The 49,329-nt window shown below is 72.3% G+C and carries 40 protein-coding genes and 1 pseudogene (1 of these 41 running past the window's edge); 27 read left to right on the plus strand and 14 right to left on the minus strand.

Features of this window, described 5'->3' with window-relative positions; genetic code table 11:
• Positions 1 to 1,189 carry the 5' portion of a cytochrome P450 gene (locus ACWEJ6_RS36520; RefSeq protein WP_452429739.1) on the minus strand. 95 nt of this gene lie to the left of the window's left edge, so 1,189 of the gene's 1,284 nt are visible here — the first part of the coding sequence; the start codon lies at positions 1,187 to 1,189; its stop codon lies off the left edge, out of view.
• Positions 1,190 to 1,283: 94 nt separating this feature from the next.
• Between ACWEJ6_RS36520 and ACWEJ6_RS36525 the strand changes: the two genes are divergently transcribed.
• Genes ACWEJ6_RS36525 through ACWEJ6_RS36535 form a run of 3 tightly spaced genes read left to right on the plus strand, consistent with a single transcriptional unit; the run spans position 1,284 to position 5,249 of the window.
• Positions 1,284 to 1,691, plus strand: coding sequence for a PaaI family thioesterase (locus tag ACWEJ6_RS36525; protein ID WP_352321529.1), 408 nt, complete (start codon positions 1,284 to 1,286; stop codon positions 1,689 to 1,691).
• 46 nt (positions 1,692 to 1,737) lie between these two features.
• Positions 1,738 to 4,404 carry a CocE/NonD family hydrolase gene (locus ACWEJ6_RS36530; protein ID WP_452429742.1) on the plus strand — a complete coding sequence of 889 codons (2,667 nt, stop codon included), beginning with the start codon at positions 1,738 to 1,740 and terminating at the stop codon, positions 4,402 to 4,404.
• The gene (locus ACWEJ6_RS36535; RefSeq protein ID WP_387663860.1) at positions 4,401 to 5,249 is read left to right on the plus strand and encodes an ABC transporter permease; all 849 of its coding nucleotides are present in this window, start codon (positions 4,401 to 4,403) and stop codon (positions 5,247 to 5,249) included. The genes ACWEJ6_RS36530 and ACWEJ6_RS36535 overlap by 4 nt, the downstream gene beginning before the upstream one ends.
• Here the strand turns inward: ACWEJ6_RS36535 and ACWEJ6_RS36540 are convergent.
• Both ACWEJ6_RS36540 and ACWEJ6_RS36545 read right to left on the minus strand, forming a co-directional pair.
• On the minus strand, positions 5,242 to 5,718 hold the full coding sequence (locus ACWEJ6_RS36540) for a VOC family protein (RefSeq protein WP_452429744.1): 477 nt from the start codon (positions 5,716 to 5,718) through the stop codon (positions 5,242 to 5,244). The genes ACWEJ6_RS36535 and ACWEJ6_RS36540 overlap by 8 nt on opposite strands.
• Positions 5,719 to 5,884: 166 nt before the next feature.
• Positions 5,885 to 6,676 (minus strand): helix-turn-helix domain-containing protein, encoded by a 792-nt coding sequence (locus ACWEJ6_RS36545; RefSeq protein WP_452429746.1) that lies wholly within the window; start codon positions 6,674 to 6,676, stop codon positions 5,885 to 5,887.
• Between the two features lie 87 nt (positions 6,677 to 6,763).
• On the opposite strand from ACWEJ6_RS36545, the gene ACWEJ6_RS36550 reads away from it, so the two are divergent.
• From ACWEJ6_RS36550 to ACWEJ6_RS36560, 3 genes are all read left to right on the plus strand, one after another.
• Positions 6,764 to 7,144: a nuclear transport factor 2 family protein gene (locus ACWEJ6_RS36550; RefSeq protein ID WP_452429748.1), complete on the plus strand. Its 381-nt coding sequence runs from the start codon at positions 6,764 to 6,766 to the stop codon at positions 7,142 to 7,144.
• Positions 7,145 to 7,207: 63 nt separating this feature from the next.
• On the plus strand, positions 7,208 to 7,927 hold the full coding sequence (locus tag ACWEJ6_RS36555; RefSeq protein ID WP_452429750.1) for an MBL fold metallo-hydrolase: 720 nt from the start codon (positions 7,208 to 7,210) through the stop codon (positions 7,925 to 7,927).
• 936 nt (positions 7,928 to 8,863) lie between these two features.
• A complete protein-coding gene (locus tag ACWEJ6_RS36560) occupies positions 8,864 to 10,984 on the plus strand; it encodes an ATP-binding protein (RefSeq protein ID WP_452429752.1) in 2,121 nt (706 codons plus the stop codon).
• A gap of 10 nt (positions 10,985 to 10,994) precedes the next feature.
• Here ACWEJ6_RS36560 and ACWEJ6_RS36565 read toward each other — a convergent pair whose 3' ends face one another.
• The gene (locus ACWEJ6_RS36565; RefSeq protein WP_387663846.1) at positions 10,995 to 11,915 is read right to left on the minus strand and encodes a terpene synthase family protein; all 921 of its coding nucleotides are present in this window, start codon (positions 11,913 to 11,915) and stop codon (positions 10,995 to 10,997) included.
• A gap of 616 nt (positions 11,916 to 12,531) precedes the next feature.
• Here ACWEJ6_RS36565 and ACWEJ6_RS36570 point away from each other — a divergent pair.
• A complete protein-coding gene (locus ACWEJ6_RS36570; RefSeq protein WP_352359047.1) occupies positions 12,532 to 13,431 on the plus strand; it encodes a proteasome assembly chaperone family protein in 900 nt (299 codons plus the stop codon).
• Positions 13,432 to 13,466: 35 nt separating this feature from the next.
• Positions 13,467 to 14,507 (plus strand): Gfo/Idh/MocA family oxidoreductase, encoded by a 1,041-nt coding sequence (locus ACWEJ6_RS36575; protein WP_452429755.1) that lies wholly within the window; start codon positions 13,467 to 13,469, stop codon positions 14,505 to 14,507.
• A 16-nt stretch (positions 14,508 to 14,523) separates the two neighbouring features.
• Here the strand turns inward: ACWEJ6_RS36575 and ACWEJ6_RS36580 are convergent, their stop codons facing one another.
• Positions 14,524 to 15,306 carry a tyrosine-protein phosphatase gene (locus ACWEJ6_RS36580; RefSeq protein ID WP_387663842.1) on the minus strand — a complete coding sequence of 261 codons (783 nt, stop codon included), beginning with the start codon at positions 15,304 to 15,306 and terminating at the stop codon, positions 14,524 to 14,526.
• 73 nt (positions 15,307 to 15,379) lie between these two features.
• Here ACWEJ6_RS36580 and ACWEJ6_RS36585 point away from each other — a divergent pair, with 73 nt between their 5' ends.
• Entirely contained in the window at positions 15,380 to 16,387 is a 1,008-nt protein-coding gene (locus ACWEJ6_RS36585) for a hypothetical protein (protein ID WP_452429757.1), read from the plus strand.
• Positions 16,388 to 16,400: 13 nt separating this feature from the next.
• Here the strand turns inward: ACWEJ6_RS36585 and ACWEJ6_RS36590 are convergent, their stop codons facing one another.
• Both ACWEJ6_RS36590 and ACWEJ6_RS36595 read right to left on the minus strand, forming a co-directional pair.
• The gene (locus tag ACWEJ6_RS36590; RefSeq protein ID WP_452429759.1) at positions 16,401 to 18,923 is read right to left on the minus strand and encodes an ATP-binding protein; all 2,523 of its coding nucleotides are present in this window, start codon (positions 18,921 to 18,923) and stop codon (positions 16,401 to 16,403) included.
• A gap of 71 nt (positions 18,924 to 18,994) precedes the next feature.
• Complete coding sequence (locus ACWEJ6_RS36595; RefSeq protein ID WP_397163429.1) at positions 18,995 to 21,106, minus strand: M6 family metalloprotease domain-containing protein; 2,112 nt, start codon at positions 21,104 to 21,106, stop codon at positions 18,995 to 18,997.
• A gap of 110 nt (positions 21,107 to 21,216) precedes the next feature.
• On the opposite strand from ACWEJ6_RS36595, the gene ACWEJ6_RS36600 reads away from it, so the two are divergent.
• Both ACWEJ6_RS36600 and ACWEJ6_RS36605 read left to right on the plus strand, forming a co-directional pair.
• Complete coding sequence (locus ACWEJ6_RS36600; protein ID WP_397163427.1) at positions 21,217 to 22,371, plus strand: PucR family transcriptional regulator; 1,155 nt, start codon at positions 21,217 to 21,219, stop codon at positions 22,369 to 22,371.
• Between the two features lie 189 nt (positions 22,372 to 22,560).
• Positions 22,561 to 23,607, plus strand: coding sequence for an amidohydrolase family protein (locus ACWEJ6_RS36605; RefSeq protein WP_452429761.1), 1,047 nt, complete (start codon positions 22,561 to 22,563; stop codon positions 23,605 to 23,607).
• A gap of 75 nt (positions 23,608 to 23,682) precedes the next feature.
• On the opposite strand, the gene ACWEJ6_RS36610 is transcribed toward ACWEJ6_RS36605, so the two are convergent.
• Positions 23,683 to 24,102, minus strand: a complete 420-nt coding sequence (locus ACWEJ6_RS36610; RefSeq protein ID WP_352321555.1) for a MarR family winged helix-turn-helix transcriptional regulator — start codon at positions 24,100 to 24,102, stop codon at positions 23,683 to 23,685.
• 71 nt (positions 24,103 to 24,173) lie between these two features.
• On the opposite strand from ACWEJ6_RS36610, the gene ACWEJ6_RS36615 reads away from it, so the two are divergent.
• The 5 genes from ACWEJ6_RS36615 to ACWEJ6_RS36635 all read left to right on the plus strand — a co-directional run bounded on the left by ACWEJ6_RS36615 (position 24,174) and on the right by ACWEJ6_RS36635 (position 29,824).
• Positions 24,174 to 25,907, plus strand: coding sequence for an ABC transporter ATP-binding protein (locus ACWEJ6_RS36615; protein WP_452429764.1), 1,734 nt, complete (start codon positions 24,174 to 24,176; stop codon positions 25,905 to 25,907).
• Positions 25,908 to 26,026: 119 nt separating this feature from the next.
• Positions 26,027 to 27,307, plus strand: coding sequence for an MFS transporter (locus ACWEJ6_RS36620; protein WP_452429766.1), 1,281 nt, complete (start codon positions 26,027 to 26,029; stop codon positions 27,305 to 27,307).
• Between the two features lie 9 nt (positions 27,308 to 27,316).
• Positions 27,317 to 28,897: a gamma-glutamyltransferase family protein gene (locus ACWEJ6_RS36625; RefSeq protein WP_452429768.1), complete on the plus strand. Its 1,581-nt coding sequence runs from the start codon at positions 27,317 to 27,319 to the stop codon at positions 28,895 to 28,897.
• A 23-nt stretch (positions 28,898 to 28,920) separates the two neighbouring features.
• Positions 28,921 to 29,463 carry a hemerythrin domain-containing protein gene (locus ACWEJ6_RS36630; RefSeq protein ID WP_452429771.1) on the plus strand — a complete coding sequence of 181 codons (543 nt, stop codon included), beginning with the start codon at positions 28,921 to 28,923 and terminating at the stop codon, positions 29,461 to 29,463.
• A gap of 34 nt (positions 29,464 to 29,497) precedes the next feature.
• On the plus strand, positions 29,498 to 29,824 hold the full coding sequence (locus ACWEJ6_RS36635; protein ID WP_352359025.1) for a DUF5709 domain-containing protein: 327 nt from the start codon (positions 29,498 to 29,500) through the stop codon (positions 29,822 to 29,824).
• Positions 29,825 to 29,931: 107 nt separating this feature from the next.
• On the opposite strand, the gene ACWEJ6_RS36640 is transcribed toward ACWEJ6_RS36635, so the two are convergent.
• From ACWEJ6_RS36640 to ppgK, 3 genes are all read right to left on the minus strand, one after another.
• A complete protein-coding gene (locus ACWEJ6_RS36640) occupies positions 29,932 to 30,603 on the minus strand; it encodes an HAD family hydrolase (RefSeq protein WP_452429773.1) in 672 nt (223 codons plus the stop codon).
• A 34-nt stretch (positions 30,604 to 30,637) separates the two neighbouring features.
• Positions 30,638 to 34,510: an ATP-dependent RNA helicase HrpA gene (gene hrpA, locus ACWEJ6_RS36645; RefSeq protein WP_452429774.1), complete on the minus strand. Its 3,873-nt coding sequence runs from the start codon at positions 34,508 to 34,510 to the stop codon at positions 30,638 to 30,640.
• 141 nt (positions 34,511 to 34,651) lie between these two features.
• The gene (gene ppgK, locus ACWEJ6_RS36650) at positions 34,652 to 35,383 is read right to left on the minus strand and encodes a polyphosphate--glucose phosphotransferase (protein ID WP_364328860.1); all 732 of its coding nucleotides are present in this window, start codon (positions 35,381 to 35,383) and stop codon (positions 34,652 to 34,654) included.
• 119 nt (positions 35,384 to 35,502) lie between these two features.
• On the opposite strand from ppgK, the gene ACWEJ6_RS36655 reads away from it, so the two are divergent.
• Together ACWEJ6_RS36655 and ACWEJ6_RS36660 are read left to right on the plus strand one after the other, a co-directional pair.
• Positions 35,503 to 36,630, plus strand: coding sequence for a TIGR03118 family protein (locus tag ACWEJ6_RS36655; protein ID WP_387663819.1), 1,128 nt, complete (start codon positions 35,503 to 35,505; stop codon positions 36,628 to 36,630).
• A gap of 264 nt (positions 36,631 to 36,894) precedes the next feature.
• Positions 36,895 to 37,254, plus strand: a complete 360-nt coding sequence (locus ACWEJ6_RS36660; protein WP_358284483.1) for a hypothetical protein — start codon at positions 36,895 to 36,897, stop codon at positions 37,252 to 37,254.
• 55 nt (positions 37,255 to 37,309) lie between these two features.
• On the opposite strand, the gene ACWEJ6_RS36665 is transcribed toward ACWEJ6_RS36660, so the two are convergent.
• On the minus strand, positions 37,310 to 37,903 hold the full coding sequence (locus ACWEJ6_RS36665; RefSeq protein WP_452429777.1) for an HAD family hydrolase: 594 nt from the start codon (positions 37,901 to 37,903) through the stop codon (positions 37,310 to 37,312).
• A gap of 117 nt (positions 37,904 to 38,020) precedes the next feature.
• Here ACWEJ6_RS36665 and ACWEJ6_RS36670 point away from each other — a divergent pair, with 117 nt between their 5' ends.
• From ACWEJ6_RS36670 to ACWEJ6_RS36685, 4 genes are read left to right on the plus strand one after another with little or no spacing between them, the layout of a single operon-like run.
• Positions 38,021 to 38,839, plus strand: a complete 819-nt coding sequence (locus ACWEJ6_RS36670; RefSeq protein ID WP_358284479.1) for a DUF4253 domain-containing protein — start codon at positions 38,021 to 38,023, stop codon at positions 38,837 to 38,839.
• A 53-nt stretch (positions 38,840 to 38,892) separates the two neighbouring features.
• A complete protein-coding gene (locus tag ACWEJ6_RS36675) occupies positions 38,893 to 40,410 on the plus strand; it encodes a hypothetical protein (protein ID WP_452429779.1) in 1,518 nt (505 codons plus the stop codon).
• Positions 40,407 to 40,826 (plus strand): hypothetical protein, encoded by a 420-nt coding sequence (locus ACWEJ6_RS36680; protein WP_352359010.1) that lies wholly within the window; start codon positions 40,407 to 40,409, stop codon positions 40,824 to 40,826. Before ACWEJ6_RS36675 ends, ACWEJ6_RS36680 begins: the two co-directional genes overlap by 4 nt.
• 37 nt (positions 40,827 to 40,863) lie before the next feature.
• Positions 40,864 to 42,471: an MFS transporter gene (locus ACWEJ6_RS36685; RefSeq protein ID WP_452429781.1), complete on the plus strand. Its 1,608-nt coding sequence runs from the start codon at positions 40,864 to 40,866 to the stop codon at positions 42,469 to 42,471.
• A gap of 48 nt (positions 42,472 to 42,519) precedes the next feature.
• Here the strand turns inward: ACWEJ6_RS36685 and ACWEJ6_RS36690 are convergent, their stop codons facing one another.
• Positions 42,520 to 43,338 (minus strand): SAM-dependent methyltransferase, encoded by an 819-nt coding sequence (locus ACWEJ6_RS36690; protein ID WP_452429783.1) that lies wholly within the window; start codon positions 43,336 to 43,338, stop codon positions 42,520 to 42,522.
• A gap of 188 nt (positions 43,339 to 43,526) precedes the next feature.
• On the minus strand, positions 43,527 to 44,783 hold the full coding sequence (locus ACWEJ6_RS36695) for a Scr1 family TA system antitoxin-like transcriptional regulator (RefSeq protein WP_387663807.1): 1,257 nt from the start codon (positions 44,781 to 44,783) through the stop codon (positions 43,527 to 43,529).
• 222 nt (positions 44,784 to 45,005) lie between these two features.
• On the opposite strand from ACWEJ6_RS36695, the gene ACWEJ6_RS36700 reads away from it, so the two are divergent.
• The 5 genes and pseudogenes from ACWEJ6_RS36700 to ACWEJ6_RS36720 all read left to right on the plus strand — a co-directional run.
• Positions 45,006 to 45,737 (plus strand): hypothetical protein, encoded by a 732-nt coding sequence (locus ACWEJ6_RS36700; RefSeq protein ID WP_452429785.1) that lies wholly within the window; start codon positions 45,006 to 45,008, stop codon positions 45,735 to 45,737.
• A gap of 477 nt (positions 45,738 to 46,214) precedes the next feature.
• A complete protein-coding gene (locus ACWEJ6_RS36705) occupies positions 46,215 to 46,415 on the plus strand; it encodes a hypothetical protein (RefSeq protein WP_358284467.1) in 201 nt (66 codons plus the stop codon).
• A gap of 37 nt (positions 46,416 to 46,452) precedes the next feature.
• Positions 46,453 to 47,193 carry a maleate cis-trans isomerase family protein gene (locus ACWEJ6_RS36710; RefSeq protein WP_352358998.1) on the plus strand — a complete coding sequence of 247 codons (741 nt, stop codon included), beginning with the start codon at positions 46,453 to 46,455 and terminating at the stop codon, positions 47,191 to 47,193.
• Entirely contained in the window at positions 47,190 to 48,374 is a 1,185-nt protein-coding gene (locus tag ACWEJ6_RS36715; protein ID WP_387663801.1) for an FAD-dependent oxidoreductase, read from the plus strand. The genes ACWEJ6_RS36710 and ACWEJ6_RS36715 overlap by 4 nt, the downstream gene beginning before the upstream one ends.
• A 25-nt stretch (positions 48,375 to 48,399) precedes the next feature.
• Positions 48,400 to 49,329 (plus strand): annotated as a pseudogene (locus ACWEJ6_RS36720) (hypothetical protein); the annotation flags it as partial.

Genomic DNA, 49,329 nt, shown 5'->3' on the forward strand with positions numbered 1-49,329 from the left:
CCCAGGCGAGCAGCTCGGCGAAGACCGCCCGGAGCTGGACGCGGGCGAGGTGGGCGCCGAGGCAGAAGTGCGGGCCGAACCCGAAGCTGACGTGGTCGTTGGGGGTGCGGGCGACGTCGAAGCGGTCGGGGTCGGCGAAGACGGCCGGGTCGCGGTTGGCCGAGGCGTGGTAGACGACCACCTTCTCCCCCGCCTGGATGCGCCGGCCGCCGAGCGTCAGGTCGCGGGTGGCCGTGCGGCGGAAGTCCATCACCGGGGGCCAGTGGCGCAGCATCTCCTCGACCGCGGACTCCAGCAGCGACGGGTCGGCGCGCAGCCGGGCCAGCTCGGCGGGGTGGCGCAGCAGGCTGAGCAGGCCGCCGGGGATGCCGTTGCGCAGGGTCTCGTTCCCGGCGACGGCGAACAGGAAGAACATGTTCTCGAACTCGGCCTCCGTCAGGCCGCCCTTCCTCATGGCGGACATGACGGACTCGTGCGGGGTGTCGGCCAGGGCGTGGGCATAGGCGAACATGTCCGTCAGCGCGGCCCTGGACCTGGGGTTCATGCCCGGTTCGAGCTCGGGACGGGCGGCGACCGCCAGCCGGCCCACGGGGGTCAGGGACTCGACCTCGGCCGTGGACAGGCCGGCGTAGTCGTCGTCCTGGTAGCCGATGACGCGGGAGGCCCAGTCGTACAGCAGCCGCCTGTCCTGCTCGGGCACGCCCATCACGTGGGCCAGCGTCCAGACCGGCAGGTCGGCGGCCACCTCGACGAAGTCGCATTCACCGGGCGCGAGCAGCGCGGCCACCCGGTCCTTGATCGTGCGTTCCAGGGCGCGGACCGCGCGCGGCGTGAAGGCGGCCGCCACGATCCGGCGCAGCCTGGAGTGCTCGGGCGGGTCCATGTTGAGCATCATCGACCGGACGAACTCCAGGTCGGCAGGGGTGTCGGGGTCGCGGATCTGGGTGGCGCCGAGGTGGGAGGAGAAGTCGTCGGGGCTGCGCAGCACCCGTTTGACGTCGGCGTGCCGGAACACGCCCCAGTAACCGGGCCCCTCGCGCCAGGGGCCGACGGCCGGCTCGGGGATCCAGCAGACCGGGCTCTCCCGGCGGAGCCGGGCGTACAGGTCGTAGGGGACGTCCGCCGCGTAGGTGGACGGCAGGAACACCTCGGCCAGGTCACGCTCCTCCCCCTGCCTCGCGTCATCCACAGGACGCTCGCTCCGCTCCTCCTCCCGCTCGGAGTTATCCACAGGACGCTCGCTCCGCTCCTCCGCCATGCCCTACAGCGTGCATGATGAGCGCGTGACTCCAGAAGACGCACAGGCGATTCTCCGGCAATACTTCGCTCCCTGGATCCAGGAGCTCGGGCTGCGGGTGGAGGAGGTGGGCGAGCGCCACGCCGTCGTCCGGCTCCCCTGGTCCGACTCCCTGGCCAGGGAAGGCGGCGGGTTGTGCGGCCAGGCGATGATGGCCGCCGCCGACACCGCCACCGTCGTCGCGATCTCCTCCGCCAGGGGCGGGTTCGTGCCGATGACCACCGTGCAGCAGTCGACCACGTTCCAGCGGCCGGTGGTGGGCCGCGACGTGCTGCTCGACGTGCGCGTCACCAAGCTGGGGCGCTCGCTGGCCTTCTCGGAGGTCACGCTGACGCCCGACGGCGACGGCGATCCGGCCGCGCACGCCTCGACCGTCTACGCGATCCTCGGCTGAGCGCCGTCTCAGGGATCTCTCAGGTGCGGAAAGTAGGCTCACCGCCATGAAACGTGTGGCCGCGCTGGTCGCGGTGCTCGCCGTCATCGGGGTGACGACGTGGCTGGTGTGGCCGTCCACCGCGGAGGCGCGCGGTCAGGACCAGCGGATCACGGTCGTCGACGGGCCCGCCGACGACCAGCGGGTGGAGCTCGACGCCACGTTCTTCCCGCCCGCCGGCGGTGGGAAGGCGCCCGCCGTGCTGGTCGCCCACGGGTTCGGCGGCAGCAAGCAGAGCGTCCGCCAGCAGGCCGCCCGCCTGGCCCAGGACGGCTACGCCGTGCTGACCTGGTCCGCGCGCGGCTTCGGCCGCTCCACGGGCGAGATCGCGCTCAACTCGCCCGACTACGAGGTCAAAGACGTCAAGCAGCTCGTCGACTGGCTGGCCAGGCGGCCCGAGGTGCGGCTCGACGCCGCCGGCGACCCGCGCGTGGGCATCACGGGCGGCTCGTACGGCGGGGCCATCGCCCTGATGGCCGCCGCCTACGATCAGCGCGTCGACGCCATCGTCCCGCAGATCACCTGGGCCGACCTGGCCGACGCCCTCTTCCCCAACGCCGCCGCCGGGTCCGCCACGGGCCCGCAGGCCGCGATCGGGCAGGGCGTGGCCGACGGCGTCTTCAAGCGCATGTGGGCGGGCATCTTCTTCGGCCAGGGCGTCTCCCTCGACACCTTCGCCGCCCAGTCCCGCCGCGAGGCCGCCGCCCCGCTGACCGTCGAGCAGGCCAGGTGCGGCCGCTTCCTGCCGGCGATCTGCGACATCTACCAGCAGGTCGCCGAAGACGGCCGGGCCACTCCCGAGGCCGTCGCGCTGCTGCGCAGATCCAGCCCGGTCACCGTGGCCGGCCGGATCAAGGCGCCCACCCTGCTGCTCCAGGGCCAGCGCGACTCCCTGTTCCCGCTCGCCCACGCCGACGCCAACGCCCGGGCCATCGCCGCCGCCGGCACGCCGGTGAGCATGGCCTGGTTCGACGGCGGGCACGACGGCGGCAACGGCGAGGCCGACTGGCTCTACGACCAGTCCTCGGCCTGGTTCGCCCGCCACCTCAAGCGTGAGGCCGCGCCTGCGGTGAGCGCGTTCACCGTCACCCGCGACGGCGGCCGCGACCCCGGCACCCGCCAGCGCGTCAGGCTCCACCCCGAGGCCGCCGCCTATCCCGGCCTGGCCGGCACCGACACCGCCACGGTGCAGCTCGCCGGCCCCGAGCAGAACGTCGTCAACCCGCCCGGCGGCGCCCCCGCCTCGATCTCGACCGTTCCCGGCGTCGGGGGGCTGCTGAGCGGCCAGGGCGGCGGCGCGGGCGTGTCCATCGACATGCCCGGCCAGAGCGCGGCGTTCGAGTCGCCGCCGCTCACCGCCCCGCTCCAGCTCACCGGCAGCCCCACGGTCAAGGTCAAGGTGTCGGGCAAGGGCCAGGCGACCCTGTTCGCCAAGCTCTACGACGTCGCCGACGCCGTCCAGCCGCCCGCGCTGCCTGCCGGGCTGGTGGCGCCGTTCCGGGTCACGATCCCCGAGGGGGCCGGCTCGGCCGAGGCCACGGTCACCCTGCCGGCCGTCGACCACCGGTTCGCCGTGGGCCACCGGCTGCGGCTGGTCGTGACCACGACGGACATGGGGTTCGCGACCCCGGCCGAGCCCGCCGCGTTCGGCGTCTCCCTGGCCTCGCCCACGCTGGCCGTCCCCACGGTCCGCACGCTCGCCGCGCCGCCGACCGGGGTGGCCTGGTGGGTGTGGGCGATGCCGCTGGCCGCCGTGCTCGCCGCCGCCGTCCTCCTGGCCACCGGCCGTCCCTCGGGCCGCGGCTCGACGGCGAAGGCCGGCGTGAGCCCGAACGGCGACGGGGCGTCGAAGGCGCCGGGCGGTGACGTCGGGCGTGAGGCGCCGGGCGGTGACGTCGGGCGTGAGATGCCGGGCGGTGACGGCGGGCGTGAGGTGCCGTTGGAGATCGTCGGGCTGACCAAGGCGTACCGCAACGGCGAGCGGGCCGTCGACGGGCTGTCGTTCCGGGTCGAGCAGGGCCAGGTTCTCGGCCTCCTCGGCCCCAACGGCGCCGGCAAGACGACCACGATGCGGATGATGATGGGCCTGATCCGCCCCGACTCCGGCGAGATCCGGATCTTCGGCGACCCCGTCACTCCCGGTGCGCCCGTGTTGTCCAGGCTGGGCTCGTTCGTGGAGGGCCCCGGCTTCCTGCCCCACCTGTCCGGCCGCGACAACATCGAGCTCTACTGGGCGGCCACCGGCCGTCCCGCCGCCGACGCCCACTTCGAGGAGGCGCTGGAGATCGCAGGTCTGGGCAAGGCGCTCGACCGCGCGGTGCGCACCTACTCCCAGGGCATGCGGCAGCGGCTGGCCATCGCCCAGGCCATGCTCGGCCTGCCCGACCTGCTGGTGCTCGACGAGCCCACCAACGGTCTCGACCCGCCCCAGATCCGGGAGATGCGCGAGGTGCTCAAGCGCTACGCGCGCGACGGCCGTACCGTCATCGTCTCCAGCCACATGCTGGCGGAGGTGGAGCAGACCTGCAGCCACGTGGTCGTCATGCACCGCGGCCGGCTGGTCTCCACCGGGCCCGTGTCGCGGCTGCTGAGCTCGGCGGCGGGCAACGGCAACGGGCACGGCGGTCCGCGCCTGGAAGACGTGTTCCTCGACCTCATCGGAGACAGATCATGACCGCCGCGCCCGGCTACGCGCCGCGCCGCACGCTGCCGCTGCGCGTGGAGATCGTCAGGCAGTTCAAGCGGCGCCGGACGCTGGTCATGTTCGGGCTGCTGCTGGCGTTGCCGTGGGTGCTGGTGATCGCGTTCCAGTTCGGGCCGCAGTCCGGCAACCAGGGGCCGTCGTCGGTGCGGATCAGCGACCTGGCCACCGCGAGCGGCCTGAACTTCGCCGCGTTCGCCCTGTCGGTGTCGGCGAGCTTCCTGCTGGTGGTGGCGGTCGCCCTGTTCTGCGGCGACACGGTGGCCGCCGAGGCCAACTGGTCGTCGTTGCGTTACCTGCTGGCCGCGCCGGTCCCCCGCGACCGCCTGCTGCGCCAGAAGCTGATCGTGGCGCTCGGCTTCTCGGCTGCGGCGGTGATCTGCCTGCCGCTGATGGCGCTGCTGGCCGGCACGGTCGCGTTCGGCTGGCACGACATCCAGGTGCCCGGCACCGGCGAGACGATCCCGGCGCTCGACGTGCTGCCCCGGTTCGGCATCGTGATCGGTTACGCCCTGGTCAGCCAGCTCGTGGTGGCGGCCCTGGCGTTCCTGGTCTCCACGGTGACCGACTCGCCGCTCGGCGCGGTGGGCGGGGCGGTGGGCCTGTGGATCGTGAGCACCATCCTGCAGGCGGTCGAGGCGCTGGGCACGCTGCGCGAGTTCCTGCCGACGTTCTGGAACAACGCGTGGCTGGACGCCCTGGCCCCCGAGCTCGACTGGAGCGGGATGGCCAAGGGCGCCTCGGTGTCGATCACCTACGCCGCGATCCTGATCGCCGTGGCCTTCCGCAGGTTCCGGCGCAAGGACGTGGTCAGCTGACGCCCTTGGCGGCGTCCTCCAGGCCCTTGATCTCGATCTTCCGCATGCCCAGCATGGCCTGCGCGACCCGCTGGGCGGCGGCCGGGTCCGGCACGCTCATCAGCTCCTGCAGCGCCCTCGGGACGATCTGCCACGACAGGCCGTACCGGTCCTTCAGCCAGCCGCACTGCGACTCCTCGCCGCCGTCGGTCAGCCTGGCCCACAGGTCGTCGACCTCCTCCTGGGAGGCGCAGTCGACGTAGAGGGAGATCGCCTCGGTGAAGGTGAACTGCGGGCCGCCGTTCAGGGCGAGGAAGCGCTGCCCGGCCAGCTCGAAGGAGACCACCATGGCCTGCCCGGCAGGCCCGGGGCCGCCCTCGGGGTAGCGCTGGACCTCCAGGATGCGGGAGTCGGCGAAGATCGAGGTGTAGAACTCGGCCGCCTCTTCGGCCTGGTTGTCGAACCACAGGTAGGTCGTGATCTTCTGCATGTCGCCGGTCGTCCTTTCGAGACGTGTCGCGGGGGCCGGATCCGTGCCCGTCCCCTTCCTTTCATCGACGCGTCGAACGGGACGGGGGCGGATCGACACGCGTCCCGAAGATTTTCGAAAAAAGTCTGAGACGTCGCGGAAGGTCTTGGCGCCGGCACGGACGGCGTCAGGCGGAGGGTTCTGTGGCCGCCGTCCTGAAGAAGCGGGCGGTGTCGTCGTCGGCGGGGAAGTACGCCTCGACGGCGATCTCCTCAAGCGTGACGTCGAAGGCCGCGCCGAACGTCGTGATGGTGTTGATGAAACACAACTCCGCGCCGCGGTGGCGGATGCGGACGGGCAGCGCGATCTCGGCCGGATCCGGTGGCCGCGGATCGCCCGCGGGACCGTAGGACAGCACCTCCTCGTACAGCGCGCTCAGTTCGGCGTCCCCGCTCTGCGCCACCTGACGGGCGAGCCGGGGCAGCAGGAATCCGCGGACCTGCCCGAGGTTGAGCAGCCGCGAGGCGAACCCGCCCGGGTGCAGACCGAGCCGCATCATGTTGACCGGCGGCCGGAGCAGCGCCGCGTCGACGCCTTCCAGGAAGACGTCGATCGCCGAGTTGGCGAACAGCAGGTTCCAGCGCCGGTCCACGGCCAGCGCCGGATACGGCTCGTGCCCGCGCAGGATCTGCTCCAGGACGTTCCGCGCCGAGGCCAGGTGCGGGTCCTTCAGCGGCCGTTCGCGGACGACGGGCGCGTGACCGGCCGCGACCAGCAGGCGGTTGCGCTCCCGCAGCGGGACCCCCAGATGCTCGGCCAGACGCAGCACCATCGCGCTGCTGGGAATGGTCCGTCCCGTCTCGACGAAGCTGACGTGCCTGGCGGACACGTCCGCCTGCAGCGCCAGATCGAGCTGGCTGAGCCCCCTGCGGCGCCGCCACTCGCGCAGCAACTCGCCGATCGGCCGGTCCTGGTTCATCCGGCGATTATCGTCGCACCCCGCTGACCTGCGCGATTACATGCCATGTAATCGACACCCCCGGGCGCGCGCTGCGACGGTGTCCCCATGAACGACAGCAGCACGACCACCCGCAACAAGCACCTGGTCCTCGACGGCTTCACCCGGTTCGCGGCCGGGGACATCGACGTGCTCCGCACGCTCCTGCACGAGGACTTCGTCGAGCACAGCCCGGGCAACCCGTCCGGGCGGGACGCGTTCATCGCCCACATCGCCGAGGCTCCCGTGGCGCGTGCCCGGCTCGACCTCAAGCGGGTCATCGCCGACGACGATCACGTGGTGATGCACTACCTCATGACCACGGACGACGACCCGCGCGGCGTCGCCGTCGTCGACATCTGGCGGCTGGCCGGCGGGCAGATCGTCGAGCACTGGGACGTGGTGCAGCCGGTGCCGGAAGCGGCGCACGTCCCGCACGGAATGCTCTGAGGCGAGGCGCGTGCGGCAGACATCCACCCGTTCCACGATCGGCGCCCCGGCGCCGGAGGTCCCATGAAACTCGCTCCCCATCTGCATCGCCTCGGCAACGACGTCGTGGCCTGCTATCTCGTCGACACCGCCGAGGGCATCACGCTCATCGACGCCAGGCTGCCCGGCCACTGGCGGGATCTGCAGCGTGAACTCCGTTCCCTCGGCAAGTCCGTGGACGACATCCGGGGACTCGTCCTGACCCACGGCGACTCCGACCACCTCGGTTTCGCCGAACGCCTGCGAAGTGAGCACGGGGTGCCGGTGTTCGTGCACGCCGCCGACGCCGTCCGCGCCCGTACCGGGCAGAAGCCCAAGGTCGCGGTCGGGCCTGTGCGTCTAGGTCCGGCGTTCGGCTTCCTCGGGTACTCCGTCCGCAAGAACGGGCTGCGCACCCGCCATGTCCGCGAGGTCACCGAGATCGGCGACGGCGACGTCCTGGACCTGCCCGGGAGCCCGGTGATCGTGGGCATGCCGGGGCACTCGCCCGGGAGCGTGGCGGTGCACGTCCCGCTCGCCGACGCCGTCTTCGTCGGGGACGCCCTGACCACCCGGCACGTCCTCACCGGCCGCGAAGGCCCCCAACCGGCCCCCTTCACCGACGACCCCGCCGAAGCGCTCGTCTCCCTCGACCGGATCGCCCGGCTGCCGGCGTCCTGGGTGCTCCCCGGCCACGGCGCCCCCTGGCGCACCTCACCGGCCCGGGTGAGCGAGACGGTCCGCGCGGGTGGCGTCGGCAGGTAGCCGAGCGCTGCTCGGGTCCGGTGCAAAGAGCTGGCCCGTGCCGGCTCACCTGCACGAGCAGAGGCGGCCGGTGACATCGACTGACGGCCCCGCGCGCCTTCCTGGTCACCGGCGGGGAGCAGCACCGACTGGACCCGCCCACCCCACGTGCTGCACGCCATCCGTCCGCCTTCCTGGTCATCAGCGGGGAGCAGTACCGGCTGGACCCGCCTGCCTCACGTGCTGCACGCCATCCGCCCGCCCCGCCCCGGACCAGGCCCAGCCAGGAGCCGCGGTGGCCTGCAAGGGCGACCGCATCGCCGCCTGGCAGTGGCGTGGCGGCCGCGGAGGCGGCGGAGGCGGAGGCGGAGGCGGCGAAGATCACGGAGGTCACGGAGGCCGCTCGCCGTCCTTCGACGTGGCCGGCCGCCGCGTCCGCTCTGCCGACGAGCGCACGTGGCATCGATCGGCTCGAACGTCATCGCGGTATCGCCGCCCGGTACGGCAAACCCGCTGTCCGCCTCACGAAAGCCGCCGTCATTGACCGGCTGACGATCCTTAAGGCACGCCCTAATGGGGCGAGTGGGATTCGGCGGGATACAGAGCTACGTACCGGGATAGGGCGGGCTTGAGTGTGATGGGCCGGAAAGGGGGATCAGGCAGGCCGTTTCGAAGGCGGCCGGGAGCCAGGAAGGCGGGCGCCCGGCCACAGGGCGGCGCGGGCGGCCAGGTCAGCCCCAGTGCGGAGGCTTGTTGTCGAGGTAGAAGGCGTCGGCGTCGGCTTCACGCCAGTCGCCCCAGCCGAGGTCGGTGTCGTCCGAAGTCTGCTCCGGGAGAAATTCGTCCACGGAAAACATGCTACCGAGACGTACAAACCAACACCGGTCGTCTTCCCGGCTCCACGGACAGCCCTTGTGCCCGGCGGTACGATGCCAGGGCAGGTGTCGCCTATCCCCCGTGAGGCTGCGCATGGCCACCCCTACAGGCTGGCGGAGAGAAGGCAATCTACCGGCGGAGCTCACCAGCTTCGTGGGGCGGACCCGGTTACTCGCCAACCTCAAGCGGCATCTCGCCGAGTCCCGGCTGGTGACCGTCACTGGCATCGGCGGGGTGGGCAAGTCGCGCACGGTGCTGCGGCTGGCGCACCAGGTCCGCACGCAGTACCCCGACGGCGTGTGGTTCGCCGACCTGGCCCGGCTGCAGGACGCGGGCATGGTCAAGCACACGATCGCCTCGGCGCTCGGCATCGCCGACCAGTCCTCGCGGGCGGAGTCGGAGTCGTTGTCGGAGTGGGTCGGCGAACGCGACATGCTGCTCATCATCGACACCTGCGAACACCTCGTGCAGGGCTGCGCCGAGCTGGTCCACGAGCTGCTGGAGGCCGCGCCCAACCTGAAGGTGCTGGCCACGAGCAGGCAGTCGCTGCACCTGCCGTACGAGCAGGTGGTGCCGGTGCCGCCGCTGGTGGTGCCCGGCGACGACCCGACGGAGAACCTGTTCACCAACGAGTCGGTGCAGTTGTTCGCGCTGCGGGCCGGGGCGGTCGTGCCCGACTTCCAGCTCGACGAGCACAACATCGGCGCGGTGGCCGAGCTGTGCCGCAGGCTCGACGGCATCCCGCTGGCGATCGAGCTGGCGGCGGTGCGGCTGCGCGCCCTGTCGGTGGAGCAGATCCTCGGGCTGCTGGCCGACCGGTTCAGCCTGCTGGCCGGCGCGAGCCGTACGGCCCTGCCGCGCCATGCGACGCTGCGGGCGGCGATCGGCTGGAGTCACGAGCTGTGCGAGCCCGCCGAGCGGCTGCTGTGGGCGCGGCTGTCGGTGTTCGCCGGCGACTTCGAGCTCGACGCGGCCAGGTTCGTCTGCTCCGACGGGCGCCTGCCCTCGGAGGACATCACCGATCTGGTCACCGGACTGGTGGAGAAGTCGATCCTGATGATCAGGAGCCACCACTCCGGCGTCCGCTACAAGCTGATCGACACGCTGGCCGAGTACGGCGAGGAGTGGCTGGACAAGCTCGGCCAGGCCCAGCAGATGCGGCAGCGCCACCTGGAGTACTACCTGAGCCTGGCCCAGCGCAGCGAAGACGCGTGGTCGGGTCCGCGGCAGATCTACTGGTTCGTGCGCATGCGTCAGGAGCACGACAACGTGCGGGTCGCGCTGGAGCACGCGTTGTCCTCCTCCATGCGCAGCGGCTCGGCGCTCACGCTGCTGGCGTCGTTGTGGTTCATGTGGGTGTGCTGCGGTTTCGTCCGGGAGGGGCGGCTCTACCTCGAACGCGCGCTGGAGGCCAACCCCTCGCCGAGCAAGGAGCGCTGCAAGGCCCTGTGGGTGCTGTCCTACGTGCGCAGCGCGCAGGGTGACAGCGAGGGCGCGCTGGCGGCGGCCGAGCAGTGCAGCACGGAGGCCGTCCGGGTGGGCGACTCCAGGGCGGTGATCCTGGCCTCGAAGATGCAGGGCACGGCCGCGCTGCTCCAGGGCGACCTGCAGAAGGCCAGCGCGCTGCTGGGCGTGGCGATCGAGTTCAACACCGACAACAAGGAGCTCAACCCGGGCCTGCTGCCCGCGATCGTCGAGCTGTCGCTGGTGTTGTCGGCGCAGGGCGAGCTGTTCGAGGCCGAGTCGCTGCTCCAGGACTGCCTTCAGGTGTGCCGGGAGCGCGGCGAGCTGTGGGTCAGCTCGTACGCCCAGTGGGCGATGTCGCGCACGAGGCTCGCGACCGGCAGGCCGGGCGAGGCGCTGCACAACGCCCGCGAGGGCCTGCGGATCAAGCGGCACTTCCACGACACGCTGGGCACGCTGCTGGTGCTGGAGACGACCGCGCGCATCCTCATCGCGCTCAAGCAGGCGCCGACGGCGGCCAAGCTGCTGGGCGCGTTGCAGCAGAACTGGCGGACGGCCGGCCTGCCGCAGATGGGCGCCCCGTTCCTGACCGACGACCACGACGCGTGCGTCGAGGACTGCAAGTCGATGATGGGCGAGCTGGCCTACAAGAACGCCTTCGAGAACGGCGCCCGGCTCGACCTCGACGAGGCGTCCACGCTCGCGCTCGGCGACCTGGACGCCCCGGCCGAGGACTGATCCCGGGGCCTCACACGGCCTGGGGCCAGCGGGTCCCCTCCGGCCACGCGTGCACGTAGCGCGCGCTGCCGAGCGAGAACTCGATGTGCCCGCGTACCCAGTGCTCAAGGCCGCGGACGTACGTGCGGACGGGCGGCGGGGCCCACTTCTCCAGCGCCGCGCGCCGGTCGAGGAAGGCGGCGAGCGCCTGGTTGTGCATGTCGGACACCTCCAGGAGGGCGTCCTGGAGGGTGAGGTTCCGGTGGGTGGCCAGCACGGTGACGAGGTTGTGCCGGGCCTTGTCGTTGTCGCACTCCTTGGCGTAGGAGAGCAGGTCGTTGTCCCAGCCGATGAGGTCGCAGGCCAGGTCCGACAACATCCGCACGTCGGGATGGTGCCACTCCTCGGCTTCGAGGCGGTAGCCGCCGCCGGCGTCGATGAGGGCGAAGCAGGTGTAGGTGGCTCCGGTGATGCGGCGCATCAGGATGTAGTCCTGCGGGGTGGGGATCAGGTCGGCCTCGCGGTTGGCCGCCTCCCAGATCTGGGCGAACAGGTACTCCTTGACCGTGATGCGCCACCGGTCCACCTGCGCCGGGGTGGAGGTGGAGACGATGCGGTGGAGGAGTTCGTTGAGGGCGAGCCCGAAGGGGTCGTCGTCGTCCGGCTTCCTGCGGTCGTCCAGGATCTCCAGGAGCGGCGGCAGGGCGCGGGCGAGCGCGGAGGCCCGGTGCCCCATCAGCTCTCCCTCGCAGAAGGCGTCGTCGAACGCGAAGAGCCAGTTGTACCAGTCGTTGATCAGCCGGAGGCTGTCGCGCGGGACCTCGGGGTTGGTACGCGCGGCGAGCAGGCCGATCTTGGAACGCCGGAAGTGCTCGATGGTGTCGGCGTCCTTGAGCATGCTGGAGGCGGCCAGCCACGTATGGCTCTCCGCGTCGACCTCCGCGGCATGCACGTTGATCTCGTTGGGGAACGGGCATGGGAGCGGAGGGATGTGGAGCGGTCGCCTACTGAAGGAATGCGCAGAAGTTGCCACGCCCTTCAGCATGACGATCGGCTGTTCAAAAGGCCACACTCGACAACTTGGAGCCCTTTAATGCCTTTTTCACACTATGGATCCCTCCAAGGGAACTGGTGGATAAACTGGGCATTTGCCAACATTGAGGCCGGGTCCAATGCCGACAGGACGCCGTCCCGCTGATCGGCTCCCGCCCCGGCAGCGCTCTGACCACGGCCGACTCCTGCGTGAACCCGCCCACGGAGAGCGGCCCGCACGCCCGGCCGCAGGCGCGGCCGGAGCCGTATCCAGACGCGACGATCATTCACCGGGCTCCGCGCGACCATGATCGGCCGCCACCATCAGCAAAATGTCACCTTTGATGATGGCCAGATTGACCGGAACGCCAGCCTCCGGCATCGGCGGACGACATCCTGGAGCCGCCGCGCCGGCCAGGGCGGACCCCCGCCTCCGACCGGATGCCGGATTGTGCCTCGATAGGGTGCCTTGCGCGGAATCGATCCGACTCGCCATAGGTTCTGGGGAAGAGTACCTAGGGAAAGGCTGTCCAACCGTGTTCGACCCGAAGGATCTCTACAGGCTCGCAGACGACGCGCCCGAGTTGACTGATCCGGTGTTGCTGTACCACTTCGACGGTTTCGTCGACGCGGGCGGTGCCGGACGCCTCGCGCTGGGCCACCTGCTGGCCGAGCTGGAGCACCGGGTCGTGGCGACGTTCGACGTGGACCGGTTGCTCGACTACCGGTCGCGGCGGCCCATCATGACCTTCGACACCGACCGCTGGGTCGAGTGTGAGAGCCCCGAGCTCGCCGTCCATGTCGCCCATGACGCCACGGGCACGCCGTTCCTGTTGATGAGCGGCCCCGAGCCGGACCGGGAATGGGAGCTGTTCACCCGCGCGGTGGGAGAGCTGCTGGACCGGCTGAAGGTGAGCAAGATCGTCACGCTGCACGGCATCCCGATGGCGGTGCCGCACACGCGTCCGCTGGGCATCACCATGCACGCCAGCCGGCCCGAGCTGATCAACTCCCAGACCAGCGCCTTCGGCCGGGTCCAGGTGCCGGGGAGCGCGGCCGCGCTGCTGGAGCTGCGGCTGGGCGCGCAGGGGCACGACGCGGTCGGGTACGCGGTGCACGTGCCGCACTACCTGTCGCAGGCGGAGTACCCGACGGCGGCGGTGACCGGGCTGGAGGCGGTGACGCGGGGCACCGGCCTGGTGTTCCCGATGGAGGCGCTGCGCGACGCGGCCCACCGCACGACGGCGGAGATCGAGGAGCAGATCCAGGCGTCCTCGGAGCTGTCGACCGCCATCAGCGGGCTGGAGCAGCAGTACGACGCGTTCGCGGGCGGCACGGAGCGGCAGAACCTGATGGCCGAGACGACCCCGATGCCCACGGGCGACGAGCTGGCCGCCCAGTTCGAACGTTTCCTGGCCGAACGCGACGACGAGTGACGGGCGGCCCGGGCCGTACCGGCTAACCTGGGCGGATGAGCGAGATCCGGGTCGGCCTGATCGGATACGGCACCGCGGGCGCGTACTTCCACGCCCCGCTCGTCCATGCCACTCCGGGCCTGCGGCTGTCGGCGGTCGTCACGCGCAATCCGGAGCGGCAGGCCGAGGTGGCCCACCGGTACGGCGCGGCCGGCGTGCCGGACGTGCGTGAGCTGTGGGAGCACAGCGACCTCGTGGTGGTCGCCTCCCCCAACCGCACGCACGTGAGCATGGCCGCCGCCGCGCTCGCCGAGGGCCTGCCCGTCGTCGTGGACAAACCGGTCGCCCGCACCGCCGAGGAGGCCCGCGAGCTGGTCCGGCTGGCCGAGCAGGCCGGCGTCATGCTGACGGTGTTCCAGAACCGGCGCTGGGACGGCGATTTCCGCACCGTGCGGCGGCTGATCGCCGAGGGGCGGCTCGGCGACGTGCTCCGCTACGAGTCGAGGTTCGAGCGCTGGCGGCCGGTGCCCAAGGGCGGCTGGCGGGAGACCGGCGGCGCGGAGGAGATCGGCGGCCTGCTCTACGACCTGGGCAGCCACCTGGTCGACCAGGCGTTGCAGCTGTTCGGCCCGGCGCAGGAGGTCTACTGCGAGAGCGACGTGCGGCGGCCCGGCGTGGCCTCCGACGACGACACGTTCATCGCGCTGCGGCACGCGGGCGGCGTGCGTTCCCACCTGTGGGCCAGCTCGGTGGCGGCCCGGCTCGGGCCGCGGCTGCGGGTGCTGGGCTCGGCGGGCGCGTACGTCAAGCACGGCATGGACGTGCAGGAGGAGCGCCTGCGGGCGGGCCTGACCCCCGACTCCCCCGGCTTCGGCGCCGACGAGGAGAGCCGCTGGGGCCTGCTCGGCACCGACGACGACGCCCGGCCCGTTCCCACCGAGCCGGGCGCGTACCTGGACTTCTACCGCGAGGTGGAGCGCGCCCTGCGCGAGGGCGCGCCGCCGCCGGTCGACCCGCGCGGCTCGATCGACACGCTGTCCGTCATCGAGGCCGCCCATCTGTCGGCCGCCCAGCGCATGGTCGTCCACCTGGGGTGACAGCTGGGCTGGCTGATCAGTCGCGCAGGCGGGCGCGCAGGGCCGCGTCGTCGGCGTCGGTCCAGCCGTGGCCGCGCAGCCAGCCCATCGGGCCGTCGAAGCGGTCGTCCAGCACCTTGAGGAACTGCTCGATGTAGCGGGCCCGGGGCCGGTGGTCGTCCGCCGGGCGGGAGTCGAGGTCGTCCCGGTAGGTGTCGCTGGCGCGCAGGCGCTTGAGTATCAGCTCCAGGCGCTCGCCCGTGGCCACGTAGTCCCGCACGATGGCCTCGCGGGTGGCCCCGGCGACCTCCAGCGCCAGCGCCGACAGCACGCCGGTGCGGTCCTTGCCCGCCGCGCAGTGCACCAGCGCGGCGCCGTCGTCGAGGGCCATGGCGCGCAGGGCCGCCACGACGGCGTCCGGACGGTCGCGCAGGTAGCCGAAGTAGAAGCCGGTCACGCGCAGCTCCTCGTCGACGTCCCGTTCCTGCCAGGGCAGCACGCGGTCGCCGTCGATGGAGTCGGCCTCGACGTCGGTGTGCCTGCCGCCCTCGGCGAACAGCGTCAGATGGTGGTGGGTCACCTCCGGCACCCGGGTGAGCGGGCCGGGGCCCTCCAGGTTGACCTCGGCGGTCGAGCGCAGGTCCACGACGTGGCGCAGGTTCAGCTCGCCCACCAGGAGCGACACGTCCGCCGGGGTGAGGCCCTGCAGGTTGTCGGCTCGGAAGATCCGGCCGCGGCGGGTGAGCCCGCCGTCACGGGTGGGAAGTTCGCCCAGGTCACGTACGTTGACGGCGCCTTCCAGATCGATCCATCTTGTCATCTCATCCATTACTTCGACCTTATATGTCGGCCAATCATGAGCGGATTCCTTGTTCATAACGCAGCATGAACGTATGGATCCACGCGCGCTGCCTCCCCGGCTGGTGATCGATCCATCGCTGCCCCCGGACGTCTCGGTCGAGTTGCGGTCGAGCCCGCACATCCTTCATATGGCCCGTTCCGGCAGGCGGATGGATCCCAGTTTCAGCCCCGCCCTGCTCTTCGCGCTTCCGGCCCTGCTGGTGATGGTCCTGATCGTGACCAGCAGCCTCGAGGTCGTCTTCGTGGCCGGGCTCGGCATGGGGCTGATCGCCCTGATCCGGTGGATGGCGTTGGACAGCTCCCACCGGATCGTCAAACGACGACTACGACTCGCCACCGCCCACGCCGACCACTACGTCCTGCCCGAGGACCTCGACCGTCCCTGCCAGGTGCTGCTGCGCCGCGCCCAGGACGCGGCCACGGCCGTGCTGAACTCCAAGGTGCACAAGGCCGGGCTGATCGACTCGGCGGAGAACCAGGTGTCGCTGCCCGAGGAGGTCTGGCAGATCGCCCACCGGCTGCGGCGGCTGTCGTCGATGCACGCCGAGCAGGGCAGGCTCATCCCCCGCGAGCTGCCGCCGGGCATGGAGGACGCCTTCAAGCCGTACACCAGCGCCCTCGACGCCGCCTGGACCTCGCTCTCGCACCGCGTACGCCACCTGGAGAAGTACGCCAAGCAGGTGCTCAAGGCCGACAAGGTGTACCACGCGCACAGACGCCTGGAGGCGCTGGCCGCCAAGACCCCCGAGTACCAGCAGCTCCTCGCCGACACCGTACGGGACGAGCTGGCGCACGAGCGCATCAGGGAGCTGTCCGACCAGGCGGCCCACGTGCGCAAGCTGTTCGAGGAGAGCGTGCTGCAGGCCAGGCAGGCGGCGGGCGAGCTGCTGAGAAGCCCCTTCAGCGACGCCTACGGCACCGGCGCGCTGGGCCCCCGCACCGGCGGGCACGACCGCGCCGCGCACCGCACGACCGGCCCGCGTGACCGGCACGATCGCGACGCGACCGGCCCGCAGCGGCACCCCTCGCGCGACTCCTGACCCCCGCGGGCGGTCAGGGCCGGGCCTGCCGCAGGAGCTCCAGGGTGCGGCGCATGCCTGCCTCGTTCCCCAGGCTGCGGTAGATCTCCCTGGCCTGCTCCAGCGGCCCGACCGCCGCGCCCGGCCCGCCCGCGTCGAGGTGCGCCTCGCCGAGGTAGCGCAGGCTCCTGGCCATCCACCAGCGGTCCTCCAGCTCCTGGAACCCGCGTACGGCGCGGCGCAGCTCGTGCTCGGACTCCTCGATCCGGCCCAGCCGGGCCAGGGCGCGCCCGGCCGACACCGCGGTGCGCGCCACCCCCCACGAGTCGCCGAGCGCCACCAGGATCTCCTCGGCCCGCCGGACGTACTCCAGCTCCCGCAGCCCGCCCGCCGGATCGCCCACCTCGCCCGCGGCGCGCAGGCAGCGGGCCTCCTCCCACAGCTCGCCGCGCTGCCGGAACATCTCGGCCGCCCGGTCGAGACTGAACCCGGCCCTGACGAACAGGGCGTCGGAGGCCCGGTGGTCGCCGGCCCGGCGCTCGCCGCGCGCCTGGGCGGCCAGCACCTCGCCGTAGACGCGCAGGGTCTGGGCCTCGGAGTAGCGGTTGCCCGCCCGCTGGAAGATCTCCAGGGCGTCTTCGAGCAGGTCGCGGGCCTCCTCGGGACGGCGTTCCGCCATGCGCATCTCGGCCAGGTTGCGCTGGGTGCGGGCCATCCACCACAGGTCGTCCTCGTGCTTGAACGCGGTGATCGCCCCGATCAGGTAGTCCTGGGCGCGGTCGAGGTGCCCGCCGCTGATCAGGGTCATGCCGACCGTGCGCATGGCCCTGGCCGCCCACCAGGTCTCGCCGAGGTCGCCGAAGATCTCCAGCGCCTGCTCGGCCTCGCGCAGAGCGCGCTCGCGCAGGCCCATGCCGCCGCGCACGATCGCGCTGTTCAGCAGCGCGATGGCCAGCGCGCGCCGGTCACCGGTACGCCGGCCCGCCTCGCAGCCGATGTCGGCGACGTCCGCCCAGTCGGCCCAGTAGGCCCGCAGCGAGTGGCACAACGAGCAGAACGCCCTGCTCAGCCCCCAGGTCAGCTCCCAGAGCCGGAGCTGCGCGGCCAGGTTGATCATGGCGAGCAGGGAAAGCCGCTCGGCGTTGAGCCAGTCGCCCGCCCCGAGCTGGCCCTCGGCGTCGGCGCGCCGGCCGCCCTTGCTCCAGTCCTGCGGCCAGCGGTTCTGGGCGGCCTCCTCGGCCCGGCGGCGGTATCCGTGCAGGACGCGCTCGACGGCGGCCCTGCGGCGTTCCTCCTCGTCCTGGCCGGCCAGCTCGGCGGCGAACACCCGGACCAGGTCGTGCAGGCGGTAGCGCATCGCGCCGGTCTGGTCGGTGCCGGAGCACTCGGCGAGCTGGGCGTCGATCAGCGCTTCGAGCTGGTCGGCGCCGTCGAGGCCGGAGATGTCGAGCAGCTCGCCGGCCACCCAGCCGGGCACGTCGGGCGCGGGCAGCGCGCTGAGCAGGCGCAGCAGGCGGCGCTGGATGCCGGTGCAGTCGTCGTAGCTGAGCTGCACGGAGGCCCGCACGCTCTTGTCCACGCCCTGGGCCACCTCAAGCTGGTCGAGACGGCGGCGCTCGTCGGTCAGCCGCCCGGCCATCTCGCGCATGGTCCACTGCTCGCGGGTGGCCAGCCGGCCGCCGCAGATGTTGATCGCCAGCGGCAGGTGGTCGCAGAGCCGGACGATCTCCTTGGCCGACTCCAGGTCGTCCACGACCCGCGCGCCGCCGGCCAGCCGGGCCAGCAGCTCCACGCCTTGCGCCTCGGTGAGCACGCCGAGCCGGGTGTCGTGGGTGCCGTCCAGGAACAGCGGGGAGCGCGAGGTGACCAGCACCGCGCAGCCCGGCTCGGCCGGGATCAGCGGTTTGACCTGGGCGGCGTCGTGGGCGTTGTCCAGGCCGATGAGGATCTTGCGGCCCTTGGTCCAGGTCAGCCAGAGGGTGCGCAGCTCGTCGAGGCCGCCGGGGTCGGTGGCCAGGCGCACGCCCAGGCCGCGCAGGAAGCCGATCAGCACCTCCTCGGGGCGTACCGGGGCGTCGACGCCGCCGCGCAGGTCGGCGTGCAGCCGGCCGTCGGGGAACCAGTCGGCGACCTCCTGGCCGAACCTGGTCATCAGCGCCGACTTGCCGACGCCGCCGCGGCCGTACACGGAGACGACCAGGGGCGGGGACAGGTCGGAGGACTTGCGGCGGGCGGCGAAGACCTCGCGCAGGGTGGCGAGGGAGTCGGCGCGCCCGGTGAAGTGCTCGGGCACGGGCGGCCACTGGTCGGGCGGCCGCCCGCCGGGCTCGGGCGCGGGCGCGGCGCGCCGCCGGGGCGTGGCCTCGGTGGTGGCCCACGTGGTCACGCCGACGAGCAGCGCCGCCGCGAGCGTCACGCCGATCTTGGCCATCGGCGGGATGTCCCACTCCAGCGAGGCGGCCAGCACACTGGCGGCGCCGGCCGCGAGCCCCGCCGAGACGGGCGCTGCCCATGTGACCCGCTTACGTCGCGGTTTGTCCGGTAAGTTTCCCGGCACCGAACACCCCCTTCCGGGGGTGATTCAAGCCGATGGGGCACGGCGAGCGCCAGCCGTACCCCATCGTTCCGCTACAGGCCGATCACGTGGCAGGTGGCCGTGGCGGTCTTGGTCGGGTCGCTCTCCGAGACGGCGGTGAGCTTGACGCGGGCCAGACGGTCGCCGCCGGGCGCGCGCACCGCGTTGACCGTCACCGGCGCCTGCTTGCCGAAGGCGACGGAGGCCAGGGCGTTGGGCACCTGGGCGGTCCAGCCCTTGCCCTGCACCTCGGCCTTGACCCGGTAGACGTCGGAGTCGAGATAGGCGCTGACGTCCTCGGGGTGCTGCCCCTGGGCGGGGGCCGCCTTGCCGGTGTTGAACACCGGGAACGTGCAGGTGGAGACGTTCTTGCCGGTGGGGACGCCGGCCGCGGGCAGCACCCGCACGCCGCGCTTCTGCGGGCCCGCGCCGTCCAGCGACCGGATGGCGACGGTGTAGGACAGCTCGCCGTTCCGGTTGCGCTTGAGGTCGGTGACGTAGAAGTGCAGGCGGTTGGCCTGGTCCACGTACTCGTACTCGCTGCCGGAGTCGGTCCCGGCGTGGAAGAGGGCGTCGGAGAGCTGGCGGTAGTCGCCGACGGTGATCGGCACCTTGGTCCCGTCGGGCATCACGTAGTCGGTCATGCCGATGTCCTGCGGGTTGGCGTCGATCACCCACTCGAACGGCGCCCGGTCCTCGTTCTTGGTCTTGGCCAGGAGCACGCCGGAGTCGGGGGTGAAGGAGTCGGAGCCCATCCGGTCCACGACCTCGACCGTGTAGTTCTGGTAACCGCCGCGGTCGCACAGCGGGTCGGTCGCCGGGCAGGTGCTCTTGTCGCCGGGAGCGTCGAAGGAGATGTTGACGCCCGACAGGTCGTTCTGCCCCGGGCGCACGGCGCGGGCCAGGATCTTGGCCGTGACCAGGCCGGACTCGTCGAGCGCCTCACGCGACAGGCGCAGGACGTTCTGCTCGTCCACCATGCCGAGCTTGAGCTTGTTGCGCAGCATGTGCTGGGCGCCCATGGACGCGCCCGCCGTGGGCGGGATCAGCCAGCGGGAGTGCGGCCCGCCGGGGCCGTTGAAGCTGCCGCGGCTGAGCATCTCCCAGACGCCGGTGTACGCCCGGACCGGCGGCACCCCGTACGGGTTGTTGTAGTTGTCCAGCACGCCGAGGATGTGGCTGAACTCGTGGGCGTAGACGGCCATGCCCGAACTCTCGGCCTGGACGGAGTCGACGCCGATGTTGGCGTTGGGCCAGAAGTTGGAGGCCGCCTGCCAGGAGGACCACTCGACGTAGCGCGTCTTCAGCCAGTTGGGCAGGGCCGGGTCGGGCGGGCCCCACTCGTCGGGCACGTCCTCCTTGGTCGGGAACTTCATCATCCCGAACTCCTGCCAGGTGGACGACTCGTCCTGGCCGGCGCTGAGGTAGAAGACGAAGTCGTACTGCTTGGCGACGTCCTCGCCGACGGCGTTGATCCAGGCGTTGTGGCCGTCGGTGCGCAGGTTCTTGTTGCAGGTGTCGCCCGCCGGGCAGCCCGAGGTGCCGTTGAAGCCGGGCTCCAGCGCGTACTCGTGGTCCTTGCCCGGCATCGTGTACGGGCCGAACCCGGTCAGCTCGACGCCGTACCGGCCGCCGGAGTCCTCCATCCAGTACTCGTGGATGGTGTGGCCCTTGTTGAGGTCGTTCGGGGTGTTGAGGAAGTCCTGGTAGAACTTGGCCACCTGGTCGCGCGGGACGTCATGCGCCTCGGCGCTCGGGTTGGCGTAGATCGTCGAGCCCTTGGGCTGGGTGACGACGAACGCCTGGTTGGGGTAGTCGAGCAGCACCAGCGCGCCCTTGAAGGTGCGCTTGGAGCCCTTGACGGCCGGGTCGTTCCAGTTCGTGCCCGGAGGCTTCTTGTAGTCCGCCCACGTCATGTGGTCGGGGTTCTCCCAGTTCTGCGGGTCGAGAGGCGTGAGGCCGCCGGGAGGACGGGCGCGCAACGTCTGGGCGTCGGCCGATTCGTCCTGCTGCCAGGGCTGGGTCTGCGGCCAGTGGTTCTGCCGCCAGGGGTACTCGGGATCGACGGTGGGGGGTGCTGCGGAAGCAGGGGTCGCCATCAGGCTCACCGGGAACAGCACGATGGCCGCCAGCAAACCCTTCAGCAGCTTCTTCGGGGCATTCACGGATTGACGGTATAGACGTTATTGACGGAGATCACCGATCAGCTGTAGGGAAGACGTGTAGCAACCCTTCCGACATTTGTCGAAATGTCCAGCGTGACCTAGGTGGAGCAGTGGCGGATCTCCAGCGGATCGTGGACGACCTCGCCGTGCGCCTCGGGCGTCCCCTCCTGCTGGAGGACCGCGTGCAGCGCGTGATCGCCTACAGCGAGCAGAACGGCGCCATGGACGACATCCGCCGCGACTCCATCCTGCGCCGGCACACCACCCCCGAGGTGCGCGAGTGGCTGCGGGCGGCCGGCGTGCACGAGGCGCAGGCCCCGCTGCGCACGGCCGGCGCGCCGCACCTGGGCCTGCTGCCGCGCGTGTGCGTCCCGCTGCGGCACGCCGACGGCCTGCTCGGCTTCCTGTGGTTCATCGACGCCGAGCCGGCCATGTCCGAGGAGAAGGTGGCCGAGGCCGTGGCGGCCGTCCCCGGGCTGGCGCTGGCGCTGTTCCACGAGAGCCTGGCCACCGGGCTGGCCTCCCACCGGGAGCTGGAGGCGGTCACCGGGCTGCTGCGCGGCGAGCGGGACGCGGCCAGGCAGCTCATCGAGGCGGGCGCGTTCCCGCAGGGCCAGCCGGTGACCGTGCTGGTGGCGCGGCCCCGCTCGGCCGAGCCCGACGAGGGGCTGCGCCTGGCGCTCGAACAGGGGCTGCTGGCGCTGCGCCGGCGGCTGAGCGGCCACCACCCGCTGCACCTGGTGCGCTACGACCACGCCGTGCTGCTCACCGCCGGACCGCCGGTCCCGCCCGACGAGCTGCACGCGGCCATGCCGGTGCCCGTGGTGGTGGGGGTCGGGCGCACCCGGCTCGAACTGGCGCAGGCGGCCGGGTCGTACGCGGAGGCCCGGCACGCGGCGGAGGTGACCGCGCGCGTGCCGGGGCTCGGACGGTCGGCCGAGTGGGCCCGGCTCGGCGTCTACCGGATGCTCACCCAGCTCGCGGACCAGGAGGTGCATCCCGGGCTCGACGGGCTGCTGGCCGACGAGCAGTACCTGCCGCTGCTGGAGACGCTGGAGACGTACCTGGACCTGGCGGGCAGCGCGGTGGCGACGTCCCGGGCGCTGCGGCTGCACCGCACCTCGCTGTACTACCGGCTGCAACGGGTGGAGGAACTGGCGCGTACGGACCTCAAGGACGGCGGCGAGCGGCTGGCCCTGCACCTCGGCCTGAAACTGGCCCGGCTGTCCGGCCGCTACCAGCCCCGGGACGCCCGCGGCGACTGATTGCCTTCGCCGCCGCCGCTCGCGTTTAATGCCAAAAGGGCAAATCCGACGGGAGCGCCGATGCCGGGTGCGAAGCGTGCTGCGCGGGTTCCAGGACGGGTGCCGGGCCCGGATTCGGGGCGGGCTTCGGGGCCGGTTCGGGGGGCGGCGTTGGGGCCGTTTCCGGGGAGGCGTGCGCCCTCGCGCGTCGTGGCCCATTCCGCTCCGCTGGTGCTGCCGGTCTGCGCCGAGCCCGTGCGCGACGGGACGGTGGTGATCAGGGGCGGGCGGGTGCTCCAGGTGGGCTCGCGGGCCGAGCTGCTGTCCCGCTTCCGCGTCGCGGAGGAGGTCCGCTGGCCGGGCATGATCGTGGCCGGGCTGGTGGACGCCTGCTGCGCGCCGACGCCCCCGGGCCCCGGCGTCACCACGCGGGCCGCCGTGGTGTCCGACCCCGCCGATCTCGCCGGCGTTCCCGGCATCTCGTACGTCGAGGCGTCCAGCGCCGGCGAGCAGGAGTGGGAGGAGCACGACCGGGACGCGCTGATCACGGCGCTGCGCGAGGTGGACCGGCCGTGCCCGGTCGGCATCGCGGTCCGGACCCGCGACCCGCACGTGCTGGAGGACGTCGCCGTGCTGGCCAGGACGTTCGGCCTGCGACTGCTGGCCGGACTGGACCGGCACTCGCCCATGGCCCTGGACGAGGCCGGCGCGCTCGGCCCCCACTGTCACGTGGCCTGCGCCCGGCCGCTCGACCCCGGCGAGCGCAAGCTGCTGCGCCTGCGCCGGAGCGTGGTCGCGATCTGCCCGCCGGGGCAGGAGCAGGCCGCCGACGTGCTGACCCTGCTGGAGGAGGGCAACCGCCTCGCCCTGGGCAGCCACGCGCCGGGCCGCCACGCCCCGGACAGCCTCGACCCGGCCGGCGCCGGTACCGGCGACCTGCTTGGGCCGGGCGACCTGCTCGGGTCGGGCGACCTGCTCGGGCCCGGCGACCTGCTCGGGCTCGCGGCCGACGTCCGGGGGCGGGCCCGGGAGCTCGGACTGCGGGTGCGGGGACTGGACCGCCGCCTGGTCGAGGCCGCGACGCTGGGCGGGGCGCGGGCACTGGGCCTGGACGCCGGGCCGGGCCGGATCGGCTCCCTCGGGCCGGGCAGCCGGGCCGACTTCGCCGTCTTCGACGCCCGAGGACGCTACCCGTACTCGGCCCTTCTGGCCCGCCCACCCTGCGTGGCCACGGTCGTCGGCGGCGCGCTCACCTGAACCGGCCGCACTTCCACGGCAGGGTCGTCGTCTGCGCGGTCATCCCGAACCCGTGCACGGTCGTCGGCGGCGTGGTCATCGGAACTGGCCGTCCACCGCGCCGAGCAGGTCCCTGAGCTGGTCGCGCTGCTCCTGGGACAGCACCGCGAACAGGCCCTCGCCAGCCTCCCTGCGCGCGTCCCTGGCCCGTTCGGCCATGGCCCGGCCCGCGTCGGTGATCACGACGAGCGTCGAGCGGCGGTTGGCCGGATCGACCTCCCTGCGCACCAGCCCGGCCTCCTCCAGCGCGTCCACGACGGGCGTCAGCGAGCGCGGCACGATCCGCAGCTCGTCGGCCAGTTGCACCATCCGCAGCGGCCGGCCGGCCTCGCCGAGCACGCGCAACGCCCGAGCCTGCCCCGGATTGAGCCCGAGCGGCACCAGCCGATGCACGTATCCGTGCCGCAGACGCCTGCTGACCAGGTGCAAGAGCTCCGCGAGCTCCTTCTCTCCCATACCGACGATTTTAGCCGGAACAATTATGAGTTAACCTCTGTTTGAGTGGACATCCGAAAGGAGGCCCCATATTGGCCGACGAACCACGCGCGCCGCTGCGGCGCATCATCGGACTCTTCACCCCTTATCGCGGCCGGCTGATCCTGGTGGGCGCGTTCATCCTGCTGTCGTCCCTGGTCGGGCTGGCCTCGCCGTTCCTGCTGCGCGAGGTGCTGGACGTGGCGATCCCGTCCCGCGACGCGCTGCTGCTCACGCTGCTGGCGCTCGGCATGATCGCGGTCGCGGTCACCACGAGCGTGTTCGACGTGCTGCAGACGCTCATCTCCACCACCGTGGGCCAGCGGGTGATGCACGACCTGCGCATCTCGGTCTACTCCCACCTCCAGCGCATGTCGCTGGCCTTCTTCACCCGCACCAAGACAGGCGAGGTTCAGTCGCGCATCGCCAACGACATCGGCGGCATGCAGTCAGTGGTCACCTCGACCGCGACCTCGATCATCTCCAACCTCACCACCGTGATCGCCACGATCGTGGCCATGCTCGCCCTCGACTGGCGGCTGACGGTGATCTCGCTGCTGCTGCTGCCGGTGTTCGTGTGGATCAGCAGGAAGGTCGGCGCCGAGCGCAAGCGCATCACCAACGAACGGCAGCGCAAGCTCGCCGTGATCTCCTCGATGGTCCAGGAGTCGCTGTCGATCAGCGGCGTCCTGCTGGGCCGGACGATGGGCCGCTCCGCCGAGCTGACCGACCGGTTCGGCCGCGCCTCCGACGAGCTGGCCGAGCTCGGCGTACGGACGAGCATGGCCGGACGCTGGCGGCAGTCGTCGATCCAGATCATCATGGCCGCGATGCCCGCCCTGATCTACTGGGCCGTGGGCTACACCGGCATCATCTCCGTCGGCACCCTGGTCGCCTTCACCACGCTGCAGTCGAGCCTGTTCCGGCCGACGGTGTCGCTGCTGCGGCTGGGCGTCGAGGTGCAGAGCTCGCTGGCGCTGTTCGGCCGCATCTTCGAGTACCTGGACCTGTCGGTGGACATCCACCCCGGCGCCCGCACCCTCGACCGGGTGCGCGGCGAGGTGCGCTTCGAGCGGGTCGACTTCGCCTACGAGGACGAGCACACCCTGCACGCCGTCGACGTCACCGTCCCCGCGGGCACGACGCTGGCCGTCGTGGGCGAGACCGGCTCGGGCAAGACCACCCTCAGCTACCTGCTCCCCCGCCTGTACGACGTGACCGGCGGCCGGGTCACCATCGACGGCGTGGACGTGCGCGACCTGACGTTCGAGACGCTGAGCGAGGTCGTCGGGGTGGTCTCGCAGGAGACGTACCTGTTCCACGCCTCGATCGCGGACAACCTGCGCTTCGCCCGTCCGGCGGCCACCGACGAGGAGCTGGAGGCGGCGGCACGGGCCGCGCGCATCCACGACCACATCGCCTCGCTGCCCGACGGCTACGACACGATGGTGGGCGAGCGCGGCTACCGGTTCTCCGGCGGCGAGAAGCAGCGCCTGGCCATCGCCCGCACGCTGCTGCGCAACCCGCCGGTGCTGATCCTCGACGAGGCCACCAGCGCTCTCGACACCCACACCGAGCGAGCCGTCCAGGAAGCCCTGGACACGCTGGCGCGGGGGCGTACGACGATCACGATCGCCCACCGCCTGTCGACCGTCCGCGACGCGGACCAGATCGTCGTGCTCGACCACGGCAAAGTCGTCGAGCGCGGCACCCACGACGAGCTGATGGCGCTCGGCGGCCACTACGCGGCCCTGGTGGACCGGGACCGCCCCCTCGAACTGGTCTAATTTTTCACGCTAAACCTGTTTTAACCGTGTCTTACCTCACATTTCAGGCAAATCGGAATCGTCGCGATCGTGGCGCGCGTTGACTCCCGCGTTTCCCCGTACCGAGGCTAGGACCAGTCTTGCCACCGCGCTCCTCCACCTTCCGCGCCCTGCGCCACCACAACTACCGGCTCTGGGCGGGAGCCGACATCGTCTCCGTCACCGGCACCTGGATGCAGGTCCTGGGGGTGAACTGGCTCATCCTCACCATGACGGGGTCGGCCACCAGCGTGGGGCTGAGCCTGGTGATGCAGGCGCTGCCGACGCTGCTGCTGGGCATGTGGGGCGGCGCGCTGGCCGACCGGCTGCCGACCCGGCCCGTCGTCGTCGCCGCGCAGCTCGCGCAGGCCGCGCTGGCCGCCGTCCTGGCGCTGATCGCCTTCTCCGGCGCCGACTCAGTCGTGCCGATCTACGCGGTCGCGCTGGCGGGCGGCGTGGTCTCCGCGCTCGGCGGGCCCGCGCTCGGACGCTTCGGGGCCGAGGTGGTGCCACCGGCCGACCTGCCCAACGCCATGGCGCTCGGCTCGATCCTGAACTCCTCAGGACGCATCCTCGGCATGAGCCTGGCCGGCGTGCTGCTGCCGTTGACCGGCAACGGCGGGCTCTTCCTGCTCAACGCGGCCACCTTCTTCGTCGTGATCGCGGCCGTCGCGCTCATGCGGCGCGCGGAGTTCCACCGGCTCGCCGGCTCCGAGCGGCAGCCCGGCGCGGTCGTCGCCGGCCTGCGGTACGTGCTGCGCACCCCCTGGCTGCTCGTGGTGCTGGCGCTCTCGCTCGTGCTGGGCAGCCTCGGCCGCAACTACCAGGTCACCATGGCCGCCATGAGCGCGGGCCCGCTGGCGGCCGGCGCCGCCGGGTACGGCCTGCTGTCCAGCGTGTTCGCCGCCGGCACGGTCGTGGGCGGCTTCCTGGCCGCCGCCCGTCCGCACCTGACGATCCGGCTACTGCTGATCACCGCGTTCCTGACCGGGGTCGCGCAGACGCTGAGCGGCCTGATGCCCGCTCTGGGGACGTTCGCCGCGATGATGCTGCCGATCGCGGCGGGCGCGGTGATCATCGACACCACGGTCTCGGCGCGGGCGCAGCTCGACAGCCCCGACGAGATGCGCGGGCGGGTCATCGCCGCGCTGGGCATGGTGAGCGCGGGCGCGGGCGCGATCGGCGGGCCGCTGCTCGGCTGGCTGAGCGACGCGTTCGGGCCGCGCCTGTCGCTGGGCATCGGCGGCGTGTCGTGCGTGGCCGCGACGCTGCTCGCGGCGCTCGCGCTGGCCCGCCTGTCCGGCCGGACCGTCCGGCAGGCGGCCTTCCGTCCGCTCCTGGAGAACCGCCTGGAGAACCGGCTGGCCCCGGAACGGGCTTAGTCTCTTCACGTGCACAACACCAGATACGCCCCGAGCGGCATGGTCTGCAGCGTCGACCACCTGGCCTCGGCCGCCGGGGTGGGCGCGCTGGACCGCGGCGGTTCGGCGGCCGACGCGGCGATCGCGGCCAACGCCGTGCTCGCCGTGGTCGCGCCGCACATGTGCGGGCTCGGCGGAGACCTGTTCGCGCTCGTCCACGACGGCACGGCCACCGGCACAGTCACCGGCACGGCCACCGGCACAGTCACCGCGCTCAACGCCTCCGGCCGCGCCGGGTCCGGCGCCGACCCGGCCCGGCTGCGCGCCGAGGGGCACACCCGCATGCCGCACCTGCATGACGTCAGGTCCGTGCCGGTGCCCGGCTGCGTCGACGGGTGGCTCGCCCTGCACGCCAGGCACGGCCGGCTGCCCATGGCCGAGCTGCTGCGGCCCGCGATCGCGCTGGCCCGCGACGGCTTCCCCGCCTCCCCGCTGCTGGTCCCCGGCGCCCGTACGGCGGCCGCGCGGCCGGGCGGCGGCGACTTCGCCCCCGTCCGCCAGGCCGGCGACCGCGTCACCCGCCCCGGCGTGGCCCGCGCGCTCCAGGCGGTGGTCGACGGCGGCCGCGACGGCTTCTACCTCGGCGAGTTCGGACAGGGCCTGATCGAGCTCGGCGCGGGCGAGTACACCGCCGCCGACCTGGCCGCCCCCGGCGCCGACTGGGTCGAGCCACTGCGGGTGCGCGCCTTCGGCCACGACGTCTGGTCGATGCCGCCCAACTCTCAGGGTTACCTGCTGCTGATGTCCCTGGCCGTCCTCGACGGGCTCGACCTGCCCGCCTCGCCCCGCCATCCGGCCTGGGCCCACCTGCTGGCCGAGGCCGCCAGAGCCGCCGGGCACGACCGGCTCGACCTGCTGCACGAAGACGCCAAAGACCTGCTCGACCCCGGCGAGATCGCCCGCCGCCGGGCCCTGGTCGACCCGGTCAGGCGCAGCCGTCTGCGGGCTCCGTCCGCCGACGGTGACACGACGTACCTGTGCGCGGTCGACGGCGACGGCATGGGCGTGTCGCTGATCCAGTCGAACGCGTCCGGGTTCGGCGGCATGCTCTTCGAGCCGCGTACCGGGATCAACCTCCACAACCGTGGCATCGGTTTCTCGCTGCGTCCCGGCCACCCGGCCGAGTACGGCCCCGGCCGCCGTCCGCCGCACACCCTGGCCCCCGCGCTGATCACCCGTCCCGGCGGCGGGCTGCGCACGGTCGTGGGCACGATGGGCGGCGACGCCCAGCCGCAGATCCTGGCCCAGGTCATCACCCGCTTGCTGCATCACGGCGAGGAGCCCGGCCAGGCGCTCGCCGCGCCGCGCTGGCGGCTGGGCAGCGGCAACGGCAACGGCTTCGACACCTGGGACGCCCCCGACGACGCCGTGCTCGACCTGGAGGAGGGCACGACCTGGGCCGACGGCCTGACCGCGCTCGGCCACCCGGTGCGCACGCTGCCGTACGGCGGCTCCTTCGGCCACGCCCACCTCATCGACGTGCGCCCCGACGGCATGCTGGCCGGCGCCGCCGACCCCCGCTCCCTGGTCGGCGCCGCGATTGGACGTTGACCGGTCGGGTAGCGGGTGCCGCCATGGCAACGGACGTCATCACTCTGATCACCAATGACCACCGGACCGTCGAGTCCCTCTTCGAGCGGCTCAAGAAGGGCGAGGGCGACCCGTCGGCCGCCGTGGCCGAGCTGCGCGCCCTGCTGACCGCGCACGCCCGCGCCGAGGAGGACCGCGTCTACCCCGGCCTGGACGCCCACCACGGCGTCGAGGAGCACAAGGAGGCGGAGGTGCTGCTCGACGCGCTCGTCCGCGCGCGGCCGGGCACCCCGGAGTTCGCCGAGACGCTCGACCAGCTCGTCGAGTCCGTGAACCACCACGTCCAGGAGGAGGAGACGACCCTCCTGCCCGCCCTGGCCAGGACGGCGAGCGAGGCCGAGCTGCGCGAGCTGGGCCAGGCGTTCCGGCAGCGCCGGGAGGAGGAGCTGCGGGCGCTGAAGGGCGGCGGCGCGGCCGAGCCCACGAAGGCGGACCTGTACGAGCAGGCCAAGAAGGCCGACATCCCCGGACGGTCCCAGATGGACAAGGATGAGCTACAGGAGGCCCTAAGCCGGGCCAAGTCGTAGGATTCCGGTCCGTACGGTGGGTAGAGGGCGCAGTATGAGCGAACTACCTCCGGACCGATTCGGCATGGCCGACGAGCAGGACATCGAGGTCAGGGAGTGGACCGACGACCTCGGCCTGCACCACGAGGTCAAAGAGGACGACCCCCAGCACGAGGCCACGCTCGACGAACGGCTGCGCCAGGAGTTGCCCGACCGCCCGCGCCGCGCCCCGCGCGAGGAGCACCGCCTGACCGAGCCCGACGAGGGCGCCCACCCCGACACCGAGGACGAGGCCATCGGCGTGGACTGGGACGCGGACCGGGAGGACCTGTCGGCCGAGGAGCGCGCCCTGCGCATCGACCCCGACGAGGACCTCACCTGACCCGCACAACCCTCGCGCGACTCACCGGCCCGCACAGTCCGCGCGGACCTCGGGTGAGCCGCACCCCTCGCGCGGCTCACCTGGGCCCCGGAAGCCCCTCGCGGGCCTCAGGTGAGGCGGCGCAGGGCCGGGAGCAGGGCGTGCAGGTCGTCGACGATCATGTCGGCGGCCTTCGCCTGCGGGCGCTCGGCGTGCAGGAAGCCCCAGGGGCCGCGGCGCAGCAACGCCGTGCGCATGCCCGCACGGGCGGCGGGCAGCACGTCGTTGTCGAGCCGGTCGCCGACGTAGAGGATCTCGCCGGGCTCACGATCGGCCACCGAGGCCACCTTGGCGAAGAACTCGGGGGCGGGCTTGGACAACCCCCAGCCCTCGGAGGTGTGCACCGAATCGACCGGCAGGTCCATCGCCACGAGGGCGTCGAAGGCCCGGCTGGGCTGGTTGCCGGCGATGATCACCTGGAACCCGGCCGCGCGCAGCGCCGCCAGGGCCTCCCGGACGTCGGGGTAGAGGTCGTCGGCGTCGAAGTGGTTGCGCAGCCCGGCCGGGTCGTCGCGCTCCCAGGCGGCGATCTCCGCCTGCACGTCGAGACCGGGCCGGACGAGCTCGAACGCCTCACGGTGGGAACGGTCGAGCGCCGCCATGCCGCCGAGCGCGCCCATGAGCACGAACCTGCTGACCCCCAGCCGGTCGGCCCAGCGCGACCAGATGCGCGTCTCGTCGATCAGCGTCTCGCCGACGTCGAGCACGACGGCCTTGACGGCCTTGACGGCCTTGACCATCACTCCCCCTGTACGTCCGTGTGAAGCCCCGGGTTCAGGGCCGCAGCTTCTCCATCGCCTTGGCGATGCGTTTCTCCGACACCGGCGTGGGGGTGCCGAGGGTCTGGGCGAAGAAGCTGACCCGCAGCTCCTCGATCATCCAGCGGATCTCCGTCACGTCGGGATCGCCCCGGCGGGCCGGGTGGAGGCTCGCCAGCAGGTCATGGTAGTCGTCCTCGATCTTGTGCACGCGGTCCATCCACTCCTCGTCCCGCCAGGGCTCCTCCGGGAGCTTGGTGAGACGCCGCTCGATGGCCCGCAGGTAACGCAGGACGTCGGGCAGGCGGCGGGTGCCGGTGGCGGTGACGAAGCCCTTGAAGACGAGCTTGCCGAGCTGCTCGCGCACGTCGTCGGTCGAGGCGCTCGCGCGCAGGCCGTCGAGGCGGGTGCCCACGGCGTGCCAGACGCTCAGGATCTGCTCGACCTTGGCCAGCACGTCGGCCGCAGTGTCGTGCAGCTCGGCCCGGACGTGCTGGTGGAGGCGGTCGAAGCCGGCCGGGTCCCAGGCCGGGCCGCCGAGGTCGAGCATCAGCTTGTCGACGGCCGCGTTGACGACGTCGTCGAACAGCGCCACGGCGCCGCCGTGGGGGCTGCGCGACAGCGCCAGCTTGGCCTGGTTGGACAGGCCGCCGAGCAGCGACCTGGCCGGGTTGGTGACGTTGAGCAGGAGCAGCCGGCGGGTGCCGGGCCAGTGGGCGCGGCGCTGCTCGGCGGCCGTCTCGAAGATCTTGACGGAGACCGACTCGCCCGCGTCGACGAGCGCCGGGTAGCCCTTCATCCGGCCCTGTTCGAACACCTTGGGCAGGGTGCCGAAGCTCCAGGTGCGCAGGCCCGTGCGCTCCAGGTCGTCGCCGGCCTCCGACAGGGTCTTGCGCAGGCGCGGCGCGAGCCGGCGCTTGAGCGCGTCGAGGTCTTTGTCCTCGGCCACCGTGCGCTTGCGCTCGTCGATCACCCGGTAGGTGATGCGCAGGTGGTCGGGCACCTGGACGAGCTGCCAGGCCTCGCGCGGCACCCGGACGCCGGTGAGCCGCAGCAGCTCGCGCTCCACGGCCTCCAGCAGCGGCTCGCCGCCCTGCCTGACCCCGGTCAGCACCTGCCTGGCGTAGTTGGGGGCGGGCACGAAGTTGCGGCGCAGGTGTTTGGGCAGCGACCGGATCAGCGCGGTGATCAGGTCTTCGCGCAGGCCCGGGATCTGCCAGTCGAAGCCGTCGGAGTTGACCTGGTTGAGCACCTGCAACGGCACGTGGACGGTGACGCCGTCGGCGTTGGCGCCCGGCTCGAACTGGTAGGTCAGCTTCATCCGCTGACCGAGCTGCTTCCAGGTGTCGGGATAGTCGCGGGCGCTGATGTCGGCGCCCTCGTTGACCAGCATCTCCGGCGAGAACGTGAGCAACTCGGGCTGCTCGCGCCCGGCCTTCTTCCACCAGGAGTCGAAGTGCCTGGCCGAGACGACATCGGCGGGGACGCGCTGGTCGTAGAAGTCGTACAGGACCTCCTCGTCGACCATGATGTCGCGGCGGCGGGCCCGGTTCTCCAGCTCCTCGACCTCTTCGAGCAGCCGGCGGTTGTCCTTGAGGAAGCGGTGGTGGGTGTCCCAGTCGCCCTCGACCAGGGCGTGCCGGATGAACAGCTCGCGCGACAGGTCGGGGTCGATGCGGCCGTAGTTGACCTTGCGGCCGACCACGAGCGGCACGCCGTACAGGGTGACCTTCTCCAGGGCGATCACCGCGCCCTGGTTCTTCTCCCAGTGGGGCTCGGAGTAGGTGCGCTTGACCAGGTGCTGGGCGAGCGGCTCGACCCAGTCGGGCTCGATCTTGGCGTTGACCCGGGCCCACAGCCGCGAGGTCTCGACCAGCTCGGCCGACATCACCCACTGCGGCTGCTTCTTGGCCAGGGCCGAGCCGGGGAAGATAGCGAAGCGGGCGTTGCGCGCGCCGATGTACTCCTGCATCGGCCGCCGCCCGTCGGCGGCGCGCTGCTTGTCCATGACGTCCTTGACGCCGATGTGCGACAGCAGCCCGACCAGCAGCGACACGTGCACCTGGTAGGGGTCGGCGGGCACGCTGCCGGGCTGGGCGCCGAGCGCCTGGCGGACCTGGCTGTAGATGTCCTGCCACTCGCGGACCCGCAGGTAGTTGAGGAACTCGGCCTTGCACAGCCGCCGGAACGCGCTGGAGGACAGCTCCTTCTGCTTGTCGCGCAGGTAGTTCCACAGGTTGAGGTAGGTCAGGAAGTCGGACTCGGGGTCGGCGAAGCGCCGGTGCTTCTCGTCGGCCTGCTGCTGCTTGTCGGACGGCCGCTCGCGCGGGTCCTGGATGGACAGGGCGGAGGCGATCACCATGACCTCGCGCAGGCAGCCGTTCTTCTCGGCCTCCAGCACCATGCGGCCGAGGCGCGGGTCGACCGGCAGGCTCGCCAGCTTGCGGCCGATTCCGGTGAGCTTGCCCTGGGCGTCGAACGCGCCCAGCTCGTGGAGCAGGTTGACGCCGTCCTTGACCTGCCTGCGGTCGGGCGGCTCGACGAACGGGAACGCCTCGATGTCGCCCAGCCCGATCGAGGTCATCTGCAGGATGACCGAGGCCAGGTTGGTGCGCAGGATCTCGGGGTCGGTGAACTCCGGCCGGGAGAGGAAGTCCTCCTCCTCGTAGAGCCGGATGCAGATGCCGTCGGAGGTGCGGCCCGAGCGGCCCTTGCGCTGGTTGGCGCTGGCCTGCGAGATGGGCTCGATGGGCAGGCGCTGGACCTTGGTGCGGTGGCTGTAGCGGGAGATGCGGGCGAAACCCGGATCGACCACGTATTTGATGCCGGGCACGGTCAGCGAGGTCTCGGCCACATTGGTGGCCAGCACGATCCGGCGGCCGGTGTGGCGCTGGAAGACGCGGTGCTGCTCGGCGGCGCTCAGCCGGGCGTAGAGCGGCAGGATCTCGGTGTTGCGGAAGTCGGCCTTGGACAGGGCGTCGGCGGCGTCGCGGATCTCCCGCTCGCCGGACAGGAAGACCAGGATGTCGCCGGGCCCCTCGGTGACCAGCTCGCGGCAGGCGTCGACGATGCCGCCGGTCTGGTCGTCGTCCTCCGCCAGCGGGCGGTAGCGGACCTCGACCGGGTAGGTGCGGCCGGAGACCTCGATGATCGGCGCGTCGCCGAAGTGGCGGGAGAAGCGCTCGGGGTCGATGGTGGCGCTGGTGATGACGACCTTGAGGTCGGGGCGCTGCGGGAGGAGCTGTTTGAGGTAGCCGAGGATGAAGTCGATGTTGAGGCTGCGCTCGTGGGCCTCGTCGATGATCAGGGTGTCGTACTGGTCGAGCATGCGGTCGTTCTGCAGCTCGGCCAGCAGGATGCCGTCGGTCATCAGCTTGACCAGCGTGCGGTCGCTCGCCTGGTCGGTGAAGCGCACCTTGTAGCCGACGACCTCGCCGAGCTCGGTGCCGAGCTCCTCGGCGACGCGCTCGGCGACGGTGCGGGCGGCGATGCGGCGCGGCTGGGTGTGGCCGATCAGCCCGCGCACGCCGCGCCCGAGCTCAAGGCAGATCTTGGGGATCTGGGTGGTCTTGCCGGAGCCCGTCTCGCCCGCGATGATCACGACCTGGTGGTCGCGGATGGCGGCCAGGATGTCGTCCTTGCGCTGGGAGACCGGCAGGTTCTCCGGGTAGCGGACCTGCGGCACGGCCTCGCGGCGGCGCGCCAGCCGCTGCTCGGCGCGCTCGACGTCGGCGAGGATCTCGGTGACGATCTTGTCCCGGGCGTCGCGGGAGCGGACCCGGCGCATGCCGTCGAGCCTGCGCCGCAGCCGCCGCTGGTCGCGCGGCATGAGCTCGGGCAGGCGGGACTGGAGGTCGGCGAGCGGAGAGGACAACGAAGGCGTTCCCATACTGCTTTCAGGATATTTGAGCCCCGTGGCCCCGGAGCCAACGGCCCATGGTGCCCGACGCGACCCGCCCCCCGCATCCCAATATCGCGCCGGGGTCGCGGCCGCGCTCCCCGGCCGCGCCGGGACGGCGGCCGCGGCCCCCTACCGCGCCGGCCGGGTGGTGGCGGCGTGGCGGGCGGCGCCGATGATGCCGGCCTCGTTCTGCAGGGCGGCGGGGACCACAGGAGTGTCGATGGTGACGTGCGGCAGGAACTTGTCGGCCTTCTTGCTCACGCCCCCGCCGATCACGATCAGCCCCGGCGAGAACAGCATCTCCACGTGCCTGAGGTACTCCTCGACCCGCTCGGCCCACTTCTCCCAGCTCAGGTCGTGCTCCTCGCGGGCCCGCGCCGACGCGCGCTCCTCGGCGTCCTTGCCGCGGAGCTCCAGGTGGCCGAGCTCGGTGTTGCAGACGAGTGTGCCGTCGGCGAACAGGGCGCTGCCGATGCCGGTGCCGAAGGTCAGGATCAGCACCGTGCCCTTCTGGTCGCGGCCCCTGCCGAAGGTCATCTCGGCGATGCCGGCGGCGTCGGCGTCGTTGAGCACCGTCGCCCCGCCGAAGAGCGCGGCGGCGTCGACGCCGATCCACGAGTGGTGGACGTTGGCCGCCGTCTGCACGACCCCGTCGACGACGACGCCGGGGAAGGTGACGCCGACCGGCCCGTCCCAGTCGAAATGCTTGACGATCTCGGCCACCACCTCGGCCACCCCCTCGGGCTTGGCCGGCTGGGGCGTGGCGATGCGCAACCGCTCCTGGACGAGCTCTCCGGCCTCGGTGTCGACCGGGGCGCCCTTGATTCCCGAACCGCCGATGTCGATGCCCAACACGTTCATGACTCTCCTTCTCCCCCGCCCTGGACGGGAAAACTCGCCCGCCGGTATTTCCGGCCCCGCTGAACCCGCTCCGCGTCCGCCGCGTATCTCGCGTCACAAGCGCTCACTAGGAGGCACGGATGCGGCTCCGCATCATCACGCTCTGCGCTGTCGCCGTCGTGGCGGGGACGACCCTCACCGCCCCCGCGCAGGCGACCACCAGGACCCGTTTCGACGTCATCAACCTTGTGTCGGACGTCAAGGGCAAGGCCCCGGTCACCGACCCCAAGGTCGTCAACCCGTGGGGCCTGGCCATGGGCAAGACCTTGTGGGTCTCCAACGCCGGCACCGGCACCGCCACCGTCTACTCCGGCACGGGCCGTAAGGAGAAGACGGAGGTGTGGATCCCGGGCGGCTCCCCGACCGGCCAGGTGTTCAACCCGGGTGACGGCTTCACCGTGAAGGGGCGACCGGCCACGTTCATCTTCTGCAGCCCGAGCGGCGCGATCACCGGCTGGAACGCCGAGGCCGACCCGGCCAACGCCGTGATCGCCGCGTTCACCCGCGGCGCCGACTACAAGGGCCTGGAGCTCGTACGGACCAACGAGGGCGAGTTCCTGCTGGCCGCCGACTTCGCCCACGGCCGGGTGCACGCCTTCGACGAGAACTTCCGGCGCATCCGCCTGGCCGGCTGGCAGTTCCAGGACTCGCGGGTGCCGCGCGGCTACAACGCCTACAACGTGGCCGTGGTCAACGGCAGCGTGTGGGTGGCGTACGCGCTGCGCGACCGTACTACCGGCAAGCCCGTCTTCGGCGCCGGCAAGGGCTTCGTGAGCCGCTTCAACGCCGACGGCCGCCTGACCGGGCGCATCTCCAGGGTCGGGCTCGACGCGCCCTGGGCCATGACCGCCGCGCCGCGTGGCTGGGGCCAGTACGCGGGCGCCCTGCTGGTCGGCAACTTCGGCGACGGCACCGTGCACGCCTACAAGGGCGACCGTCACCTGGGCGCGATCACCACGTCCGGCGGCCGGCCCGTCAAGCTCCCCGGCCTGTGGGACCTCGAACCGGGCACCGCGGCCACCGGCGGCGTGAACACGCTGTGGTTCTCGGCCGGCATCGAGGGCGCCAAGCACGGCCTGATCGGCGTGATCGCGCCCGCCGGCACGAAGCCGACCTCCACGGCCGCCGCCCCCGCGAGCACGCCGGCGCCCACCCGCTCCGCCGCCCCCAGGACGAAGTCGCCCTACGGCGGCGGCAGCGGCTACTGACTGCAGCCACGACCGGGCCCATGATCGGGCCCACAACTGGGGCCACTGAACGTTTCCGGCGCGGCCGGCGCGGGCCGCGCCGGAAACCCGGATTCCCGGAAAACCTGCGAACCACATATGGACACGGAATGCGACGGAGCAGATACTCAACGTGTCAACACCCTCATCCCTGCTCTCACGTCGCCCCCTTAAGCACCGCATGAGCCGGCGTGTCGTGTGCTGCCCGGAAACCGTGCCTGTCAGGGAACAGGACAAGGAGAGACCATGCCCGTCAAGAAGTCTCTGTTCCTTTCCGTCATCGCCCTCGCCACCGCGGCCTGCGTCACGGCCACCGTCGTGGCCCTCCAGGCGTCCAGCCCCGTGTCGGCGGCCACGCGCGCCGCGCTGCCGCCCGGCTACCAGCTCGTCACCCTGCCCAACGCCAACGTCCCCAACTTCCAGCGCCGCACGGTCTACTGCCCGGGCTCCAAGCACGTGCTCGGCGGCGGCGGCGAGGCCCGCGGCAACGGCGCGATCCTGGTGGGGTCGTTCCCCACCGATGACGCCCGCGGCTGGATCGCCCTCGGCCGCCAGATCGGTTACAACGACGTCGGCATCAGCGTGTTCGCGATCTGCGCCGACTAGCCCGCCCGCCGGCCCCGTCCGCTCTCCCGCGGGCGGGGCCGGCGCACGTCCGGCCTCAGAGCCCGCCGAGGACGGCCGCCAGGTCGGCGACGCTGCGGTAGTGGACGCCCGTCATGCCGAGCGCCCTGGCGGCCTCCACGTTCGGCAGCCGGTCGTCGACGAACAGGCAGCGCGCGGGGTCGGCCCCGGCGCGTTCGGCGGCGATCTCGTAGATGCGCGGGTCGGGTTTGATCACGCCGACCCTGGCGCTGCTGACCAGGTCGTCGGCGAAGTACGTGAGCCCGAGCCGGTCGAGGTGCTCCTCCACGGTGTCCGTGGCGTTGGTCACGATGATCACCGGCACGTGCTGCTGCGCCTTGGCCAGCAGCTCCCTGACCTCCTCGTCCACGTGGAACGGCACCGCCGCGAACTCGGCCACCGCCCGGCGGGCCCGCTCGTCGCCGCCGAGGGCGACCGCCACCGCCTCCAGCCATTCGCGCTCGCTGATCCGGCCCAGGATGGCCGGCTCGATCAGCTCGGGGGCGAAGGCCGTGGCCATGAGCGGCAGGGCGTACCGGGCCTCGATCTCGGCCTGGACGGTGTGGTCGAAGAGGCGGAGCACGCCATCAAGATCGGTGAGAACCGCATCAAAGGGGATCACAGCCATCATTGTGCCGTGAAGTACCGCATCCGCTGGTCCGAGAAGGTTTCGCGTGCCACCAAAGCCCCGGGGCGACCGGCGGCACTACCATCTCCGAGACGGTATTCGGTATCGGAACGGTAGGGCATGGACGATCACCAGCTGCCACCTGAGCTGTGCCAGCTGTTCGCCGACGGCGGCAGGGGGCGCAGACTGCCCCCGGGCCTGCCCGCCGGCGACGTGGTCTGGCCCGACCCGGCCTACACCCGGCAGGTCGTGGCGGCCCGGCCGGCGTTCTGGATGAGCGACGAGCACGCCGCCGGCGAGGACTGGTCGTTCATGCGGGTCTGGCACGCGCACAGCGGCCTGTGGCCGGTGCTGCTCGACGAGTCGGCCCAGCCGTGGGCGATCGGGCAGATCGTGCCCGACGACCCGATGCTGATCGGCCACTTCACCGCCGAGGGGTTCATGACCGAGGTGTGGCAGGAGTGGGTCTCGCAGATGCCGCGCGACGCGCTGGCGGAGTTAGAGCCGTACGGGGCGCTCTGCCCGGGGCTGGCGCCGCCGGGGGTGCCCCGCGCCGACCCCGGCGACGTGGCCGACTGGCTGGCCCGCGAGCTGGCGCCCAGGGGCATGCCGCTCGGGCTGGTCGCGGCCGGCCGGGGGGCCGACGCGCTGGCGGTCATGGGCTGGCAGGGCGCGCTGCACCACAACGAGTGGATGGTGCCGATGGCGGCCGTGGTGCGCAGCTGGGAGGACCGGTTCGGGGCCCGCGTGGTGAGCGTCGGGTTCAACACCCTCGACCTCAGCGTGGCCGCGCCGCCGGCCGACCCCGAGCACGCCCTGCACGTCGCCGCCGAGCACTGGGCGTTCTGCCCCGACAACGTCGTGCAGGGACCGGGCGACCTCCAGGGGTACGCCGACCAGATCATCGGGCAACACGCCTGGTCGTTCTGGTGGGACTGAATCCCCGGCTTTTACGCTACTTTTAACCGCGACAGGGAGGGCTCGGTCACAGCATGTCACGGGGAGATCTCACTCCGGAGCTACTGCATTCCTCGTCCTGGACGGACTGGCTGGTGCAGTCGGCCGGCATCCCCGTCCACGACGTGCCGCTGGTGTCGGTGGGCGGCGGGCTCGGCTCGTTCACGCTGGTCGACGTGCTGCGCATCAGAGGCGTGCCGATCCCGGCCATGCGGGTGCTCTCCACCAGCGACACCCCCTGGCAGACGTGGGAGTACCTGACCCGCGTCTCGCAGCTGCCCGCGCACGAGCGCATCCGGTCCGACGCGGGGGCTCGCCCCGACAACATCTGGGGCTTCCCCTCCTACGCGGTGCAGGAGGCCTGGCAGGACGGCTCTCTCAAGCCGATCCTCCAGGTGCTCGCCGAGCCGCTGTTCACCGACTTCTACAGCCCGCGCGCGGGGCTGGTCACGCAGAGCGTGCGGCGCGAGGCCGACCGCATCGGCTACTGGCACATGCTGGCCAAGGGCCAGGTGCGCATGGTCAGGAAGCGGCTGGGCGGCGGCTACTTCACCGTGCTGACGCCGCCGCCGGGCACCTCGCCGACCAAGCGGGTGGTGCTGCGCTCCCAGTACGTGCACCTGGCCGTCGGCTACCCGGGGCTGAAGTTCCTCGACGACCTCCAGGAGTTCCGGCAGGCGCAGGGCGAGCGTTACCGGGTGGTCAACGCCTACGAGCCGCACGAGCACGTCTACGACCAGCTGCGCAAGCGGCCCGGGGTGGTGGTCGTGCGCGGCGCCGGGATCGTGGCCTCCCGGGTGCTCCAGCGCCTGATGGACGACCGCGAGCGGTACGGCCTGCACACCCAGATCGTCCACCTGTTCCGCACGTACGTGGCCGGTCCGCACGGCCCGAGCGTGTTCATGCGGCGCAAGGGCGGCGACGGCTGGGCCTACCAGGCGTTCACGATGCCCAAGTCGGCCTTCGGCGGCCAGCTCAAGGCCCGGTTCAGGAAGGCCACGCCCGAGCAGCGCGCCCTGATCTCCAAGGCGCTGGCCGGCACCACCACCCCGAAGCTGGCCCGCTGGCAGGAGCAGATGCGCAGGGGCCGGCAGGGCAACTGGTACCACCCCACGCAGGCCGTCGTCGACCGCATCGAACGGGCCCCCGACGGCCGCCTGATCACCCACACCCGCAGCGTCAACGCCGCCGCCATGCAGTACGTGTCCGACTTCATCATCGACTGCACCGGCCTGGAGGCCGACATGCCGGAGCACCGCGTCCTCGACGACCTGCTGCGGCACGGCGGCGCCCGGCCCAACAAGGCCGGCCGGCTGAGCGTCGGCCAGAACTTCGAGGTGCTCGGCGCCGAGAGCGAGGGCGGCGTCCTGTACGCCTCCGGCGCCGCCACGGCCGGCAACCACTTCCTGGCCGTGGACAGCTTCCTCGGCATGCAGACCGCCGCGCTCGACATCGCCGCCGACCTGACCAGGCGCGGGTTCTGCAAGGGGCTCGGGCCGGTGCGGTCCACGGCCCAGTGGCTGCGGTGGGCGGGAAACAGGAGGCTCGCTTGATCCCGACGCTAGCCGGGCGGCTGCAGACCCGGCTGTTCACGCTGGCCACGGTGGGGGCGGCGCTGACCGCGCTGATCACCCTGGTGCTGCCGATGTCCTTCCGGGACGCCTTCCTCGTGCTGCTGGCCGTCGCCGTCGTGGGCGTCGGGTGGGAGCTGCTGTACCACCTGCTCATGCAGTTCCGCTGGGACAAGGACTGGCCGACGCTGTTCGGGCTGGTCACGGCCGTGCCTGAGGGGCTGCTGATGTGGGTGCTGCTGGACGGCGGGCTCGTCCCCGGCGTCGCCGGCCCGGTCAGGGCGTGGGCGTTCGCGGTGATGTTCGCCTTCGTCTGGCTCGGCCAGTGGTTGTTCGTGAACGGGCCGATGCGGGTGTTGTTCGTCGAATGGCGGCTGCGCGGCGGCCGCCTGCTCTGATCCCGGATCTGCGCACGGTTCTGCTTACGGAGGGGCAATGGGGGGCGTCGAGCTGGCTCGACCGCTGTACTTCTGGCTCGGGTTCCTGGCCACGGTGGCCGGGGTCGTGCTGCATCTGCCGATGTACCTGCACGGCGCCGACATGCACTACCGCCTGGCGGGCATGCCGATGGACCTGCCGATGACGATCGGCATGGCGCTGATCGTGGCGGGGCTGGCGGTCACGGCGTACGGGCTGATCCCGCCCGGCGCGCTGACGGCCAGACCGGCCGCCGAGGTACGCGTCCGCGCGCTGGACGACGCGCGCATGCGGCCGGCGCACATCGGGCTGATCGTGGTCATGTCGGTCGCGGTGATCATCGACGCCATGAAGCCGATCACGCTCGGTTTCGTCGCGCCCGGCATGGCCAAGGAGTACGGCCTGAAGTCCGCGCTCAACCCGGCCGGCGAGCTGCCCGTGGCGCTGCTGCCGCTGGCCGGGCTCACCGGGACGGTGCTCGGCTCGCTGCTGTGGGGCTGGATGGGCGACAAGATCGGGCGCAAGCCGTCGATCCTGTTCGCCGGGGTGCTGTTCATCGGCACCGCGATCTGCGGTGTCATGCCGGACTTCGAGTGGAACCTGGCCATGTGCGTGGCCATGGGGCTGGGCGCGGGCGGCATGTTGCCGATCACGTTCTCGCTGCTGGCCGAGACGATCCCGCCGCGGCACAAGGGCTGGGTGATGGTGCTCATCGGCGGCAACCTGGCGGTCGCCTACCTGGCGGCCAGCTGGCTGTCGGCGTCGCTGGCGCCGACGTTCTCCTGGCGGGTGCTGTGGCTGGTCGGGCTGCCGACCGGCGTGTTCCTCATCCTGCTCAACCGCTTCATCCCCGAGTCGCCGCGTTTCCTGCTCGCGCACGGCCGCGACGCCGAGGCCCGCGCGGTCCTGGCCAGGTACGGCGCGGCCGCCACCGCCGAGGAGGCCACCGCCGGCGTCGAGCGGGTGGAGGACGAGCACGCGGGCGGCTACTCGCGGCTGTTCCGCCGTCCGTTCACCGGGCTGACGGTGGCCGTCGTGGTCCTCGGGCTGAGCATCGGCCTGGTCACCTACGGCTTCCAGCTGTGGATCCCGTCCAACCTGCAGAAGCTGGGCCTGGACCAGCAGACGGCCGACCGGGCGCTGCGCGACTCGACGCTGCTGGGCCTGCCACTGATCTTCGTCTCGGCCGCCATGTACGGCCTGTGGAGCGCGAAGAAGACGATCGTCACGCTGTCGGCGCTGGTCGGCGTGGCGCTGGCGGTGCTGGCCTTCTCCGGCGAGACGCTGGCGCACGACCGTACCTGGCTGTACCTGCTGCTGGCCGGGCCGATCGTGGGGACGGCGACGATCGCCGCGGTGCTGGCCGCCTACAGCTCGGAGATCTACCCGACCCGGGTGCGCTCGCGCGGCTCCGGGCTGTCGGCGGGGATGGGCAAGGCCGGCGGCGTGGCCGTGACCGCCGTGCTCGTGGCCGGGGCGGCGGCGCCGTCGATCGGCACGACCGCGCTGCTCGGGGCGGTCCCGCTCATCCTGGCGGTGGTGGCGGTGCTGGCGTTCGGGGTCGAGCCGGCGAAGGGCGCGGCCGGCGACCCGGCCACGCCCGCCGCCGCCTCGACAGGGGCCTGAGGGCGCCCTGGCGTTCACCGGGGCCTGACGCCCAGGGCGCCGGGGAGTTCACGGGACGCGTGCCACGGCGCCGTACGTGCCCGACGAGCTCGGCCGGCCGGAGCAGGCGGCGCCGTGGTCGTCGGGCCGCCACTCCGGAACCCACACCAGCCCAGGATCGACCAGCACCAGCCCGTCGAGCAGCGCCGCCACCTCCTGCCTGCCGCGGATCGCGTGGCCGGGCAGCGTCATCGCCAGCAGGTCCCGGACCGCCGGCAGCAACTCGCCCGGCACGCCGTCGAAGGTGGTCTGCAGCAGCGATAGGTAGCTGCCCTCGGACGCCGCCCGGCGGACCCGCTCGATCACGTAGTGGACGTACTCGTCGTCGGCCAGGCTGTGGACGGACAGCAGCAGCACGGCCACGGGACGGTCCCAGTCGAGGAAGGCGCGCACCACCCGGTCGTCGAGGATCGCGTCGATCTCGCGCACGTCGCCCTCGACCACGCGGACCAGATCGGTGCCCGGCTCGATGGTGGCCCGCGCGCCGGCCAGCACCATCGGGTCGTTCTCCACGTAGACCACCCGGGCGGGCACGCCTCCGGAGCCGCCGTGGCAGCCCGCGGCCACGTCGTGCAACCGGCCGCCCGGAGGCAGGCCGCTGGGCACGCCGCTGCCCACGACGACGAACTGGTCCACGCCTTCGGCCGCCAGATGCCGGACCACGCGCACCAGGAACTGCAGCACGGCCCGCGCGGCGGTGGTCGTCACGGACGCGGCCTGGTCATATCGGCGTACCAGATCGCGGTCGGCCGAGAAATTGTTCTTCCCGCCCGCGGCCGCGTCGAGCACCCGGGTGGTCATGGCTCGGGTCATCTCCAGCTTCGCCAAGTTACGGATGGCACGCAGACGCATTGAGTGTTGCCCCTTTCCCCTCGCCCACTATCTCGGGAAAAGCCGGTCCTTTCGGACCCCACTCGATGACCCAGACCTTATGATCCTCGTTGCACGCCGGAAGACAACAGGAAAAGCATGAATTCTGCGGAAATATGCCTTACCTGAATGGCGCCGGCCGGAGATCATTTCGCTGTCGAGCGCGACAGGCGTTCGCGGTGGGACTCCAGCACCTCGTACGTCTCCTCGCGGGTGGTGGTCGTCACCGACAACTTCGTGAACGCCTGGTGGTAGGTCTCGACCGCGGCGGCGTCGGTGATCAGCTCGTCGGCCTCGACGCCGTGGGCGCAGGCGACGTCGGGCTCGAACGCCTCGGCGAAGCGCCAGAGCGTGAACGGGCCGGTGCGGGGCACGTACGCCGGGTCGTCGATCGGCACGACGTGCAGCGAGACGTTGGGCCGCTTGGCGTGGTCGAGCAGCAGGTCGAGCTGGCGGAGCTGGGCGTGCGGGCCGACGATCGAGCGCAGCAGCACGGCCTCGTCGATCACCGCCCACAACACCGTGTCACCGGCCCCGGCCAGCGCCTCCTGCCGGGCCATGACCAGCGCCAGGGCCTCCTCCACCGACGACTGCCCGAGCGTGGCCGGCCCGGCCACGGTGATCGCGGCCCGCGCGTAGTCCTCGGTCTGCAACATCGGCGGGACGAACTGGGGATGGTACGTGCGGATCACCGTGGCCCGCTGCTCCAGCGCGTAGGCCGTGGCCAGCCAGACGGGCACCGACTGGGCGTCGTACCAGGCGGCCTCGCGCTCGCCCCTGGCCAGCGAGAGCACGTACTCGCGGACGGGCGGGGCGGTGACGCCGTAGAGGCCGAGCAGGCGCTCGACCGTGATCGGCGTGGGCGCGAGACGGCCCTCCTCGATCGCGGGGATCGCGGCGGCGCCCTTGCCGAGCGAGCCCTCGACCTGCTCGACCGAGAGCCGCACGCCCATGCGCAGGCCGTGCAGCCGCTTGCCGAGCGCGCGGCGCTGTGAGTCGTTGAGCGGCGTGGCGGCCTCGGGGATCTCGGCCGCCGGCTCCGGCTCGCCCGGCAGCCCCTCGGCCCGGCGCGCCAGCTCGACCACGCCGCGCAGGACGGCCAGCGACCCCTCCGACAACCCGGAGGCCGACAGGCCGATCGCGGCCGCCCGCAGTTGCAGGTCCTCGACCGCGCCGGACTCGTAGTGCTCGTCGCCCACCAGCCAGCCCACGCTCACCTGGAGGCAGGCGGCCAGCGCCCGCAGCACCTGGAGGGTGGGGTTGGTCTGCTTGCCGGTGCGCAGCTGGCTGACGTAGGCGCGCGTGATGGGTATGCCCGCCTCGGTGAGGGCGGAGGCGACCTGGGCGCCCGTGAAGCCGCGCTTGGTCAGCGCGAGATCGAGCCGTTCGGCGAAGTTCGCCACGGCGCACCTCCTACCGCCCGTGAACTTTTCCCAGCCTAAGGTACGAGACCCCCACTGTCCCCTGCCACGCGGGCCAGCTCTGCCCGGCGGGTAGGTATCAACTTATTCGCAAAGTGTGAGTTGACATAGCCCCTCTTTCCAGCACAGTATCGGAGCGCGTGGTAACTGTGGCTTAACAGCCCGGACGATTCGCGAGAGTCTCCGGCAAGGAGGTGGCCGGACGTGACCATGGACTCCCTCGACGGCTCACGCTTCCTGGAGGATCCGGTCTCCCGGGGGCAGCAGCAGGTCGTCCGGCGCATCTGCGCGCGGGTCGCCGGCCCGCTGACGAGCCGCGACGTCCAGGTCGCCGAGCTGCCGCTGGGCGGGGTCGAGATCTGGCTGGACAGCCCCCGTCACCGCTGGCGCCTGCACCACCGCATGGCCCGCGAACTGCGGCTGGCCGGCTGGCACACCGAGCCGGGCCCCGACCGGCTGCTGCTGCTCGGCTGGAGCGCGGTCTGCCTGGGCCACCGCGCCAGGATGCTGGGCGCGGCCCTGTCCGGGCGGCTGGCCCACTTCGACCGCACGTCGTTCGCGGCCGTCATGATCGCCACCCGGCTGCGGCACGAAGGGCTGCCCGCCGCCGAGCTGCCCGCCGCGGTGGTCGAGCGCTGCCGCGACGCGCTGCGCTGGCCCGTCCGGCTGGCCGACCTCGACGGGCTCGAACGCCGGTCGTCGCTGGAACCCATCAGGCTCAGGCTGGCCCAGGTGGCCGGGCTGGAGTCGACGGTGAGCCGGCGCTGCGCCGAGCACCTCGCGCTGGCCGCCAGGGTCGCGCGCACGGTGGCCGGCACCGCGCCGCCCGCCCGCTCGCGCGCCTCGGGCCCGCGCGCGGGGCTGACCGAGCGCATGGTCTGCGTCAGCGTGCCCAACAGGGCCGCCGCCGTGCTCGACCCGGAGACGGCGCGATGACGCCGCTCCCCCTCCCCCGCCGGGCCTCGCCGCCCACCGGCCCGCCCGCACCACCCGCGCCGCGCGCGGCCGTGCCGGCGGCCCTCATGCGGCCGGCTCCGGCGCTACCCCATCCCTCCGGCACCGTGCGTCACGTGCCCGACAAAGTCGGCACGGTGCTGTCGGCCGGCGCGGTAGCGGCTGGCGTGCCGGCCAAACCAAGGGGTAGTGCCTGGGGCCGGCTTTCCTCGCGGCCGTCCGCCCGTGATCGGGCGGCGGCCTCCCCGACCGGGGAGGCGGGCCCGCCCGGCTCCCCGGCCGGCGCCACCGGCACGGCGGCGACGCCGGGCGGGACGATCGGCGTGACGGGCGCCACGGCTCTGATCGACCGCCCCCTCAGGGGGCCGGCGCCCGCGTGGGCCCCCGTGCCGGTGGCCATGACGTCAGCGGGCCGCGCCCGGCCCGCGTCACCCGGATCCGCGACCGACAGGAGTGATCATGCTCACCGACGAGATGTCCAGGCGGCAGCCGCACGAGGTGCACGCCCGGGGCGCACGGCCCCAGCCCGCCGAGCCGAGGGGCGAGGGCCGGGACGAGCCGTCGCGGGCCGAGGCCCCGGCGCGCACCGTCCACCGGCTGCGCCGGATCCGGCAGGTGTCCGTGCAGGCGATCGGCGAGATCGACCAGGCGCTGGCCTGACCGTCATGCGGACGGTCCCCGACCCGGAAGGTGCGAGATGAGCCGCGGCAGGGTGGGCGTGATCGTCGCCCCCGCCAATCCCTCGGCGGAGCCCGAGCTGACCCGCCTGCTCGGCTCGCGCGCCGACATGCACGTCACCCGATTCCCCGTGCACCGGGGAGTGTCGCTCGCCGAACGGCTGGAGAGCTACAACGAGGCCCTGCCCGGCATGGTCTGCGCGTTCGACGGCCTGCCGCTGGACGCCCTGGTCATGGCCTGCAGCGAGTCCCGCTACCTGCTGGGCCCCGACGACGACGCCGACCAGTGCGCGCGGCTGTCGGCCTCGACCGGCGTGCCGTTCGCCTCCTCCACGCAGGCCACCAGGGAGGCGGTGGAACACGTCGGCGTGAGCGACATCGTGCTGGTCTCGCCGTACCAGCCGTGGCTGACCGAGCTGGCCGAGCGCTTCTGGAAGACGGCGGGGCTGAACGTCACGCAGGTCGTGCAGGTGCGGGCGGCCAAGGGCGGCTACTCCTCCTACGCGGTCACCCCGGCCGAGCTGATCACCCAGGTCGAGCGGGCCGAGGTGCCCGGCGACGCGGTGCTGCTGTTCACCGGCACCGGCATGGCCACGCTGCCCGTGCTCGGGCCGCTCAGCGCCGGCAACGACCGCACGCTGCTCACGTCCAACCTCTGCACCGCCTGGTGGGCCCTGTCGCGGGCCATCGGCGAGCACGTCACGCTCAGCCGCGTGCCCTACCGCCGCCACATGGCGGAGCAGGGGAGGCGCCCCGCATGAACGGCGTGATCGTCGTCGGGGCCGGCCCGGCGGGGCTGACCGCGGCGCTCTCGCTGGCCAGGGCCGGGATCCCGGTCACCGTGCTGGAGCGGGAGAACGAGCTCGCCGGGCAGGCGCGGGCCTGCACCTTCCATCCGGCCACGCTCGACCTGCTCGACGAGCTGGGCGTGGCCTCGCAACTCGTCGCCAAGGGCCGCGTGGTCGAGCGGGTGCAGTGGCGCGACCGGTCGGGGATCGTGCTGGCCGAGATGGGCATGAACCGGCTCAACGGCCTGACCAAGCACCCGTTCAGGATCCACGCCGACCAGGCCGCGCTCACCCCGCTGCTGCTCGCGGCCCTCAACGCCTACCCCGACGTGGACGTGCGCTTCGGCACCCGCGTCGACGGGGTCTCCGAGGGCGGCACCGGCATCCGCGTCCGCGTCGGCCAGACCTGGACGCGGGCCCGGTACATGATCGCCGCCGACGGCGGCCACAGCACGGTGCGCGGCTCGCTGGGGCTGCCCTTCCCCAGGTCGGCCTACCCGACGCAGGCGCTGCGGGTGTTCACCGACTCGCCGCTCGACCGGCTGCTGCCGAGCCTGGCGCCGCTCACCTACGTCCGCGACGTGCAGCAGTCGTGCACGTTGCTCGCGCTGCCCGACCACTGGCGGATCATCTTCAGGATCCCCTGCGACGCCACCGAGCCGCTGTCCTCGCCCAACGTCTCGATGCTGGTCCGCCGCGCCCTGCCGGGGGCGAGCGGGCCCATCCACGTGACGGGCGCCGACCGGTTCGGGCTGTCCAGGGGCGTGCTGACCTCCTACCGCTGCGGACGGGTGCTGTTCGTCGGCGACGCCGCGCACCTGACCTCCACGGTCGGCGGCCTGAACATGAACGCCGGCATCCACGACGCCGTCGAGGTCGGCCAGGTGATCGCGGCCGTGCTCGGCGGCTTCGCGCCGCCCACCGCGCTGGAGGCGTGGGCGTGGCGGCGGCGGGCCGTGCTGCTGCAGCGGGTGATGCCGCGCGGCGAGACACGGCCGGCCGGCGTGCGCGAGCGCGACAGCGCCCGGCTGGCCGCGGCGATGGCCGGGCTGCGGGCCATCGCCGGCGACCCGGAGGCCACGCGGGCCTATCTCGCGCAGGCCTCGCTGCTCGACACCGTTCCCGGCTCCGCCGGTGGGGCCCGGCCCGTCTGACACCGCTGAGGAGGTGCGACACCGCATGTGGCGAACGCTCTCGGACGAAGCGCGCCAGGCCATCCGCGAGCTGTGCGACACGCACGGCTCCCGCCTCTACGACTACTGCCGCACCGAGCTGGCCGCGGGCGACGCCGAGCAGGCGGCCGCCGGCGCGCTGGTGTCCGCCCACCTCTACGCGGACCGGCTGCGCGACCCCGCCCTGCACCGGCCCTGGCTCTACGCCCTGGCCCGCGCCCACCGCGCGTTCGTGGCCAAGCCGGCCAGCATCGGCTCCTGGTCGCGTCCGGGGCGGATGTCGGAGCTGCTGCCCGAGGCGCTGCTCTCCCTCGACCGCCCGCTGCGCGAGCTGCTCGACCTGTCCCTGCGCCACGGCCTGTCCGACGCCGAGCTGGCCACCGTCTTCAGCCTGAGCCAGGACGAGGTCAGCGCCGTGGTGGCGCGGGCGGCCGACGCGCTGGAGGGCTGGTTCGCCGCGATCATCGCCGCGCGCGGCCGTACGGGATGTCCTGATCTGACCACGCGGGTGGCGGCCTGGGTCACCTCGCCGGGCCGCCGGGCCCGCGCCCGGATCAGCCGGCACATCCAGGGCTGCGCCGCCTGCCGGGCCGCGCCCCGCACCATGTCGGCCGCCACGCTGCTGCGCCGGCTGCCGATCGCGGAGCTGCCCGGCACACTGACCAACCGGCTCGCCTCGGCGCAGCCGCTGCCCGGAGAGGGACCCCTCTGGCGGGCGGACGGCTTCCCCGTGCTGGCACGCACCCTGGTGGAGCCGCTCGCGGCCCCGCCGGGCGTGGGGGCGACGCCGATGCCCCCGGTCGCCGACCCCACGACGGCGACACCGGGAAACCCCTGGTCGGCGGGCCGGGTCGAGGAACTGCCTGGTCAGCAGGGCGTGGACGCGTTCGGCGGCGGCCGCGTCCGCCTCGCCGGCGACCGCCGTGGGATCGTTGAC

The sequence above is a fragment of the Nonomuraea sp. NPDC004702 genome, assembly GCF_053601695.1.

Excerpts from the sequence above, each read along its gene's own strand:
- ACWEJ6_RS36575 (WP_452429755.1), top strand. The coding sequence starts at position 13,467 with ATGAGCGAGATCCGGGTCGGCCTGATCGGATACGGCACCGCGGGCGCG.
- ACWEJ6_RS36710 (WP_352358998.1), top strand. The coding sequence starts at position 46,453 with ATGAGCCGCGGCAGGGTGGGCGTGATCGTCGCCCCCGCCAATCCCTCG.
- ACWEJ6_RS36715 (WP_387663801.1), top strand. The coding sequence starts at position 47,190 with ATGAACGGCGTGATCGTCGTCGGGGCCGGCCCGGCGGGGCTGACCGCG.
- ACWEJ6_RS36660 (WP_358284483.1), top strand. The coding sequence starts at position 36,895 with ATGCCCGTCAAGAAGTCTCTGTTCCTTTCCGTCATCGCCCTCGCCACC.
- ACWEJ6_RS36705 (WP_358284467.1), top strand. The coding sequence starts at position 46,215 with ATGCTCACCGACGAGATGTCCAGGCGGCAGCCGCACGAGGTGCACGCC.
- ACWEJ6_RS36635 (WP_352359025.1), top strand. The coding sequence starts at position 29,498 with ATGAGCGAACTACCTCCGGACCGATTCGGCATGGCCGACGAGCAGGAC.
- ACWEJ6_RS36580 (WP_387663842.1), bottom strand. The coding sequence starts at position 15,306 with ATGACAAGATGGATCGATCTGGAAGGCGCCGTCAACGTACGTGACCTG.
- ACWEJ6_RS36540 (WP_452429744.1), bottom strand. The coding sequence starts at position 5,718 with ATGCAGAAGATCACGACCTACCTGTGGTTCGACAACCAGGCCGAAGAG.
- ACWEJ6_RS36665 (WP_452429777.1), bottom strand. The coding sequence starts at position 37,903 with ATGATGGCTGTGATCCCCTTTGATGCGGTTCTCACCGATCTTGATGGC.
- ACWEJ6_RS36675 (WP_452429779.1), top strand. The coding sequence starts at position 38,893 with ATGTCACGGGGAGATCTCACTCCGGAGCTACTGCATTCCTCGTCCTGG.
- ACWEJ6_RS36550 (WP_452429748.1), top strand. The coding sequence starts at position 6,764 with ATGAACGACAGCAGCACGACCACCCGCAACAAGCACCTGGTCCTCGAC.
- ACWEJ6_RS36630 (WP_452429771.1), top strand. The coding sequence starts at position 28,921 with ATGGCAACGGACGTCATCACTCTGATCACCAATGACCACCGGACCGTC.
- ACWEJ6_RS36535 (WP_387663860.1), top strand. The coding sequence starts at position 4,401 with ATGACCGCCGCGCCCGGCTACGCGCCGCGCCGCACGCTGCCGCTGCGC.
- ACWEJ6_RS36555 (WP_452429750.1), top strand. The coding sequence starts at position 7,208 with ATGAAACTCGCTCCCCATCTGCATCGCCTCGGCAACGACGTCGTGGCC.
- ACWEJ6_RS36685 (WP_452429781.1), top strand. The coding sequence starts at position 40,864 with ATGGGGGGCGTCGAGCTGGCTCGACCGCTGTACTTCTGGCTCGGGTTC.
- ACWEJ6_RS36670 (WP_358284479.1), top strand. The coding sequence starts at position 38,021 with ATGGACGATCACCAGCTGCCACCTGAGCTGTGCCAGCTGTTCGCCGAC.
- ACWEJ6_RS36610 (WP_352321555.1), bottom strand. The coding sequence starts at position 24,102 with ATGGGAGAGAAGGAGCTCGCGGAGCTCTTGCACCTGGTCAGCAGGCGT.
- ACWEJ6_RS36545 (WP_452429746.1), bottom strand. The coding sequence starts at position 6,676 with ATGAACCAGGACCGGCCGATCGGCGAGTTGCTGCGCGAGTGGCGGCGC.
- ACWEJ6_RS36530 (WP_452429742.1), top strand. The coding sequence starts at position 1,738 with ATGAAACGTGTGGCCGCGCTGGTCGCGGTGCTCGCCGTCATCGGGGTG.
- ACWEJ6_RS36585 (WP_452429757.1), top strand. The coding sequence starts at position 15,380 with ATGGATCCACGCGCGCTGCCTCCCCGGCTGGTGATCGATCCATCGCTG.
- ppgK (WP_364328860.1), bottom strand. The coding sequence starts at position 35,383 with ATGAACGTGTTGGGCATCGACATCGGCGGTTCGGGAATCAAGGGCGCC.
- ACWEJ6_RS36655 (WP_387663819.1), top strand. The coding sequence starts at position 35,503 with ATGCGGCTCCGCATCATCACGCTCTGCGCTGTCGCCGTCGTGGCGGGG.
- hrpA (WP_452429774.1), bottom strand. The coding sequence starts at position 34,510 with ATGGGAACGCCTTCGTTGTCCTCTCCGCTCGCCGACCTCCAGTCCCGC.
- ACWEJ6_RS36640 (WP_452429773.1), bottom strand. The coding sequence starts at position 30,603 with ATGGTCAAGGCCGTCAAGGCCGTCAAGGCCGTCGTGCTCGACGTCGGC.